Genomic DNA, 40,401 nt, shown 5'->3' with positions numbered 1-40,401 from the left:
GGCGCCGTCGCTGCGGCGGCGCGCTGACTGAACCTGAACGGCCTGCGCCGTACAGGTTTTTTTCTGTTCAGGTTCCGGCATTATCGCCGGAACGGCCAGACGCCGTGTCTGGTGTAATTTGAATAAAGAGAGAAATGACGTGGCGAAGAACATCCAGGCCATCCGCGGCATGAACGACTATTTGCCGACCGACACCGTTGTCTGGCAGCGTATCGAAGGTATTCTGAAGCAGGTACTGTCCAGCTATGGCTACAGCGAAATCCGCCTGCCGGTCGTCGAGCATACGCCGCTGTTTAAGCGCGCTATCGGCGAAGTGACCGACGTGGTGGAAAAGGAGATGTATACCTTTGACGATCGCAACGGCGAAAGCCTGACGCTGCGCCCGGAAGGCACCGCGGGCTGCGTGCGCGCCGGTATCGAGCATGGTCTGCTCTATAACCAGGAGCAGCGCCTGTGGTACATGGGCCCGATGTTTCGCTACGAGCGTCCGCAGAAAGGGCGCTACCGTCAGTTCCATCAGATCGGCGCGGAAGTGTTCGGTCTGCAAGGGCCGGATATCGACGCCGAATTGATTATGATGACCGCGCGCTGGTGGAAAGCGCTCGGCATCGCCGATCATGTGAAGCTGGAGCTTAACTCCATCGGCTCGCTTGAAGCGCGCGCCAGCTACCGCGACGCGCTGGTAGCATTCCTCGAACAGCATAAAGAGACGCTGGACGAAGACTGCAAACGCCGCATGTACAGCAATCCGCTGCGCGTGCTGGACAGTAAAAACCCGGACGTGCAGGCGCTGCTGAACGACGCGCCGACGCTGGGCGATTATCTGGATGAAGAATCGCGCGCCCATTTCGACGGGCTGTGCGCGCTGCTGGATAGCGTCGGCATCGCCTACACCATCAACCAGCGCCTGGTGCGCGGTCTCGATTACTACAACCGCACCGTATTCGAATGGGTGACCACCAGCCTGGGCGCGCAGGGCACGGTATGCGCCGGCGGCCGCTATGACGGACTGGTCGAGCAGCTGGGCGGACGCGCGACGCCGGGCGTCGGTTTCGCCATGGGCATGGAGCGTCTGGTGCTGCTGGTTCAGGCGGTTAACCCCGATTTTGAACCGTCACGCATTGTTGATGTCTATGTTATCGCTTCGGGTCAGGGCGTACAGTCCGCCGCGATGCAGCTGGCGGAGCGGGTACGCGATGCGGCGCCGTCGCTAAAGCTGATGACCAATTTCGGCGGCGGCAACTTTAAGAAGCAGTTCGCGCGCGCCGACAAATGGGGCGCTCGCGTTGCGCTGGTGCTGGGCGAAGATGAAATGAACGCCGGGCAGGTAGTGGTGAAAGACCTGCGCAGCGGCGAACAACAAACGCTGGCGCAGGATGAAGTGGCTGCGGCGTTAGTGACCCTGCTGTCGTAAGATCGTCGGGCAGGAACAGTTAAGGAGAAGGATTGCGTGGAAGTTTACAGCAACGAAAACGAACAGGTGGATGCGCTCCGTCGTTTTTTTGCCAATAACGGCAAAGCATTAGCGGTCGGCGTGGTGCTGGGTATCGGCGCGCTGGTCGGCTGGCGTTACTGGAGCACTCATCAGGACAGCTCCTCGCGTGAAGTGTCGGCGCACTATCAGCAGTTGACCACCGCGCTGGACGCCAGCAAGCCGCAGACGCTGGAAGCCGTGGCGAAATTCGCTAACGAAAACAGCAATACCTATGGCGCGCTGGCCTCGCTCGACCTGGCGAAGCAGTATGTCGATAAAAACGAGCTGGCGAAAGCGGCCGGACAGCTGCAAAGCGGCATTAAAAATACGCGCGACGCCAACCTGCAGGCGGTAATGAATCTGCGCCTGGCGCGGATTCAGCTGCAACAGAAGCAGGCGGACGACGCGCTGAAAACGTTGGATAGCGTGAAGGGTGAAGGCTGGACGGCCATCGTTGCGGATATTCGTGGTGAAGCGCTGCTGAGCAAGGGCGATAAGCAGGGCGCCCGTGATGCCTGGAGCAAGGGGATCGCTTCCGAGGCGTCACCGGCGCTGAAAGAAATGATGCAGATGAAAATGAATAATTTAGGTTAAGCCATTCAAGAGAGAGCGCATGGAATTACGTAAATACCTGCTGCCAGGGCTGATTTCAGTCACTTTGCTCAGCGGTTGCTCGCTGTTCAGCGGCGAAGAAGATGTCGTCAAAATGGCCCCGTTGCCGAAAGTGGAAAACCAGTTTGAACCGCAGGAAGTGTGGAGCACCTCCGTCGGCGACGGCATTGGCGACTTCTACTCCAATCTGCATCCCGCCTGGCAGAATGACACCGTCTATGCGGCCGATCGTTTCGGCATCGTGAAGGCGCTGGACGCCAGCGACGGTAAAGAAAAATGGAAAGTTAACCTTTCCACCGATAACGGCTTTTTCTCGAAAAATACGCCAGCCCTGCTTTCCGGCGGCGTAACCGCGGCGGGCGAGCATATCTATATCGGCAGCGAGCGCGCGCAGGTTTATGCGCTGAACAGCGCCGACGGCTCTGTCGCCTGGCAGACCAAAGTGGCTGGCGAAGCGCTTTCCCGTCCGGTGGTCAGCGACGGCCTGGTGTTGATTCATACCAGCAACGGCATGTTGCAGGGGCTGGATCAGAACAGCGGCGCGGTGAAATGGACCGTTAATCTGGATATGCCAGCGCTTTCGCTGCGCGGCGAATCTGCGCCCGCCACCGCTTTCGGCGGCGCGATCGTTGGCGGCGACAATGGCCGCGTCAGCGCAGTGATTTTGAACCAGGGCCAGATTATCTGGCAGCAGCGCATCTCTCAGCCGAGCGGCGCGACCGAAATCGATCGTCTCAGCGACGTCGACACCACGCCGGTTATCGTTAACGGCGTAGTGTACGCGCTGGCCTATAACGGTAACCTGACGGCGCTGGATCTGCGTTCCGGCCAGATGTTGTGGAAACGCGAAATCGGTTCGGTGAAAGATTTCATTGTCGACGCGGGCCGCATCTATCTGATCGATCAGGATGACCGCGTGATGGCGCTGAACGCCGACGGCGGCGTCGCCATCTGGCGTCAGAGCGATCTGCTGCACCGCAACCTGACTTCACCGGTCCTTTATAACGGCTATATCGTTGTGGGCGACAGCGAAGGCTATCTGCACTGGCTGAACACCGACGACGGTCGTTTCGTCGCGCAGCAGAAAGTGGATGGCTCCGGCTTCCAGACCGAACCGGTGGTTGCCAGCGATAAGCTGCTGATCCAGGCGAAGAACGGCGAGGTTTACTCTATCGCGCGTTAATCGCCGACGGATAGCGCAGTGTTGATCAACGGCTCCTGGCTTACAGGGGCCGTTTCGTTTTTCTGACGGCGTGTTATCCTTAGCGCCTTCAGCCTGAACAGGGCGGCAGAGACCGTTTATAATTGCCTGTTCAGGCTTCTGATTTTTCGTTTCGTAATGAGGCATTATTTATGGTACCTGTGGTCGCGCTGGTTGGGCGTCCTAACGTGGGCAAATCCACCCTGTTTAACCGTTTAACGCGCACCCGCGATGCGCTGGTGGCAGATTTCCCAGGTCTGACGCGCGATCGTAAATACGGGCGCGCCGAGGTGGAAGGACGGGAATTTATCGTCATCGACACCGGCGGTATTGACGGCACCGAAGATGGCGTGGAAACCCGTATGGCTGAACAGTCGCTGCTGGCGATTGAAGAGGCGGACGTCGTGCTGTTTATGGTGGATGCGCGCGCCGGGCTGATGCCTGCGGATCAGGCTATCGCCAAACATTTGCGCGCGCGTGAGAAAGCGACGTTTCTGGTGGCGAACAAAACCGACGGGCTGGACGCTGACAGCGCCGTCGTCGATTTTTACGCGCTGGGCCTGGGCGAGATTCACTCCATCGCCGCATCGCATGGCCGCGGCGTCACTTCGCTGCTGGAAACGGCGCTGTTGCCGTGGATGGACGTGGTTGCGCCTGCGGAGCCGCTGAGCGAAGAGGAAGAGAACCAGGCCTACTGGGCCGAGCTGGAAGCGAAAGAGCGCGGCGAAGATCCTGACGCGGAAGAGGAAGAGGATGATTTCGACCCCACCGGCCTGCCGGTGAAAATCGCTATCGTCGGTCGACCTAACGTCGGTAAGTCAACGCTTACCAACCGTATTCTCGGCGAAGATCGCGTAGTGGTGTACGACATGCCGGGCACCACCCGTGACAGCATCTATATTCCGATGGAGCGCGACGAGCGCGAATATATCCTGATCGATACCGCTGGCGTGCGTAAACGCGGCAAGGTCACCGATACGGTAGAAAAGTTCTCGGTAATCAAAACGCTGCAAGCGATCGAAGACGCCAACGTGGTGCTGCTGGTTATCGATGCCCGTCAGGGTATCTCCGACCAGGATCTCTCTCTGCTGGGCTTTATCCTGAATAGTGGGCGCTCACTGGTGATTGTGGTCAACAAGTGGGATGGCCTGTCGCAGGAAGTGAAGGATGAAGTCAAAGAGACCCTCGATTACCGTCTGGGCTTTATCGACTTTGCGCGCGTTCACTTTATTTCCGCGCTGCACGGCAGCGGCGTCGGCAATCTGTTTGAATCGATCAACGAAGCGTACGACTGTTCAACGCGCCGCGTCGGCACCTCAATGCTGACGCGTATCATGAACATGGCTGCGGAAGATCATCAGCCGCCTCTGGTGCGTGGTCGTCGCGTGAAGCTGAAATATGCGCACGCGGGCGGCTATAATCCGCCGATCGTGGTGATTCATGGCAACCAGGTGAAGGATCTGCCCGATTCTTACAAGCGTTACCTGATGAACTACTTCCGTCGTTCGCTGAACGTGATGGGAACGCCGATCCGCATTCAGTTTAAAGAAGGGGACAACCCCTTTGCCGGCAAACGCAACCTGCTGACGCCAAACCAGCAGCGTAAGCGTAAGCGCCTGCTTTCGCATCTGAAAAAGAACAAGCGCTAATCGAAGGGGCTGCGGAAACGCGGCCCTTTTTTATGGGCGGCGCCGAAAGATGACCTGGCGCAGGATTCACCGTTCGCATCGGTTTATGATATTCGCATTGCAGCGGTCGACCGCCGCCGCGTTTATTCAGGAGGCTATCATGGCGAAATGTGAAAAATGTCAGCACCCACTAACGCTCGGCGACAGCGACTTTTTTTGTGAGCGGTGCGGCGCTCATTATGCGCGACAGGCGCAGTGTCCCGACTGCCATCAGCCATTACAGGTGCTAAAGGCCTGCGGCGCAGTTGATTACTTTTGCCAGCACGGTCACGGGCTAATATCGAAAAAGCGGGTCGAGTTCGTGCCGCTAAACTATCAGGCATAGCCTTTCACTGCTCTCTTTCTGACGTTAGCTTCAAACGCGCTTCCTTTAGCCCATCGGCGGAAGCGCGCCGATCGTTTTCTTTCACCTCCTGTCCCTGCCGGTTTGCCTCGTTAATTTTTTGCAGCAAAAGTGCGGATTTTCGCAATGTTGTTAATTTTTTGTTTAACTCATAACGTACCGATTGGTACAATCCCGGCCGTTGGTCTACCCTCTTTTTTTAGCGGCGCAGCGCGCTGGCGTTAAAAGGCAGGATGCCAATGGCGGGTGGCAAACCCGTTTCAGGTTAACTGTTTGTTATGGCTGGATAATAAAACAGGGGTGCTGGCCTGCGTTTCAGGCTGACGACTTATGACTTATTGCTAAGCCTTGGTTCCACCAGGAGAGTTTTATCATGGTTCAAACTACCACCCGGTCATCAAAAGGACTGAGTATATGGTGCATATTGCTGGGTCTGGTGCTGCTTGCTACCGGTCTGTTCTTTACGATCGGCGGCGGTAAACTCGCCATGCTCGGCGGTAGCAAGTACTTCCTGATTGCCGGAATTGTTACCATTCTGTCCGCGATTCAGTTTTTCCGCCGCAAAGCGTCGGCGGTGCTGCTGTTCGCGCTGGTCTTTATCGGCTCGCTGATCTGGGCTCCGATTGACGGCGGCTTTGAGTTCTGGCCGCTGGTGTCGCGCCTGATGGTGCCGACCGGCTTCATGATCCTCGCGCTGCTGACGCTGCCTGCGCTGCGCAAACGTGAAGACAAACCCTCGGCTGCTAAAGCGGCCTGGGGCGCCAGCGCCGTGCTTGCGGTGGCGATGGTGGCGACGCTGGTGCAGATGTTTCAGCCGCATCCTCCTGTCGCCTTTGACGGTCAGCCGCTGCCGCTGGTGCCGGTGGACAAGGCGAATGCGCAAAAAGACTGGGATAACTACGGTAATACGCCCGGCGGCAGCCGCTTTGTCGCGCTTGATCAGATTACTCGCGACAACGTTAAAGATCTGAAGGTCGCCTGGACCTTCCATACCGGCGACGTGCCGGACAGCCCGACCGGCAACGGCGCGGAAGATCAGCAGACGCCGCTGCAAATCGGCGATCGCATCTATATGTGCACCCCGCATAACAACGTGATTGCGGTTGACGCCGACAGCGGCAAACAGATCTGGAAGCGCGAAATCAACGCGCAGGCGGAAGTCTGGAACCGCTGCCGCGGCCTGGCTTATTTCGATATCAATAAGCCGCTGCCGCAGCCGACGGTGCCCGGCTCCACGCCGATTACCCCGGTCTCGTTGCCCGCGGGCGACAGCTGTCAGCGCCGCCTGCTGATGAACACCATCGACGCGCGCCTGATCGCCATCAACGCCGATAACGGCGAGCTCTGCCAGCAGTTTGGCGACAAGGGCACGGTCGATCTGAAAGCGGGCCTCGGCGACGCGCAGGATCCGAAATACCAGCTGACCTCCGCGCCGACGCTGGCGGGAACCACCGTGGTGGTAGGCGGCCGCATCGCGGATAACGTGCAGACCGATATGCCTGGCGGCGTACTGCGCGGTTTTGACGTGATCACCGGTCAGATGCGCTGGGCGTTTGACCCAGGCAATGAGAATCCCAATGCACCGCTGCAGCCGGGCCAGTCTTACGCGCGCAGCACGCCGAACTCCTGGGCGCCTATGTCCTGGGACCCGGCGATGAACACCGTGTTTATCCCGATGGGCAGCTCCTCCGTTGACCTGTGGGGCGCCAACCGCACGCCGCTGGATCACAAGTACGGCGCTTCTATCCTGGCGCTCGACGCCGCCACCGGTAAAGAGAAGTGGGTCTACCAGACGGTACATAACGATCTGTGGGATTTCGATATCCCGATGCAGCCGAGCCTGCTCGACTTCCCGCTGAAAGAGGGCGGCAGCAAACCGGCGGTGGTATTTGGCACCAAGGCCGGGCAGATTTTCGTACTGGATCGACTCACTGGCAAGCCGCTGACGGAAGTCAAAGAGCTGCCGATGAAGCAGGGCACTATCCCGAACGAGCAGTACACCAAAACGCAGCCGCACTCCACGGGCATGCCGCAAATCGGCGCGCAGACGCTGAAAGAGTCCGATATGTGGGGCGCGACGCCGTTCGATCAGCTGGTTTGCCGCATTAGCTTTAAATCGATGCGCTATGATGGATTGTTCACCGTGCCGGGCACTGACAAATCCCTCAGCTTCCCTGGCTCGCTGGGCGGCATGAACTGGGGCAGCCTCTCTACCGACCCGAATAATCATTACATTTTCGTTAATGATATGCGTCTGGGCCTGTGGGTGCAGATGATCCCTGCCAATACCGACGCTATCGCGCGCGGCAGCAACGGCGGCGAAGCGATCAATACCGGCATGGGCGCGGTTCCGTTGAAAGGCACGCCGTACGCGGTCAACAAAAACCGCTTTATGTCGCCGCTGGGCATTCCTTGTCAGGAGCCGCCGTTCGGCACGCTGTCGGCGGTCGATCTGAAAACCCAGAAAATCGTCTGGCAGGTGCCGGTCGGTACGGTGCAGGATACCGGTCCGTTCGGCATTAAGATGCGGATGAAAATGCCGATCGGCATGCCGACGCTGGGCGGTACGCTGGCGACGCAGGGCGGTCTGGTGTTTATCGCCGGAACGCAGGATTACTATCTCCGCGCCTTTGACAGCTCTACCGGCAAGGAAGTGTGGAAAGCGCGTCTGCCGGTCGGCAGTCAGGGCGGCCCGATGAGCTACGTTTCGCCGAAAACCGGCAAACAGTACATCCTGATCTCCGCAGGCGGCGCGCGTCAGTCGCCGGATCGCGGCGATTATGTGATTGCTTACGCGCTGGATGATCAGGCGGATAAGAAATAACAGAAACCTGAAAAATTAAAGGCCCCGCAAGGGGCCTTTTTTCTTACGCTATTCGCCTTCTTTCCACAGCGCTTTAAGTTCAGGCGGCGCCAGACTGTCGGGAATGACGATCACAATATCGCCAGCGTGCTGCTGCGTTTGATAGCTGATCTGGATGCGGTAGTAGTACTGGTCGCCGCGCCCGGACTGTACCGGCTTATCCGCCGGCTCCCCGAGCGGCAGGGAGTGGCGCAGGATTTCGCATACCCGCTCTTTCTGTGGGTTCGGCAACTGGCCCAGCTCGATGCGCCGCTGACCGGCTAACGTTGGGATATAAGCAAAACCGCCTTCGCGCGCCAGATCGATTACGGCGTCGTCGGTCAGTTCCGGTAACTCTTTCATGATAAAACGCCCGTTTCTTTCCATGCTTCTTCAATCGCCTGTGCCGTCGCTTTGTTAAAGCGCGTTTCGGCGTGACGGATAGTAAACTGAGCAAAGGTTTTGAAATCGGCGTCCTGCGGCAGTTCTTTATCGCACACGGTATCGTACCAGGCGCGTCCCGCCAGTTCCCAGGCATAGCCGCCCAGCGCTTTCGCCGCCAGATAAAATGCCCGATTGGGAATGCCGGAATTCAGGTGAACCCCGCCATTATCCTCACGCGTCTGAATATAGTCGCGCATATGCGCCGGTTGCGGATCTTTGCCCAGCATAGGATCATTATAGGCGGTGCCCGGCTCCGACATCGAACGCAGCCCGCGTCCGTTAATCCCCTCCGCCAGTAGCCCTTCGCCAATCAGCCAGTCGGCCTGATCCGCGGTCTGCTTGAGATGGAACTGCTTCACCAGCGAGCCGAAAACGTCAGAGAGGGATTCATTCAGCGCGCCCGCCTGTTCAAAGTAGATCAGGCCCGCTTCGGTTTCGGTCACGCCGTGCGCCAGCTCGTGCGCCACCACGTCGATAGCGATGGTGAAACGGTTGAAGATTTCGCCGTCTCCGTCGCCAAATACCATCTGCTGACCGTTCCAGAAGGCGTTCTGGTACTCCTTGCCATAGTGAACGGTGCCGCGCAGCGTCAACCCCTGGTTATCCAGCGAATTGCGCTGATACGCCTGCCAGAAGAAATCATAGGTAACGCCGAGATAGTCCCAGGCTTCTTTGGCGGCGATATCGTTGTTTTCCGGCTGACCCTCTTTACGCACCAGCGTGCCGGGCAGGCTTTCGGTGTTTTGCGCATCGTAAATTTCACGATCGACATGGCCGCCGGTGGCGTTTTTCGGCGCGGTCGGCTTCTGCCAGTTATGCGCCATCAAATGCTGAACATGGTTTAACGTGCGGCGAGCGTAATCCTGCTGATGGCCCGACCCATTATCAATAATTTTACGCAGAATATAGGGAGGAATAATGGAGCTGACGGGTTTGCGCTGCATTGTGGCTCTCCTTAGGCTGAAATAACCCTTATTGATGAAAGCGGATGCTGCTAAGTGTAGTTCAGATATTCCCAGGGTCCGACCGCGCGCCCCGATCGTTTACTTATTAAAAATGCTAATATTATGCGCGATCGTCATAGAGTTGCGGATGATGGGTGCTGAGCGCCGGTTTCATCTTATGGGCGCTAAAACGCCGCACCGATTCCCGTACCGCCAGTTTCCCCTGCAACAGTAGGTTACAGGGTGGGGCGGCAGGACGCAGCAGCCTGCGCTGCAACAGCTGAACCGCCTCGAATCCCAGTTCGTCGCGCGGCACCTGTACCGAGGTCAAGGGCACGTCGTGAATCTCCGCCAGATTTGAACTGTCGGTGCTCATTACCGATATATCGCCCGGCACCGACAGGCCGAACTTATTGATCGCCGCGACCGCGCCCATCGCCATAAAGTCGCCGCCAGCGAGAATAGCGCTCGGCCAGCGGCTGCGATCGGGCAGGGCGCTCAGCCAGCTGGTCACCGCAAGCTCCGCCTCCTCCGCGCCGAAACCAGAGGTGGTGACCAGATGCTGTCCGGCGTCAAAGGTCAAATTCTGCCGCATCCACGCCTGGCGAATGCCCGCGAGACGCAGTTCCATGGTGTTACGCCGCAGGCACTGCAAGTTAAGAATGTTGCGGTGCCCCTGCTGAAACAGCCAGCTGGCGGAAAACTCGCCGATCAGCTGATGATCGGGGGAAACGCTGTCGAGGCGCATCTCGCGGTCGCTGCAGTTAACTAATACGCAGGGCTTATTCAGATCCGCCGCCAGCGAATGGATATGCGGATCGTCGATGCCGATAATCAACGCCGCCTGGGTATGCGGATGGTTCATCTTTTCGACGAACAGCGCGCTGTCGCTGCGATCCTCCTCCAGCCCACAGGAGCTGATGCGCACCTCCCAAGGTCTGAGCGCATCGATCACGCTCTGAATCACCTTGTAGTAAAAAATGTCGGTGCGCACCGAGAAGGCGCGCGGCGGCGCGAAAATCACCAGGTTGTTCAGCATCAGTCTGCCCTGCGACAGATCCTGCAAAATACCGTGCTGGCGCGCGCAGGCCATCACCTTTTGCCGGGCGGCTTCGCTGGTGTTGGCTTTGCCCGCCAGCACGCGCGAAACAGTACTGATCGACAGCCCGGTTTGATGGGCGATCAGGGTGATTTTTAACTTTCCATTCATTTTGTGATCCCCTTCAAATCAGCTGATGAAAATTTTTTCATCAGCGTTGGTTAGCCCGCTGTTGCGCACTCAGGCCCTGTTGCTCACGACGATTTGCTTGCGAATGAAAATTTTTGCAAAAAACGCGGTTTCGCCCGGCAACGCTGCTGGCTAGTCTGCAACGGTAGCTCGGTTGGACAGACGCGACACTTCACTATGCTGATGGCTCGCCAGGGAAATCAACCGATAATCATAGGGTTAAGCGGGCAAAAGGACTATTTTGTGAAACACGTCGCATTGCACCGCTGTTGTAGCCTTCGATACCACGACTGAAGCGCCTGCGCGCACCGCACGGCAGGCGGCGATGGAGAAAACAGATGAGTATTGAAACCGAACAGGCCACCGCAACCCGTTCTGCCCGTAAATTCAAGTCGCTGCGCTGGTGGATGCTGGCGCTCTTTCTGCTCGGCATCACCATTAACTACATTACCCGCAACTCGCTGGGGATTCTGGCGCCGGAGCTCAAGGTCAGCCTGAATATGTCCACCGAGCAGTACTCCTGGGTAGTGGCGGCATTCCAGCTCGCCTATACGCTGTTTCAGCCGCTCTGCGGCTGGCTGATCGATGTGATTGGCCTGAAAACCGGCTTTATGATCTGCGCCACGCTTTGGGCGCTGGTCTGTATGCTGCACGCCGGTGCGGGAAGCTGGGTTCAGCTGGCGCTGCTGCGCTTTTTCATGGGCGGCGCTGAAGCGGCCGCCACGCCCGCCAACGCCCGTGCCATCGCCGACTGGTTTCCGAAGAAAGAGCGGCCCGTCGCCGCAGGCTGGGCCGGGGTAGGCTTCTCCGTCGGCGCGATGCTGGCGCCGCCGATTATCGTCGTCGCCCACCTGACGCTGGGCTGGCAGGGCGCCTTTCTCTTTTCCGGCGCGCTGGGGCTGGTTTGGGTGGTGCTCTGGTGGCGCTTCTACCATGCGCCGCAGCAGCATCCGAACCTCAGCCAGCAGGAACTGGATCTGATCCGGGAAGATAACGAGCCGGATCTGCCGAAGCTGCCGTTTTTCACCTCGCTGGCGCGTCTCTGCCGCGACAAGAAATTTTACGGCATCGCCATTCCCGCCTTTCTTGCCGAACCGGCCTGGGCGGTCTTCAGCTTCTGGGTGCCGCTCTATCTCGCTACCGAGCGCGGCATGGATCTCAAGCAGATCGCGCTGTTCGCCTGGCTGCCTTTCCTGGCGGCCGATATTGGCAGCGTCGCCAGCGGCTATCTCACCAACCTGTATCGCAAATGGTTCGGCTTCCAGCGCATTAATTCGGTGATCGCCAGCTCCGTTACCGGCGCGTTTCTGATGCTGTCGCTGACGCTGGTCGCCGTAACCAAAGATCCGTTTCTGGCGATTGCGCTGATCTCTATCGGCGGCTTCGGCCATCAGGTGATCTCCTGCATGCTGAGCGCGCTGGTGGTGGAGTCGTTCGATAAAAATCAGATGGCGACCGTCAACGGCATGCGCGGCTCCTGCGCCTGGATCGCCAGCTTCCTCTTTTCCCTGCTGATCGGCGCCGTTTCCGACACCATCGGCTTCGGCCCGCTGTTTGTGGCGATGGGCTTTTTCGACCTTATCGGCGCGCTGTTCCTGATTGCTCTGCTGGCCGAACGCCGCGCTAAAAAACGTTAACTGCTGGAGTGGATATGAAGACGTTAAAAAACTGGACGCTGGCGGGGAAGTACGCCGACAGGATCGAACTGCAGGTTGACGGGCGGCATCTGTTTTGCCTCTACGTGCTGGAGGAGTCGATGTTCCGCATCCTGATCAAACGCAACGGCGAGCTGGCGCTGGATCGCACCTGGAGCATCGCGCCGCAGGAAGATGTGCCCTGGGAGGGACGCGATCGCCTGAGCGTGGAGGGCTTCAGCCTGCCGGGCTATCATCTGGAAACCTACGCCGATCGGCTGATCATCAGCAGCCAGCATCTGCGCGTCACGGTGCATCAGCCGCTCTGGCTGGCGTGGGAATATCTGGATGCGGATAACCAGTGGCGTCCGCTGGCCGAAGATCGTCGCACCAGCGCCTATCTGCTGAATGCGCACGGCGACGGCGTGGCGCACTACCAGCGCCGTTTCGCCGACGATCGCTACTACGGGCTGGGGGAAAAAGCGGGCGACCTGGAGCGCAGTGGACGACGCTTTGAGATGCGCAATCTGGATGCGATGGGCTATAACGCCGCCAGCACCGATCCGCTCTACAAGCATATTCCGTTTACCATTACCCGCCGCGAGCAGGTTAGCTTCGGCCTGTTTTACGATAATCTCAGCAGCTGCTGGCTCGACCTCGGCAACGAACTGGACAACTATCATCAGCCTTACCGCCGCTATCAGGCGGAGGCGGGCGATCTCGACTACTACCTGTTTTTCGGTCCGCGCGTGCTGGACGTCACTAAAGCCTTTGTGCGGCTTACCGGAAAAACCTGTTTCGGGCCGAAGTGGAGCCTGGGCTACAGCGGCTCCACCATGCACTACACCGACGCGCCCGACGCGCAGCACCAGCTACAGCAGTTTATTCAGCTCTGCCGGCAGCACGCTATTCCCTGCGACTCTTTCCAGCTTTCTTCCGGCTACACCTCCATCGGCAATAAGCGCTACGTATTTAACTGGAACTATGAAAAAGTGCCGCAGCCGCGCCAGCTAAGCGCGGCGTTTCATGAGGCGGGACTGCGGCTGGCGGCCAATATCAAACCCTGCCTGCTACAGGATCATCCGCGTTATGAAGAAGCGGCGCGGCAGGGGCTGTTTATTCGCGATTCCGAATCGGATGCGCCGGAGCGCTCCTGCTTTTGGGACGATGAGGGATCGCACCTCGATTTTACCAATCCCGATGCGATACGCTGGTGGCAGCAGGGCGTCACCACGCAGCTGCTGGAGATGGGCATCGATGCCACCTGGAACGACAACAACGAATATGAGATCTGGGACGGCGAGGCGCGCTGTCACGGCTTCGGTCGCCCCGTGGCGATTAAGCACATTCGTCCGGTGATGCCGTTGTTGATGATGCGCGCCTCGCTGGAGGCGCAGCAGCGTTTCGCGCCGCAGCAACGGCCTTACCTGATTTCGCGCTCCGGCTGCGCCGGTATGCAGCGCTACGTACAGACCTGGAGCGGCGACAACCGCACCAGCTGGCAGACGCTGCGCTACAACACGCGCATGGGGCTGGGGATGAGCCTGTCGGGGCTGTATAACGTCGGTCACGACGTCGGCGGCTTCTCCGGCGACAGGCCGGACGCGGAGCTGTTTGCCCGCTGGGTGCAGAACGGCGTGATGCATCCGCGTTTTACCATACACTCATGGAATGACGACGGCACGGTAAACGAGCCGTGGATGTATCCCGCCGTAACGGACATCGTGCGCGAGGCGATCCGCCTGCGCTACCGTCTGCTGCCTTACTTTTACACGCTGCTGTGGCAGGCCAGCGTTGACGATGAGCCGATGCTGCGGCCCACCTTTCTTGATCATGAACATGACGCACACGCCTGGCAGGAAACGGATGATTTTCTTATCGGACGCGATCTGCTGGTGGCGAGCGTGGTGGAGCCGGGCCAGCGTCAGCGCCGGGTATGGCTGCCCGATAACGGCACAGGCTGGTACTGCTTCTGGAGCGGACAATGGTACGGCGGCGGACAGTGGATCACGCTGGATGCGCCGCTGGAGCGGCTGCCGCTGCTGGCGCGCGCCGGCGCCGGGCTGCCGATGTCGCAGCGGCTGGCGCATGTGGACGCGGCTGCGGACAATCAGCGCGAGCTGCGGCTGTTTCCGCTGTCAGCAGGAGAGAGCGAAGGAATGCTTTTCGAGGATGACGGCGAAAGCTACGGCTGGCGTGAGGGCGATGCGCTCTGGCTGCGCTGGCGAATGACCTGCGACGCGACGCGCATTACGCTGAACATAGCGCGGGAAGGGCGCTATCAGCCCGCGTGGCGGCAGTTAGAGATAGTGCTGCCATCCGGCGAACGGCGTGAATTGTGGATTAACGGCGAAGCTGCCTCAGCGTATCGACTGTAGCGTCGCAGGCTAAAAAGGCGCGCTTCAGGCGCGCCTTTTTTATGGCGTAACGGGAGGCATGCAGCTCATTGCCGACTATTGCTTTAAGATGCGGCACGGCGTTTTTTGGGCGCTTTTAGCGCGACTTTTTAGCATTATGGAAGACATTCAGCTCTGATTGCCGCCTTATGGCGAAGGCTATGTCCGCTTTTTGCGCGTTTTTTTCAGCGGCGTGATAGTTTTTACTTCGCTTTCCACCCAGCCATCCTGCAGGCGGGTTTGCAGCTTGTCGCCAGGCTGAAGCTGCCCGGCGGTTTTCAGCACCTCGCCGGTGGGCGTCTGCGTCACGCTGAAGCCGCGTGCCAACGTCGCCAGCGGGCTGACGCCTTCCAGATGTCCCGCCAGCGCGCCGAAGCGCTGTTTTTCTTCACTCAGCCGCTGCCGCATCGCCTGCGTCAGACGATATTGCCACTGCTGAAGCTGCTGCTGCGCACGGTTGATATTACGCTGCGGCTGCTGGGCCGCCAGGCGCTGCGTCAGACGATCCTGCTGGCGCGCGGCCTCGCGCAGACGCAGCTGTAACGCCTCGTCCAGCCGCCGTTGCAGACGGAACAGCGCCGTCTGCTGGCGTGCCAGCCGCAGCTGCGGATGCTGCTGCTGCAAACGGTGTTGCAGGCGGGTAAAGGTGCGCTGCTGCTGGGCCAGGTAGTAGTCCATCGCCATCTCCAGCCGCGTCTGCTGCGACTGCAGCTGGCGCAGCAGTTCCACCTGATTGCGACTGACGATCTCCGCCGCGGCGGAAGGCGTCGGCGCGCGCAGGTCGGCGACAAAATCGGCGATGGTTACGTCGGTTTCATGGCCGACGGCGCTGACGATCGGAATGCGGCTGGCGAAAATCGCCCGCGCCACCCGCTCGTCGTTAAAGCTCCATAAATCTTCCAGCGAGCCGCCGCCGCGTCCGACGATCAGCACGTCGCACTCGTTGCGCAGGTTAGCCAGCTCAATGGCGCGCGCGATGGATGCAGGGGCATCGTTGCCCTGGACCGCCGTCGGATAGATGATCACCGGCAGCGACGGATCGCGGCGATGCAGCACGCGCAGCACATCATGCAGCGCCGCGCCGGTAGCGGAAGTGATCACGCCCACCTGACGCGCTGGTTCAGGCAGCGGCTGTTTATGCTGCTGCTCAAACAGTCCTTCCGCTGCCAGCCGCTGCTTCAGCTGTTCAAACTGCTGTTGCAGCAGGCCTTCGCCCGCCGGATGCATGCTTTCGACAATCAGCTGATAGTCGCCACGCGGCTCGTAAAGCGTCACCGTGGCGCGCACCAGCACCTGCTGTCCATGCTGCGGACGGAAAGTTACGCGCCGGTTGCTGTTACGGAACATGGCGCTGCGCACCTGGGCGGTGTCATCTTTCAGCGTGAAGTACCAGTGGCCGGAAGCGGGCTGGGTAAAGTTAGAGATCTCGGCGCTGAGCCAGATCTGACCCATCTCGCCTTCCAGCAGCTGACGCACCGTGGTATTAAGGCGGCTGACGGTAAATATATTGGCGGAAGGCGGTAGCGACATGTGATGAGGATCAAATAATAAATCAGCGAGTTAATTCACCGATACTACATGCCTGAAGCAGGGGATCAAGACATTTTCTGAAAAAAAGCTGGAGGCAACCGATTACGCCCTGTATAATGCCGCGGCAATATTTTATCTGTTCTCATTCACCCCAGGTTGAGATATTGCCATGCTACGAATCGCTAAAGAAGCACTCACTTTTGACGACGTTTTGCTCGTTCCTGCTCACTCCACTGTACTGCCTAACACGGCCGACCTCAGCACCCAACTGACCAAAACCATTCGTCTGAACATTCCAATGCTCTCTGCCGCCATGGATACCGTGACCGAAGCCGGTCTGGCTATCGCGCTGGCGCAGGAAGGCGGGCTGGGCTTTATCCACAAAAATATGTCCATCGAGCGCCAGGCGGAAGAAGTGCGCAAGGTGAAAAAGCATGAAAGCGGCGTCGTGACCGATCCGCAGACCGTGCTGCCGACCACTACGCTGCGTGAAGTAAAAGAGCTGACCGAGCGCAACGGTTTCGCCGGCTATCCGGTCGTGACGGAGGATAACCAGCTGGTCGGGATTATCACCGGCCGCGACGTACGTTTCGTGACCGATCTCAACCTGCCGGTCACCGCCGTGATGACGCCAAAAGAGCGCCTGGTGACGGTTAAAGAGGGTGAAGCGCGCGAAGTGGTGCTGCAAAGAATGCATGAGAAGCGCGTCGAAAAAGCGCTGGTGGTGGATGACAGCTTCCGTCTGCTCGGCATGATCACCGTAAAAGATTTCCAGAAGGCGGAGCGTAAGCCGCTGGCCTGTAAAGATGAGCATGGCCGTCTGCGCGTTGGCGCGGCGGTCGGCGCAGGCGCGGGCAATGAAGCACGCGTCGATGCGCTGGTGGCGGCGGGCGTTGACGTGCTGCTGATCGACTCCTCTCACGGTCATTCCGAAGGCGTGCTGCAACGCATCCGCGAAACGCGCGCCAAATACCCTGACCTGCAGATCATCGGCGGCAACGTCGCGACCGGCGCGGGCGCGCTGGCGCTGGCCCAGGCGGGCGTAAGCGCGGTGAAAGTCGGCATCGGCCCTGGCTCTATCTGCACCACCCGTATCGTTACCGGCGTCGGCGTGCCGCAGATTACTGCGGTTTCCGATGCGGTTGAAGCGCTGGAAGGCACCGGCGTGCCGGTGATTGCCGACGGCGGCATCCGCTTCTCCGGCGATATCGCTAAAGCGATCGCCGCAGGCGCCGCCTGCGTAATGGTCGGCTCAATGCTGGCCGGCACCGAAGAATCTCCAGGCGAAATCGAGCTTTACCAGGGCCGCGCGTTTAAATCCTATCGCGGCATGGGTTCGCTGGGCGCGATGTCTAAAGGCTCCTCCGATCGCTACTTCCAGAGCGACAACGCGGCGGACAAGCTGGTGCCGGAAGGCATCGAAGGCCGCGTCGCCTATAAAGGCCGCCTGAAAGAGATCGTGCATCAGCAGATGGGCGGCCTGCGCTCCTGCATGGGGCTGACCGGCTGCGCCACTATCGAAGAGCTGCGCACTAAAGCGGAATTTGTACGCATCAGCGGCGCCGGTATTTCGGAAAGCCACGTCCATGACGTGACCATCACTAAAGAGTCGCCAAACTATCGCATGGGATCCTAATCCCGTAATTTTCTCGCCCGGCACCCGCCGGGCGCTTTTATTTATCAGTCTATCGCCCTGGAATTGCCTTAATGACGACGGAAAATATTCATAAGCACCGTATTTTAATCCTCGATTTTGGTTCGCAGTACACTCAGCTGGTGGCGCGCCGCGTGCGCGAGCTGGGCGTATATTGCGAACTCTGGGCCTGGGATGTGACCGAAGCGCAGATCCGCGAATTTAAACCAAGCGGCATCATTCTTTCCGGCGGCCCGGAAAGCACCACCGAACTCGACAGCCCGCGCGCGCCGGAATATGTTTTTAACGCTGGCGTGCCGGTGCTGGGCGTCTGCTACGGCATGCAGACCATGGCAATGCAGCTGGGCGGTAAAGTAGAAGGCTCCAGCGAACGCGAGTTCGGCTATGCGCAGGTGGAGGTCAGAACCGACAGCGCGCTGGTGCGCGGCATTGAAGATTCCATCAGCGCTGCTGGCCTGCCGCTGCTGGATGTCTGGATGAGCCACGGCGACAAGGTAACGGCAATCCCGTCCGACTTTGTCACCGTCGCCAGCACCGAAACCTGTCCGTTCGCCATTATGGCTAACGAAGAGAAGCGTTTCTACGGCGTGCAGTTCCACCCGGAAGTGACCCACACCCGCCAGGGGCTGCGTATGCTGGAGCGCTTCGTGCTGGATATCTGTGAGTGTGAGGCGCTCTGGACCCCGGCGAAGATCATTGAAGATATCGTTGAGCGTCTGCGCGAGCAGGTTGGCAACGATAAAGTGATCCTCGGTCTTTCCGGCGGCGTCGACTCCTCCGTGACCGCCATGCTGCTGCATCGCGCCATCGGCGACCGTCTGACCTGCGTCTTCGTCGATAACGGTCTGCTGCGTCTGAACGAAGCGGAGCAGGTGATGGATATGTTCGGCGACCATTTCGGCCTGAATATCATCCACGTGCCGGCGGAAGCGCGCTTCCTTGACGCGCTGGCGGGCATCGATGAACCGGAAGCCAAGCGTAAAACCATTGGCCGCGTCTTTGTTGAGGTCTTCGACGAGCAGGCGACCAGCCTGAAAGACGTGAAGTGGCTGGCGCAGGGCACCATCTACCCTGACGTGATTGAGTCCGCCGCTTCCGCCACCGGCAAGGCGCACGTAATTAAATCGCACCACAACGTCGGCGGCCTGCCGAAAGAGATGAAGCTGGGCCTGGTCGAGCCGTTGAAAGAGCTGTTTAAGGATGAAGTGCGCAAGATCGGCCTGGAGCTGGGCCTGCCGTACGATATGCTCTATCGCCATCCGTTCCCGGGTCCGGGTCTGGGCGTGCGCGTGCTGGGCGAAGTGAAGAAAGAGTACTGCGATCTGCTGCGCCGCGCCGACGCCATCTTTATCGAAGAACTGCGTAAAGCCGATCTCTACAACAAAGTGAGCCAGGCGTTTACCGTCTTCCTGCCGGTGCGTTCTGTCGGCGTGATGGGCGATGGTCGTAAATATGACTGGGTGGTTTCGCTGCGTGCGGTGGAAACTATCGACTTTATGACCGCGCACTGGGCGCATCTGCCGTATGAGTTCCTGGGCCGCGTCTCTAACCGCATTATTAATGAGATCAACGGCATTTCCCGCGTGGTTTACGATATCTCCGGCAAGCCGCCAGCGACGATCGAGTGGGAATGATTTAACGTCCGGTTTGTCCGGCGCGTATAACGAAGTGACCGAAGCCCGCTTAATCGCGGGCTTTTTTGTCTCGCGGCGCCCGATAGAGAGGTTTATCGCGATGCTTCATAAATCCTCAATTTCGTGCATCGTTAATGAAATCTGTTTTTACATGGAGAGATGCAGGAATTCAGAAAGCGGGCTTCAACTGCTCAGTAAACACGTTGCTCCTGAAGGTATATCCCATTGACATATCCCTGACTTGCTTTATCTTTATTCAGTACAAAATATAACCAGAGGTGAAGGCGATGGAAAAGACGACCGTGTTTAAAAACAATCGCAGCCAGGCGGTGCGTTTGCCTAAAGCCGTCGCGCTGCCGGACAATGTCAGCCAGGTTGAAATTATTGCCGTGGGCCGGACGCGGATAATTACACCCGCAGGCGAGGGTTGGGATAGCTGGTTTGATGGAGAGGACGTAACATCAGATTTTATGACGGCACGGGATCAGCCTGATGAACAAGAAAGGGAAAGCTTCTGATGCTCAAATATATGTTGGATACCAACATCTGTATTTATACCATTAAAAACAAGCCTCCGACTGTGCGCACCGCTTTTAATCAACGTTATGGACAGCTGTGCGTCAGTTCCGTAACGCTAATGGAACTGATCTACGGAGCGGAGAAATCTGCCAGCCCGGAAAAAAATCTGCGGGTAGTAGAAGGCTTTATCGCCAGGCTGGAAGTATTAAATTATGGTAACGAGGCTGCAATCCATACGGGGCAAATTCGTGCGGAGCTGGCGAAAGCGGGGACGCCGGTCGGTCCGTATGACAGTATGATCGCGGCGCATGCCCGATCGCTGGGGCTGATTCTGGTCACCAATAATACACACGAATTTGTCAGAATCTCCGGGCTGCGCCTGGAGGACTGGAGCGTTAATTAAAGCGCCCTGCTTCTTATTGGCAAACGACTGTCAGGCTGGCGAAAACCTGTTCTCTGGCAGCTGAATCTGTTCCCGTTATCGCTTCTTTGTCCTTAAATCGCCACCTCGCCTCAGTGCAGCAAAAACAGCGTCGCCAGACCCAGGAAGATAAAAAAGCCGCCGGTGTCGGTCAGCGCGGTAATCATCACGCTGCTGCCGATCGCCGGGTCGCGATTCATTTTGGTCATAATCAGCGGGATCAGCACGCCCATCAGCGCCGCCAACAGCAGGTTTAACACCATCGCCAGCATCATTACGCCGCCCAGCGCCAGGTTGTCATACATCAGCCAGGTGATGCCGCCCATAATGCCGCCCCAGAACAGGCCGTTTATCAGCGCCACGCCCAGCTCGCGCAAGAAGAGAAAGCTGAAATTGCCCGGCTCTACCTGATGCAGCGCCAGCGCGCGCACGATCATGGTGATGGTCTGGTTGCCGGTATTGCCGCCGATGCCCGCGACGATCGGCATCAGCGTCGCCAGCGCCACCAGTTGGGAAATCGTCTCCTCGAACAGGCCGATCACGCGCGAGGCGACAAAGGCGGTACACAGATTGATCGCCAGCCAGGTCCAGCGGGTGCGCACCGCCTTTTTTACCGGCGCGAACACCTCCTCCTCCTGGCTCAGGCCGCCCATTTTACGGATGTTGCTTTCGTTCTCTTCGTTAACCAGGTCGATCACGTCTTCAATGGTGACGCGGCCGATCAGCTTGCCTTTATCATCAATCACCGCGGCGGAAATCAGGTTATAACGTTCAAAGGCGCCGGCGGCGTCTTCCGCCTTGTCATCGAGACGAAAAGTGGTCGGCCGATCGTTCATCACCGAAAATACCGGCGTCTCCGGCTGGTTGAGCAGAATATCGGTCAGCGGCAGCTCGCCCAGCAACACGTTGTCTTTATCGGTGATAAACAGCTTATCGGTGCCTTCCGGGATCGCGCGTCTGCGCCGTAAAAATCGCTGTACCGTTGCCATATCGATGTCGGCGCGTACGGTAATAAAGTTGAAATCCATGATGCGCCCGACGCGATCGCGGTCGAAATGCACCACGTTCAGCACGCGTGCGCGCAGTGCCGGATCGAGCGTGGTCAGCAGCCTGCCGGTAAGATCGCGCGGCAGGTAGCGCGCCAGATACGCCTGGTCATCAATATCCAGCGGCGCGATCGCCTGCAGGATATCTTTGTCGCTCATTACTTCGGTCAGGCTTTCCCAGACCGTTTCCGACGCTTCCACCAGCACCTGGCCGCGGCGTGAATTATCCACCAGCCGCCATAGCGCCTGGCGCTCATCTTCCGGCAGCGCTTCAAGAATATCGGCGATATCGGCGGCGTGCAGCAGGGCGAGATCGTCGCGCAGGCCGCTAATTTGCGCGGCGGTGTCGGCGGAAAGGGTGGCGGGATCGGACGGCGGCTCAAGCAAGGCTTCAACCAGTTCGGGGCCATCAAGTAAAAGCGTAAGGATACGGCTGCGAATATCGGCGAGCTGTTGAGCTTGGGATACAGACATAAAAATTCCCTTGTGTCTGGATGCGGGGCGAAAGGCGGCCCGGCGTTTTCTACAGGCATGAGGAGAGGGTAAGTTGTCTCATTAAAGGCAACTTAACGCTCGCATCATGGGCTTACTCTTTGGCGGGCTGGGTGATGGCCGGAACCTCAGCATGCTCTTTTTTATCCTGATGATGCTGAAATGCGCCGGGCAACACATAGAGCAAACGGCCCAGTAAAAGAATGAAGCTAATCAGCAACACGATGCGGGTCATTCGACCGGTTTTATGACGTCTTCGAAACGACGTAACGCTGTTCACGCAGGGTTTCCTGTATCTGGCCCGAAGGCGGTAAAACAATTTAGGCACAGCGTAACCTTCAGGTCAATGTCGCGCCGTCGCCACTCTCCTCAGAAGATAATGGAAATAACCTGTCTGCTGGCTAAACGAGCAGCGGCCAAAACGGTTTTAACGGTGTGTTTTGATATACATCAACCCTGAAAGTGCCGTTGAAATTAGTATGAGGGCCGTTTTTATACTGCGTGCGGCTCTTTTTGCGAGCTTCATCATGAGAGGAGAGGCCGTCATTGTTTTCGGGGTTTAATTTAACCGCGCTGCGTCGCTTTCGCCGCAGCTGGTGGGGCATGCCTTTATGGCTGGCGCTGCTGCTGATGCCGCTGTCCGGGAGCCTGTCCGTACGGCTGAGCTTGCCCGACGGCCCCGTCTATCTGCTGTTCTTGCCGATAACGCTGACGGTGGCATTGCTGATGGTGTTTGACTGGGCGGCGCTGCCCGGCATCACGCTGGCGCTGCTGTGGCGCTATCTGACGCTTTTCTCGCTGGGCCATGCGCTGTTGACCTGCACTATCTTTATCTGCGGCATCGCTATCTGCTGGCTGGGCTATCGCATCTGGGCGGGACGGAGATGGTGCGCCGGGCCCGGCGCGGTGCAGCTGGGCGTGACGCGGCTGTTCTGGCTGGGATTTTTCCTGCCGACGCTGCTGGTTTTTTTACTTCAGATAACGGTGACGCTGAATGCGGTGCCTGCTTCCGCCTCGATTTTCAACCGCAATCCGTTAACGCTGCGCACCCTGATCAACTATCAGGCCATTCTGCTCTCCAGCATAGCGCTTATGCCCCTTTACTATATGACGATCCGCTGCTTTCGCCATCCGCACTACCTGTCGCGTCAGCTCGGACTGCTGCGCCAGCAGATCGCCGAAAGCGTCAGCCCGGCGGAGATAAAAATCTGGCTGGCCTGGCTGTCGCTGCTGGTGGCGCTGCTGACAGTGCTGCACAGCGAGCTGCAAAACCAGGTGATAGGCGATTTCGCCCTGCTGCTGTTGCTGCCGACCATGCTCTGGTCCGCCGCCCGCTTCGGCTATCTGTTTACCGCGCTGACGTGGTCGCTGGTGCTGCTTCTGCTCTATCAATTTCGCATCCAGCCGGAAATCTCACTGCATCTGGCGATCACCATCACTAATTTACTGGTCTGGTCGTTAATCCTCTACTTTATCGGCGTTAACGGCGTGCGGCAGCGGCAGCTGATTCAGAAATCGCGCCAGGCTGCGCTGATCGATCCGATTATCGACCTGCCTAATCTGCGCGCGCTGAAAATAATGCTGGCGCAGCAGGCTTCCTCTACGCTCTGTTTTTTACGCATTCCCGATCTCGACCGCCTCAGCCGCACCTGGGGGCTGGACCTGCGTATTGAATATAAGCGACGGCTGGCTGCGCATCTACAGCCGCTGCTGGAGTCCAACGAGGCCATCTATCATCTGCCGGGCTTCGATCTGGCGCTGCGTCTGAATAAGGCGACCTACGAGCAGCGCATCTATCAAATCGGCGTGCGCATTGATGGCTACAGCCTGCGCTGGCAGGGGCTGCCGCTGCAACCCGATATCGGCATCAGTTATTGCCATGTGGTGCCGCCGGTGAACCATCTGCCGGCCCTGCTGGGCGAGCTGAGCGGTATGGCGGAGGTGTCGCTGCATAGCCATCAGCCGGAAAACCTGCATCAGGGCAACGGCGGCGCGCAGCGCCAGGTGAAAGAGAAGCTGGCGTTGTTAAATGAGGTGCAGCAGGCGCTGGATAACGAACGCTTTATTATGATGGCGCAGCGCATCGAAGGGCTGCGCGGCGATGATTATCATGAGTTGCTGCTACGGCTGATTGACGGACGGGGAGAGCAGGTCGAACCGGATCGCTTTTTGCCGGTGGTACAGGAGTTCGGCCTGACGTGGGAAATCGACCGCTGGGTATTGGATCACGCGCTGGGCTTTATCGATCGCTGCCGCGAGCGTTTGCCTGCGGCGCGCTTTGCGGTGAATATCCACGCGGTGAATCTGTGTCGGCCCTTTTTCATCAGCGAGCTGGAGCGGCTGCTGAAGTACCATCAGGTCGAGCCCTGGCAGCTGATTCTGGAGATCAGCGAGGCGCTGGTCACGGTGGATTCCTCTGCGGGCTTTCGCACCATTAACCGACTGCGCCAGATGGGCTGCCGCATCGCCATCGGAAATTTCGGCGCGAGCTACGCCAGCTATCTGCAGCTGAAAAACTTGCAGGCGGACATGCTGAAGATCGACGGCAGCTTCATTCACAATATGCTGCACAACCCGCTGGACTATCAGATTATCGAATCTATCTGCCGCGTCGCCCGCCTGAAGCGCATGCAGATCGTAGCGGAGTCGGTGGAGTCGGAGGCGGTAGCCACAGCCCTGCGCGGGCTGGGCATTGATTATTTGCAGGGTTACGCCATCAGTGAACTTCAGCCGCTCACGATGCTGGGAGAGAGCTGATTACTCCGCTGGCGGCGCCTTTTTCGCCAGCAGCGTGGCGAAACGCAGGCTGATGCGGTTGCCGTTTTCATCCGTTTTATGCAGCTGGCCGGGGTTTTCGTTATATTTCACGATCTGCCATTTGCGGTAGTAGTGGCTCAGCTCGCCCGATTTAAAGGTGAAGGGGAAGGGCACGGTACAGGGAAAATCGTCCGTGTCCATTGCCGCGACGATCAGGTTATAGCCGTTTTTCGCCGTGCTGGCCTGCATATCGGCGATCAGCTGCGGGATGGTCTCCGGCTGCAGGAACATCATCACCACCGTCGAAAAGACGAAGTCATATTCGCCGTTAAAGCGCACGCTGTTCAGATCGGTCAGCTGCGTGTGGATGCCGCTGATCGACTCTGCGGCGATAATGTGGTTCAGGCGATCGAGGCTCTGCGGATTTTTATCCCAGGCGTCGACTTCAAACCCTTTCATATTCAGGTAAAGGCTGTTGCGCCCGTTGCCGCAGCCGACATCCAGCGCTTTACCCGGCGTCAGCAACGGCAGCGCCGCCACCACTTCCGAATGCGGGGCGGTCAGCTGATATTTTTCGGTAAAATAGTTATCGGGACGTGTCGTCATTATCTTTTTTCAGGTTGATGCGGGCGGAGAAAGCGCCGCCCGGATTCGCCGGCGTCCGTTACGCCTCTTCTTCTTCGATCATCAGTTTCCAGCCGGGAACATCTTCCCAATAGGTTTGCTCCCGCTCCAGATCGAGCTGCACCAGCGTGTTCTGGCTGAAATAACCGGCCGGGAAGCGCAGCGTCCAGTGCCCTTCGTCGGTCGTCAACGTCAGCCGTTCCGGGCGAGTGGTAGCCTGGCGCTGATTATTAAGCAGCGTGCCGAGACGCAGCAAAAACACCAGCGGTACGATCTGTTTCTTCTTGAACAGCGTAAAGCGCGGCAGCTCGTCGGTTTTCACCGCTTTACGGTGATAGCGTACCAGGGTCGCCAGCAGCAGCTGTTGATCCTGGTTAAATCCGGGCAGGTTGGTGTTTTGCAGAATGTAGGCGGAGTGGCGCTGCATGCCGCTGTGGTTGATGGTTAAACCCACTTCATGCAGCATCGCCGCCCACTTCAGCAGCGCGGAGAGCTGCGGGTTGGCCAGGCGCGGATTCTGGTCGCGCCACTGCTGCCAGAGCTGATCGGTGGTCTCCAGCACGCGTCGCGCCTGCTCGCTGTCGATGTTGTAGTGATTGGCCAGGCTCTGCGCGGTGCGGCTGCGGATATCCTGATGGCGGAAGCGGCCCTCCATCTCATACAGCACGCCTTCACGCAGCGCGCCGTCCGACAGGCGCAGCTCGCGGATCGCCAGCGCATCAAAGACGCCGCACAGAATAGCGAGGCCCGGCACGAACACCGCCTTGCGTTCTTCCGACAGGCCCGGCAGGCTCAGCGCGGCGAAGGATCGGTGCTTCATCACTTCGTCGTAAAGCCGTTCCAGCCGCTCCGGCGTAATCAGCTTCTCTTTTTCGCCCATCGCCAACAGCACTTCGCAGGCCGCCTTAATGGTGCCGGAGGCGCCCAGCGCATACTGCCAGCCCAGCAGTCGATACTGCCAGGCCAGGGTTTCCAGCTTCTGGGCCGCCGCCAGACGGGCGCGGCGGAAGTTTTCCCGGCTGATTTCGCCATTGGGGAAGTAGAGATTGGCGAAGCTGACGCAGCCCATGCGGCGGCTTTCCACCAGCTTCGGCTCGAAATCTTCGCCGATCACCAGCTCGGTCGAGCCGCCGCCGATATCGATCACCAGCTTGCGCCCTTTTTCCGGCTGCGTATGCTCCACGCCCATAAAAATCAGACGCGCTTCTTCGTGACCGGAAATCACTTCGATAGGGTAGGGAATAACCTCCGCCGCGCGTTGCAGAAAGTCTTCCGCATTCACCGCCTGACGCAGCGTATGGGTGCCGACGATGGTGACATTCGAGGCGCTGAAGCCCTGCAAACGTTCGGCGAACAGCGCCAGGCAGCTCAGGCCGCGCTGGATCGCTTCTTCGCTCAGCACGTTGTTCGCATCCAGCCCGTCCGCCAGATGCACGCGCTGCTTCAGGCGGCCCAGCACCTGCATCGCCCCATCCACCACGCGGGCGATGACCATATGAAAGCTATTGGAACCGAGATCAATAGCGGCAAATTCTTGCGGTCGGGGCATATTTTTATGGGATATCGGCATAGTGAATTATTCAGGTTGTTCCAGAGATTTGATGTAATCGTAAATGGCCTGCTGCGCCCGCACCTTGCGGCGATTGCCTCGCGGTACATAACGGTTACTCAGTTCTTTATCAATAATGCGGGCTTTTACAGTATCACTGAACAGGATGGCAATAATATCCAGGATGCGCTGTTTCAGAACAGGATCAAGGATCGCCACCGCCACTTCGATACGGTAATCGATGTTGCGCGTCATCCAGTCGGCGGAAGAAAGAAAGACTTTCTTATCGCCGCCGTTCTCGAAAATGTAAACCCGATCATGTTCAAGATAGCGGTCAACGATGCTAATCACGCGGATATTTTCGCTGATCCCTTCGAGATTAGGAATAAGCGAACACATGCCGCGCACCAGCAGATTCACCTTTACGCCGACGCTGGAGGCGGTATAAAGCCGATCGACCAATCCCTTATCCACCAGGTTGTTGATTTTCAGCGTAATGCCAGCCGGAATGCCCTGCTGCGCGTTGGCGATCTCTTCGTCGATCAGCTGGTAAAGCATGCGGCGCGAATTTTGCGGCGACACCATCAGGTAGTCGAAGCTCACCGGACGGTAGGGGTTTTCAATAAAGTTAAACACCCGGCGCACTTCGTTGGTGATGCGCGCGTCGGCGGTCAGCAGCGAATAGTCGGTATAGATGCGGGCGGTTTTTTCGTTAAAGTTGCCGGTGCCGATATGGGCGTAACGCACCACCTCATCGCCTTCGCGCCGCGAAATCAGGAACAGCTTGGCGTGAATCTTCAGGCCCGGCGCGGAGAAGATCACATGCACGCCCGCCTCGGTCAGACGCTTGGCCCAATGGATATTCGCCTCTTCGTCAAAGCGCGCCTGCAATTCCACTACCACCGTCACTTTTTTGCCGTTGTAGGCGGCGTGGATCATCGCGTCGATGATGCGCGAGTTCTTCGCCACGCGGTAGATATTGATCTTGATCGCCAGCACGCTGGGGTCGAACGACGCCTGACGCAGCAGCTCCAGCACATGCTCAAAGGTATGGTAGGGATAGTAGAGCAGCACGTCATGATTGCGAATGGCGTCAAAGCCGTTGCGGAAGCCATCAAACCAGATATGGCGCAGCTGCGGCATCGGCTTATTCACCAGGTTGGTTTTGCCGACGTTCGGGAAGCTAATAAAATCTTTGAAGTTATGATAGCGGCCGCCGGGCACCACCGAATCGTAGTTGGAGATGCTGAGCTTGCCGCGCAGCAGCTCGACCATGGCGTTCGGCATGTCGCGCTGATACACGAAGCGCACCGGCTCCGCCGTCAGGCGCTGTTTCAGGCTGGAGGACATCAGCTCCAGCAGGCTCGATTCCATCTCCGTCACCAAATCGTACTCGGCGTCGCGCGTCATTTTCATCGAATAGGCGTTGAGCGCGTCGTAATCGAAGAAGCCTTTGAAAATATCGTCCAGGCAGTAGCGCAGGATGTTGTCCAGCAGGATCATCGGCTTGCGGCGACGCGGCGATTCCGCAGGCAGGTTGACGAAGCGCGGTACCTTGTCGGATGGGATCTCCAGCAGCGCGTAGCGAATCTCTTCGCCGCGAATGATTTCCACCGCCAGATAGGTATAGTCATCCTTGAGGAATTCGGTCAGGTCGGTGTCGTGATTGATCAGGATCGGCGTCACGTGCTGACGCAGCTGATGCTTAAAGTAGTGGCGCAGCCAGCCCTGCTGGTTCGGCGACAGCTGGCGTTCGTTAATCAGAAAGATTTGATTGCGCGCCATCTCCAGCAGCAGATCGTTATAGAGACCGTCAAACTCCTGATCGGCGCGCAGCACCCGCTGTTGGATCTTCTTTAGCAGGTGGCGGGGCGTGCTGGGCGAACCCTGTTCCTCGCCGATCAAAATGCGTCTTTTCAAATCGGCGAAGCGGACCTTGTAAAACTCATCCAGGTTGTTGGAATAGATGCCAAGAAAGCGCATGCGTTCAATCAGCGGGTTGGTCTTGTCGGCCGCTTCCTGCAGTACGCGTTCATTAAAGGATAACCAGCTCAGTTCTTTTTCGATGTATAGCTTTTCCTGACCCATTATGGCTCCGTTATGCTGATTTGAGACGAGGGTATCCATCTTCCGTGTTCATTATGGCGAGAGTATGGCAGCAATGTCTAACCTCAACAGTTGTCATATCAGTAAGCTACGGGCAACATAGCGGCTTCATCAAAGAGGAAACCGCAGGCACGATGATTGACAATCATATCCCCGTTCACTACAGCAACCGCTCCCGGCGTTTTGTCGATCGGCTGACCGCGCGCGTTATCAGTGCCTGCGGCATTGGCGTGCTGCTGGTCATGATGCTGCTGTTCGTCTGGCTGCTGTGGGTGGTGATGCCGCTGTTCGCCACGCCTTCCATGCAGCCAGGGCTGCGCCATCCTGCGCTTTCCTCCCAGCCCGCCGTTGCGCTTGGCGTCAAAGGCGATTGGGGCTGGCGTATCGACGCGCAGGGCGCGGGGCGCTTTTTCCCGTTGGGCGATGCCCAGCCTGAACCGGCGCTTGCGCTGGCGCGCGGGCCGGTGACCGCCGCGACGACCGCCGATAACAGCAGCGTACTGCTGTTGCAGCCTGATGGCAATTTTCGTCTTGTCCAGCCTGACTTTAGCGCAACGGACGGCCAGCCACGCTGGAAATTTCCGCTTGGCGACCGCCTTTTTTCCGGCATGAGTGACGGCCTGACGATGGCGGCGCTGGCCGTCGTCGATGAGAATACCTGGCTGGCGGCGCTGAGTGACGGCGCGCATATTCGGCTGCTGCGCCTGCAAAACGGACAGTCGACGCAAAGCGATACCCTGGCCAGCGGCCCCGTCGGGCAGCTGCTGCTGTCGCCCAACGGCAAACTGCTGTTCGCCAGCAGCGGCGACAGGCTGCGCGTCTGGCTGCTTGACGGCGGTCAGGTGACATTGCGCGACAGCATCGCCTTAACGCATCCGCCAAAGCAGATGGCGCTGCTGAGCGGCGGCCGTTCGCTGCTGCTCGCCGACGAAAGCGGCATCAGCCAGTGGTTCGATATCGCCGATGAGCAGGGGCTGCATCTGCATCGCATCCGCAATTTCGAGGGCGCCCGCGCGCAGACGCTGCTGATTACCGAGCCGCAGCGCCGGGTATTCGCTACGCTGAGCGCAGAGGGCGAAATCAATCTGTTCGCCAGCAAACGCGAAGGCGCTTTCTTTACGCGCAAGCTGGGCGAGGGGATACGCCAGGCGCGCTTCGCGCCGCAGGGCGACGGGCTGCTGATTGAGCGCGCCGACAGCTGGCAATACTGGCGCGTCGATAATCCCTGGCCCGACGTCAGCCTGCGCAGCCTGTGGCAGAAAGTCTGGTATGAAAACTACCCGCAGCCGGATTGGGTCTGGCAATCCACGGCGGTTGAGGAGCCTTATCAGGCGAAGTTCAGCCTGATGCCGATGGTCGCCGGCACGTTGAAGGCGGCGGCGCTGGCGATGCTGTTCGCCGCACCGCTGGCGATCGCGGCGGCGATCTATACCGCCTGGTTTATGTCGCCCGCGCTGCGTCGCTGGATCAAGCCCGCCATCGAGATGATGGGCGCGCTGCCGAGCGTGGTGGTCGGGCTGTTCGCCAGCCTCTGGCTGGCGCCACATATCGCGACGTATCTTTCCGGCGTGCTGTTGCTGCCTTTCGCCCTGACGGCGACGCTGCTGCTGTGCGGCCCACTACAGCGGCGGCTGCCCGAGCGCTGGCGACCGGCGCCGGGGCGCGAAATCTGGCTGCTGATCCCGCTGCTGCTGCTGGTCAGCGCGCTTTGCCTGTGGCTGACGCCGCTGGCCGATCGCGCGTTTTGGGGCGAGCCGTTGGCGGATCGGCTGCCCGGCGGCTACGAGCAGCGCAACCTGCTGATCGCCGCCTTGGCGATGGGCTTCGCGCTGGTGCCGCTGATCTTTACTCTGGCCGAAGATGCGATCTTCAGCGTGCCGACCGCGCTGGGGCAGGGCTCGCTGGCGCTGGGCGCTACCGCCTGGCAGACGCTGTCGCGCGTCATCCTGCCCAGCGCCGCCTCCGGCATTTTCGCCGCGCTAATGATCGGCTTTGGCCGTGCGGTGGGGGAAACCATGATCGTGCTGATGGCGACCGGCAACACGCCGGTCACCGAGGGCGATCTGTTTCACGGCGTGCGCGCGCTTTCCGCCAATATCGCCGTGGAGATGCCGGAAGCGGCGGCGGGCAGCGCTCATTACCGCATTCTTTTTCTCAGCGCGCTGGTGCTGCTGGTGTTTACGCTGGTGCTGAATACGCTGGCGGAAGTGGTGCGGCAAAGCTTGCGCCGCCGTTACGGACAATCTGAGGGACAGGGATGAAGGCGCTACGTCAAAACGATCGCTGGCGCTGGCTGACGGCTGGCGCGGTGACTTTTAGCCTGCTGGCCTTTGTGCTGCTGCTGTTGCTGCTGGCGTGGCAGGGTCTGCGCCATTTCTGGCCGCAGCCGGTGACGCTGTTTACCCTTTCTCAGCCTGCCGCTGGCGAGGCGCGCCTGCTGGGCGAAGTGGTCAGCGAGCAGTCGCTGTCGCGTCAGCAGCTGATCGACGCCGGTCTGCCGCAGGCGCCGCAGCTGCCGGAGAGCGTCACGCGCTACCTGATTAAAACCGGCAACCGCGACTTCGCGGCGCCCGATTTCCGCACCCTGCTGGAGAGCGATATCGCGCGCCGCGAGCGGCCGCGCGACGTGCTGGTGTTACAGCGCCGCGTCGGCGGCGTAGCGTTCGGCTGGTTCGCCGGCCTGTATGAAAATCAGCAGCCGCTGACGGCGCAGAATATGCAGCGCGCATTGCAGCAGCGCCTTCAGCAGACCCATCAACAGCTGGCGTTGGCCGAGCAGGTACGGCGCAACGAAATGGCGCGCATCACGGCGCAGCTGGAAGCGCTGGAGGCGGAAGCGCAGAAGCGCAGGGCCAGCGGCCAGGAGAATGAACAGGCGCGTTCGGTGCTGGAGGCGAACCGCGCGGAATTGCTGCGGCAGTTTGCTCAGCAGGCGGAGCGGCGCGCGTCGCTGCTGGAGGAGAGCGGCCGCAGCGCGCTGATGCTGCGCGACGCCAGCGGCCAGCTGCACCGCATTCCGCTGATGCAAATTGTCGACGCCTGGTATCCCAACGCGATGAGTTTCGCGCAGAAATGGCATCATTTCCTGCGTGCCGCCTGGCATTTCGTCTCCGATTCGCCCGGCGTCTCGCAGGGCGAGGGCGGCGCTTTCCCGGCCATTTTCGGCACGGTGTTGATGGTGCTGCTGATGTCGGTGGTGGTAATGCCGCTGGGCGTGGTGGCCGCTATCTGGCTGCATGAGTACGCCGGACAGGGGCCGTTGACGCGGCTGGTGCGTATCGCGGTGGTCAACCTCGCTGGCGTGCCGTCGATTGTGTATGGCGTATTCGGATTAGGCTTTTTCGTCTGGCTGATCGGCGGTACGCTCGATCGGCTGTTTTACACCGCCGCGCTGCCGAGCCCGACCTTCGGCACGCCGGGCCTGCTGTGGGCCTCGCTGACGCTGGCGCTGTTGACGCTGCCGGTAGTGATCGTCGCCACCGAAGAAGGGCTGTCGCGCATTCCCGCCGCGCTGCGCCACGGCTCGCTGGCGTTGGGCGCCACCCGCGCGGAGACGCTCTGGCACGTTACGCTGCCGCTGGCGGTGCCGGCGATGTTGACCGGGCTGATTCTGGCGGTGGCGCGCGCCGCAGGCGAAACCGCGCCGCTGATGCTGGTGGGCGTGGTGAAAATGGCCCCGGAGCTGCCGGTCGACAATGTTTTCCCCTGGCTGCATCTCGATCGCAAATTTATGCATCTTGGCTTCCAGATTTACGACCTGGCGTTTCAGAGCCCGAACGCCGAAGCCGATCGCCCGGTGGTCTACGCCACTGCGCTGCTGCTGGTTGCGATTATTCTTGGGCTGAATCTGACGGCGATGGGCTTACGCCATCGCCTGCGCGAGCGCTATCGCTCGCTGGTGCAATAACGGTGAGACCATGACCGCTGATAACGAAACCGCGCTGACGATCAATAATCTCTCCCTCTGGTATGGCGAGAAGCAGGCGCTTGACGGCATTACGCTCGATATTCCGAAAAACCGCATTACCGCGCTGATCGGCCCCTCCGGCTGTGGTAAATCGACGCTGCTGCGCTGCTTTAACCGCATGAATGACGTGATCGACACCTGCCGCATGGAAGGGGAGATCTGGCTGGAGCGGCGCGATATTTTACAGAGCGGCGGCGATCTCTCCGCGCTGCGCCGTCGGGTCGGCATGGTGTTCCAGCGGCCCAATCCGTTTCCCAAATCGATTTATGAAAATGTCGTCTACGGCCTGCGCTTACAGGGCGTGCGCGATCGTCGGGTATTAAACGAGGCGGTGGAGCGCGCGCTGCGCGCGGCGGCGCTCTGGCCGGAAGTCAAAGATAACCTGCGGCAGAATGCGTTGACGCTCTCCAGCGGTCAGCAGCAGCGATTGGTGATCGCCAGAGCGATCGCCATCGAACCGGAGGTGCTGCTGCTGGATGAGCCAACCTCGGCGCTCGATCCCATCTCCACGCTGGTGATCGAGGAGCTGATGACCACGCTGAAGCAGCACTTCACCCTGATTCTGGTAACGCACAATATGCAGCAGGCGGCGCGCGTTTCCGACTACACCGCGTTTATGCATCAGGGCAAGCTGGTGGAGTTCGCCGATACCGATACGCTGTTTACCACGCCGAAGCAGCGGCGCACCGAGGATTACATCACCGGAAGGTTTGGCTGAAGAAGAGAAAAACAGAGAGCCGGACGGCTCTCTGTCTGAAAGGTGCGGCTAATCGCCCGCGTAGCCCTGCGGCGGCAACCTCTTGCCGTCAAGCCAGGCGGCGTTGTCGCGCATCGCCAGGCGTCCATCGACGAACCAGCTAATCACCAGCGGATAGATCGCATGCTCCTGATGCTGCACGCGCGCAATCACCTCTTCTTCGCTGTCGTCGGCGAAGACCGGTACTTTAGCCTGTAACACCACCGGGCCGCCATCCAGTTCGTCCGTCACGAAATGCACCGAGGTGCCGTGCTCGCTGTCGCCGTTTTCCATCGCCTGACGATGGGTATGCAGGCCCGGATATTTCGGCAGCAGGGAAGGGTGGATATTCAGCAGGCGATCCTGATAGTGGGCGACGAAGGCGGGACTGAGGATGCGCATATAGCCCGCCAGCACCACCAGATCGGGCGCGTAAGCGTCGATTCCGGCGATCAGCTGGCGGTCGAACTCCTCGCGGCTGGCGTAATCGGACGCCGCCAGCGCATGCGCCGGCACGTCCGCCCGACGGGCGCGCTCAAGGCCATACGCGCTGGCCTTGTTGCTAAAGACCGCCGCCACGCTGGCGTTAATGCGTCCCTGGCCGCAGGCGTCGAGGATCGCCTGCAAATTGCTGCCGCTGCCGGAGATCAGCACCACCAGCCGTTTCATTTAATAACCACACGCTCTTCGCTGTCTGAAGCGCCGATCACGCCGATTTTCCACGCCTGCTCGCCCGCGGCGTTCATCAGCTCAACCGCCTTGTCCGCTTCGCTGGCGCTGACGGCGATCACCATGCCGACGCCGCAGTTAAAGGTGCGGTACATTTCGTGGCGGCTGACGTTGCCTGCCTGTTGCAGCCAGTTAAACACCGCCGGCCACTGCCAGCTCGCTTCATCGATAACCGCCTGGGTATTATCCGGCAGCACGCGCGGAATGTTTTCCCAGAAGCCGCCGCCGGTGAGGTGGGCGATGGCGTGTACGTCGATCTGCTCAATCAGGCTGAGAATGTTTTTCACATAGATGCGCGTCGGCGCCAGCAGATGATCGGCCAGCGGTTTGCCGTCCAGCTGCTTGCTGAGCGGATCGGTCTGGCTGACCTGCAGAATTTTGCGCACCAGCGAATAGCCGTTGGAGTGCGGCCCGCTGGAGGCGAGGGCGATCAGCACGTCGCCGTCCTGCACTTTGCTGCCGTCGATGATTTCCGATTTTTCCACCACGCCGACGCAGAAGCCCGCCACGTCGTAATCTTCGCCGTGGTACATGCCTGGCATCTCTGCGGTTTCACCGCCAACCAGCGCGCAGCCCGACTGCAAACAGCCCTCAGCGATGCCGGCGATCACGGCGGAGGCGGTCTCTACATCCAGCTTGCCGGTGGCGTAATAGTCGAGGAAGAAGAGAGGTTCAGCGCCCTGCACCACCAGGTCGTTCACGCACATGGCAACCAGATCGATGCCGATGGTGTCGTGGCGTTTGAGATCCATCGCCAGACGCAGCTTGGTGCCTACGCCGTCGGTGCCGGAGACCAGCACCGGCTCGCGGTATTTCTGCGGCAGCGCGCACAGCGCGCCGAAACCGCCCAGTCCGCCCATTACTTCGGGACGACGGGTCTTTTTCACCACGCCTTTGATACGATCGACTAACGCGTTGCCTGCATCGATATCGACGCCGGCGTCTTTATAGCTGAGAGAGGTCTTGTCGGTCACAGCGGTTTCCCCACGCGGTTTGCGGTTTGAAAATAAAGCGCGGCAATTCTAACAGCGCAGGCAAACGTTTGCGAGTGGCATCTGCGGCTGACATTGCGGATTCCGTTTTTTTGACGGATGCTTACCACAGGCGTCGCTTTTGCGCTTTATTACCTCATCTCATATGGCGCCGTCGGCAAAAGGCGGTATAATCCCGCGATTTTTTTTTCCGCTCAACACTCCGGGAGTACAACAATGAAGATCGTGGAAGTCAAACACCCACTCGTCAAACATAAACTGGGCCTGATGCGTGAGCAGGATATCAGCACCAAGCGTTTTCGCGAGCTGGCGTCAGAAGTGGGAAGTTTGCTGACCTACGAAGCTACCGCCGATCTGGAAACGGAAAAAGTGACTATCGAAGGCTGGAACGGCCCGGTGGAAATCGATCAGATCAAAGGCAAAAAAATTACCGTTGTGCCCATCCTGCGTGCCGGTCTCGGCATGATGGAAGGAGTGTTGGAGCATGTGCCGAGCGCGCGCATCAGCGTAGTGGGCGTGTATCGTGATGAAGAGACGCTGGAGCCGGTGCCCTATTTCCAGAAGCTGGTCTCCAATATTGAAGAGCGCATGGCGCTGGTGGTCGACCCGATGCTGGCGACCGGCGGTTCGATGATCGCCACTATCGATCTGCTGAAAAAAGCGGGATGCAGCACGATTAAGGTGCTGGTGCTGGTGGCGGCGCCGGAAGGTATCGCGGCGCTGGAAAAAGCGCACCCGGACGTGGAGCTCTACACCGCCTCTATCGATCAGGGGCTGAACAGCAAGGGCTACATTATTCCCGGCCTCGGCGACGCGGGCGACAAGATTTTCGGAACCAAATAATCCATTCAGCCGACCGCAAGAGTCGGCTTTTTTTTGCCAAAAACAGTTCAAGGGGATATTTCATGACTCGTCGCGCGATTGGCGTTAACGAACGCCCACCGCTCCTGCAAACGATTCCGCTCAGCTTTCAGCATCTGTTCGCCATGTTCGGCGCGACGGTGCTGGTGCCGATCCTGTTTCATATCAACCCGGCCACGGTGCTGCTGTTCAACGGCATCGGCACTTTGCTCTATCTGTTTATCTGTAAGGGTAAGATTCCTGCCTACTTAGGCTCCAGCTTCGCGTTTATTTCGCCGGTGCTGCTGCTGCTGCCGCTGGGGTATGAAGTGGCGCTGGGCGGCTTTATTCTTTGCGGCGTGCTGTTCTGCCTGGTGGCGCTGATTGTGAAAAAGGCGGGCACCGGCTGGCTGGATGTGATGTTTCCACCGGCGGCGATGGGCGCGATTGTCGCGGTTATCGGCCTGGAGCTGGCGGGCGTGGCAGCCAATATGGCGGGCCTGCTGCCTGCCGACGGCGCGGCGGTCGATGGCACGGCGATCACCATTTCGCTGGTGACGCTGGCGGTTACGGTGTTCGGTTCGGTGCTGTTTCGCGGCTTTCTGGCGATTATCCCTATCCTGATCGGCGTACTGGCGGGCTATATTCTGTCGTGGGCGATGGGGGTCGTCGACTGGCGCGGCGTTGAAGCGGCGCCGTGGTTTGCGCTGCCCACCTTCTATACGCCGCGCTTTGAGTGGTATGCGATGCTGACGATTCTGCCAGCGGCGCTGGTGGTGATCGCCGAGCATGTCGGACATCTGGTGGTGACCGCCAATATCGTCAAAAAGGATTTAATCCGCGATCCGGGCCTGCATCGTTCGATGTTCGCCAACGGCTTTTCCACCATTATTTCCGGCTTTTTCGGCTCGACGCCTAACACTACCTACGGTGAAAACATCGGCGTGATGGCGATTACCCGCGTTTACAGCACCTGGGTGATTGGCGGCGCGGCGATTATCGCCATTCTGCTCTCCTGCGTCGGCAAGCTGGCGGCGGCGATTCAGGCGATTCCGGTGCCGGTAATGGGCGGCGTGTCGCTGCTGCTTTACGGGGTGATTGGCGCTTCGGGTATTCGCGTGCTGATTGAGTCGAAGGTGGACTATAACAAAGCGCAGAATCTAATCCTGACTTCCGTCATTCTGATTATCGGCGTCAGCGGGGCGAAAGTGCATATCGGCGCCGCCGAGCTGAAAGGAATGGCGCTGGCGACCCTTGTCGGCGTCGGGCTGAGCCTGATTTTCAAGGTCATCAACGTGCTGCGCCCGGAAGAGGTGATTCTGGAGCCTGGCGATAATAAGCCAGAGTAGACGGCGGCATAACAAAAGGTGCCCTGCGGCGCCTCAGACGGCTAACAAACTTAAGGAGTGGACGACATGGACCAGTGAGCAAAGCGTCCCGCGCAAGGGACTGCGCGGGCCGAGCCGGCATGGATGCCGTCTGTTGCGTCTTTGCGAACGGGCCATGTCGTCCGCGACGGCACGGTATCAATAATCTGAGGCGCCGCAGGGCGCCTTTTTTACGTCCGATTAATCAGGCGATCGCCAGCTTACGGGCGAACAGGCGGTGGCAGAGCCAGTAAACCACGCAGGCAACCAGCAGCGAGGTGATGGTCGGCACGCCCCAGTCGCTTATCAGACCTACCGCCGCACCCGCCACGCTGGCGATAATCGCTGACAGACCGATGGTCGGCGTTTCATCAGGCAGACGTCCGTGACGGCGGCTCTCATCCAACGCGGCGCGGTGCGTGCGCAGCAGGAAATAGTCGATCAGCATAATGCCGATCACCGGCGGGAAAACCACGCCCAGCACCGTAAGGAAATCGACAAAGCGGTCAAGAATACCCAGCACGGAAAGGGTGGTGCCCAGCACGCCGATAGCGAGCGTGGTGGGCGCATATTTCCATTTGCGACCGCTCAGCCCCTCGACGGCGTTCACGATGCCCAGCGATGAAGAGTAGAGGTTTAAATCGTTGACGCGCAACGTGGAGAAGACCACCACCATCATGCCGAGGCCGCCCGCGCCCTGCGACATAATCGATACCACGTCGTCGGTGCCGAGGCTTTTGGCTATCAGGATCGCCAGGCCGTTAATGATGAACTCGCCGGCAATAATGGTCAGCAGCGTCACGCCCAGCACCTAGCCGCTGTTGCGCGAATAGCGCGTCAGATCGGGCGTCATCAGGCTGGCGACGATCGCGCCGCCCACCACGATGGTAATGCCTGCGCTGATGGAGAGCGGATCGCCGGGCGGCGTCAGTTGCAACGCGCCGTGCAGATCGTGACCGGTGAGCGCCACCCATGAAACCCAGGCGACCAGGGCGATAAACAGCGGCACCGCGATGCGCGCGGCGATGCGTAGGGCGCGGAAGCCGAAAGTGACCAGAATGGTTAACACGCTGCCGGAAAGCGCGGCGGACCAGCCGAAGCCCAGGCGATGATCCAGCGCCACATCCAGCGATTTGGCGAAAATGGCGTTCTGGATGCCGAACCAGCCGAGTAGGCTGATCGCCACGATCAGGCCGATCAGTACCGATCCCAGACGGCCAAAGCCGCACCAGCGCGCCAGCAGGCTGCCGGAAATGCCTTCGCGCATGCCCGCGTAGCCAAGACCAAAGGTGACTACGCCGAAGATCAGGCTACCGACGGCGATAGCGATAAAGGCGTCGACCAGCGTCATGGAGTGGCCCAGCACTGCGCCCAGCATAAACTGGTCGAGGGCGGTCAGCATGCCCATATGGACAATGGCGACGCTCAAAAAGGAAACTTTTTTATCCTGTGGTACCCGCGTCAGCGGGAAATCGTCGATTTTTATCATGAACACGTTCCGTGAGAATTTCAGATAAACTGAATGCCTTTTTCAAGCAGGCGGTAAGGAATATAACTATCAAGCTGCGCATGGCGGCAATATTCTTCAAACTGGTTCAGAGAGTGCACGTCCGCTTTTTGATAGATGTTATAAATACGATTTTGAATCGTTTTTGGACTGATATTGTATATTTTGGCGATCTCCTTAACGGAAAGTCGCTGAAGCATAAAGAAGATAATATCCAGCTCCGACTGGGTAAAAAAATTACCAGGAATATCGGTCGTCAGGACGCTGGGCTTCTGTTGGTTGATATATTTATGCGGTGAAAGGGTATTAAACGGCTTCGCATTCCACATAACGCCGATATAGTCGCCGCTGCTGTTATAAACAGGCAGCTTTTCGCTAATCCATGGCGTCAGGTAATTTTTACCGAACCAGTAATGCGTTTCGATAACCGCCGTTTGCCTGCGTGATGTTTCCGTTCGTCGGTCATGCTCCTGTAAATCGTCCGCGCATTCCGCCCAGTCGGCCGGAAATTCCGCATCCGTTTTACCGACAATATCGAAATTCAGCGGCGTGTTGGTATAAAGCAGGGCGGCCTTATTCATATAGATATGCCGCGATTCCCGATCCTTTATCCCCCAGGGCTCGCTGAGATGCTCCATCATCGCTATCAGGCTGGTGAAACTGGCGTCGATATCGGACATGATGATATTTACCCTGTCGGTAACGATTAGAGATCTTTCGCCAGATAATATCGCGTATGTTTATGCGCGTAATTGCCCAGATGACCATATTCCCGATAGCCGAGTTTTTCATAAAAGCCCTTCGCCTGGAAACTAAAGGTGTCCACATAGGCCATATGGCAGCCGCGCTGAATCGCCTGTTTTTCCGCTTCCAGCATCAGCTGGCGGCCAAAACCCTGCGCTCGATGATCGTCACTGACCCAAAGATATTGCACTTCGAGGCCGCCCCACCAGGTTCTGGCGACCAGACCGCCGGCAATGTGGTTTTCTTCGTCCCTTAAAGTGATAAACAGCGGGTGAATATCCACTTTATCGAATTTATCGTTGTGCGCCCACAGACTGTCAATGACAAAATCCTCATCCACCTGAGCAGGATTATCCGTCACGTTGATTTTCATTGATGATG

At 58.9% G+C, this 40,401-nt stretch carries 31 protein-coding genes and 1 pseudogene; 18 read left to right on the top strand and 14 right to left on the bottom strand.

Translation table 11 applies throughout. The annotated features are described in order from the left end of the window. The first annotated feature begins 139 nt into the window (after positions 1-139). The 6 genes from hisS to MYY08_RS17725 all read left to right on the top strand — a co-directional run bounded on the left by hisS (position 140) and on the right by MYY08_RS17725 (position 8,142). Positions 140-1,414: a histidine--tRNA ligase gene (gene hisS, locus MYY08_RS17750; protein ID WP_038624713.1), complete on the top strand. Its 1,275-nt coding sequence runs from the start codon at positions 140-142 to the stop codon at positions 1,412-1,414. Between the two features lie 36 nt (positions 1,415-1,450). After that, positions 1,451-2,068 (top strand): YfgM family protein, encoded by a 618-nt coding sequence (locus MYY08_RS17745; protein WP_038624715.1) that lies wholly within the window; start codon positions 1,451-1,453, stop codon positions 2,066-2,068. Positions 2,069-2,087: 19 nt separating this feature from the next. After that, positions 2,088-3,269, top strand: coding sequence for an outer membrane protein assembly factor BamB (gene bamB, locus MYY08_RS17740; RefSeq protein ID WP_288015168.1), 1,182 nt, complete (start codon positions 2,088-2,090; stop codon positions 3,267-3,269). A gap of 170 nt (positions 3,270-3,439) precedes the next feature. Further along, entirely contained in the window at positions 3,440-4,936 is a 1,497-nt protein-coding gene (gene der / locus MYY08_RS17735) for a ribosome biogenesis GTPase Der (RefSeq protein ID WP_038624719.1), read from the top strand. A gap of 139 nt (positions 4,937-5,075) precedes the next feature. Next, positions 5,076-5,300, top strand: coding sequence for a zinc ribbon domain-containing protein (locus MYY08_RS17730; RefSeq protein ID WP_038629915.1), 225 nt, complete (start codon positions 5,076-5,078; stop codon positions 5,298-5,300). 391 nt (positions 5,301-5,691) lie between these two features. Beyond that, positions 5,692-8,142 (top strand): glucose/quinate/shikimate family membrane-bound PQQ-dependent dehydrogenase, encoded by a 2,451-nt coding sequence (locus MYY08_RS17725; RefSeq protein WP_190296107.1) that lies wholly within the window; start codon positions 5,692-5,694, stop codon positions 8,140-8,142. 48 nt (positions 8,143-8,190) lie between these two features. On the opposite strand, the gene MYY08_RS17720 is transcribed toward MYY08_RS17725, so the two are convergent. The 3 genes from MYY08_RS17720 to MYY08_RS17710 form a co-directional block, all read right to left on the bottom strand. Next, positions 8,191-8,523, bottom strand: a complete 333-nt coding sequence (locus MYY08_RS17720; RefSeq protein ID WP_038624723.1) for a protealysin inhibitor emfourin — start codon at positions 8,521-8,523, stop codon at positions 8,191-8,193. Further along, on the bottom strand, positions 8,520-9,548 hold the full coding sequence (locus tag MYY08_RS17715; RefSeq protein WP_084971208.1) for a M4 family metallopeptidase: 1,029 nt from the start codon (positions 9,546-9,548) through the stop codon (positions 8,520-8,522). Before MYY08_RS17715 ends, MYY08_RS17720 begins: the two co-directional genes overlap by 4 nt. 121 nt (positions 9,549-9,669) lie before the next feature. Continuing rightward, positions 9,670-10,758, bottom strand: coding sequence for a LacI family DNA-binding transcriptional regulator (locus MYY08_RS17710; RefSeq protein WP_038624727.1), 1,089 nt, complete (start codon positions 10,756-10,758; stop codon positions 9,670-9,672). Positions 10,759-11,114: 356 nt separating this feature from the next. Between MYY08_RS17710 and MYY08_RS17705 the strand changes: the two genes are divergently transcribed. After that, positions 11,115-12,413, top strand: coding sequence for an MFS transporter (locus tag MYY08_RS17705; protein WP_038624729.1), 1,299 nt, complete (start codon positions 11,115-11,117; stop codon positions 12,411-12,413). A 14-nt stretch (positions 12,414-12,427) separates the two neighbouring features. After that, on the top strand, positions 12,428-14,788 hold the full coding sequence (locus tag MYY08_RS17700; RefSeq protein WP_190296105.1) for a glycoside hydrolase family 31 protein: 2,361 nt from the start codon (positions 12,428-12,430) through the stop codon (positions 14,786-14,788). 177 nt (positions 14,789-14,965) lie between these two features. Here MYY08_RS17700 and xseA read toward each other — a convergent pair whose 3' ends face one another. Beyond that, positions 14,966-16,336 carry an exodeoxyribonuclease VII large subunit gene (xseA, locus tag MYY08_RS17695; RefSeq protein ID WP_038624733.1) on the bottom strand — a complete coding sequence of 457 codons (1,371 nt, stop codon included), beginning with the start codon at positions 16,334-16,336 and terminating at the stop codon, positions 14,966-14,968. 169 nt (positions 16,337-16,505) lie between these two features. On the opposite strand from xseA, the gene guaB reads away from it, so the two are divergent. From guaB to vapC, 4 genes are all read left to right on the top strand, one after another. Then, entirely contained in the window at positions 16,506-17,972 is a 1,467-nt protein-coding gene (guaB, locus tag MYY08_RS17690) for an IMP dehydrogenase (protein ID WP_190296104.1), read from the top strand. Between the two features lie 71 nt (positions 17,973-18,043). After that, complete coding sequence (gene guaA, locus MYY08_RS17685; protein ID WP_038624737.1) at positions 18,044-19,624, top strand: glutamine-hydrolyzing GMP synthase; 1,581 nt, start codon at positions 18,044-18,046, stop codon at positions 19,622-19,624. Between the two features lie 287 nt (positions 19,625-19,911). Then, complete coding sequence (gene vapB, locus MYY08_RS17680) at positions 19,912-20,142, top strand: type II toxin-antitoxin system VapB family antitoxin (RefSeq protein WP_038624739.1); 231 nt, start codon at positions 19,912-19,914, stop codon at positions 20,140-20,142. Continuing rightward, positions 20,142-20,546 carry a type II toxin-antitoxin system tRNA(fMet)-specific endonuclease VapC gene (gene vapC / locus MYY08_RS17675; protein WP_038624741.1) on the top strand — a complete coding sequence of 135 codons (405 nt, stop codon included), beginning with the start codon at positions 20,142-20,144 and terminating at the stop codon, positions 20,544-20,546. Before vapB ends, vapC begins: the two co-directional genes overlap by 1 nt. Before the next feature lie 110 nt (positions 20,547-20,656). On the opposite strand, the gene mgtE is transcribed toward vapC, so the two are convergent. Together mgtE and MYY08_RS17665 are read right to left on the bottom strand one after the other, a co-directional pair. Continuing rightward, the gene (mgtE, locus tag MYY08_RS17670; RefSeq protein ID WP_038624743.1) at positions 20,657-22,084 is read right to left on the bottom strand and encodes a magnesium transporter; all 1,428 of its coding nucleotides are present in this window, start codon (positions 22,082-22,084) and stop codon (positions 20,657-20,659) included. Between the two features lie 112 nt (positions 22,085-22,196). Beyond that, entirely contained in the window at positions 22,197-22,382 is a 186-nt protein-coding gene (locus MYY08_RS17665) for a YfgG family protein (protein ID WP_038624745.1), read from the bottom strand. Between the two features lie 266 nt (positions 22,383-22,648). Between MYY08_RS17665 and MYY08_RS17660 the strand changes: the two genes are divergently transcribed. Further along, the gene (locus tag MYY08_RS17660) at positions 22,649-24,859 is read left to right on the top strand and encodes a sensor domain-containing phosphodiesterase (RefSeq protein WP_288015156.1); all 2,211 of its coding nucleotides are present in this window, start codon (positions 22,649-22,651) and stop codon (positions 24,857-24,859) included. Here the strand turns inward: MYY08_RS17660 and tehB are convergent, their stop codons facing one another. From tehB to ppk1, 3 genes are read right to left on the bottom strand one after another with little or no spacing between them, the layout of a single operon-like run. Continuing rightward, positions 24,860-25,465: a tellurite resistance methyltransferase TehB gene (tehB, locus tag MYY08_RS17655; protein ID WP_038624747.1), complete on the bottom strand. Its 606-nt coding sequence runs from the start codon at positions 25,463-25,465 to the stop codon at positions 24,860-24,862. Between the two features lie 58 nt (positions 25,466-25,523). Further along, entirely contained in the window at positions 25,524-27,053 is a 1,530-nt protein-coding gene (ppx, locus tag MYY08_RS17650; protein ID WP_038624749.1) for an exopolyphosphatase, read from the bottom strand. Positions 27,054-27,059: 6 nt separating this feature from the next. Beyond that, entirely contained in the window at positions 27,060-29,120 is a 2,061-nt protein-coding gene (gene ppk1 / locus MYY08_RS17645; protein ID WP_038624751.1) for a polyphosphate kinase 1, read from the bottom strand. A gap of 152 nt (positions 29,121-29,272) precedes the next feature. Here ppk1 and MYY08_RS17640 point away from each other — a divergent pair, with 152 nt between their 5' ends. The 3 genes from MYY08_RS17640 to pstB are packed head-to-tail and all read left to right on the top strand — an operon-like array spanning position 29,273 to position 33,823. Next, a complete protein-coding gene (locus MYY08_RS17640) occupies positions 29,273-31,399 on the top strand; it encodes an ABC transporter permease subunit (protein WP_104951562.1) in 2,127 nt (708 codons plus the stop codon). Then, positions 31,396-33,045 carry a phosphate ABC transporter permease PstA gene (gene pstA, locus MYY08_RS17635; protein WP_104951561.1) on the top strand — a complete coding sequence of 550 codons (1,650 nt, stop codon included), beginning with the start codon at positions 31,396-31,398 and terminating at the stop codon, positions 33,043-33,045. Before MYY08_RS17640 ends, pstA begins: the two co-directional genes overlap by 4 nt. Positions 33,046-33,055: 10 nt before the next feature. Continuing rightward, entirely contained in the window at positions 33,056-33,823 is a 768-nt protein-coding gene (gene pstB / locus MYY08_RS17630; RefSeq protein WP_038624757.1) for a phosphate ABC transporter ATP-binding protein PstB, read from the top strand. A 48-nt stretch (positions 33,824-33,871) separates the two neighbouring features. Here pstB and purN read toward each other — a convergent pair whose 3' ends face one another. Continuing rightward, positions 33,872-34,510, bottom strand: coding sequence for a phosphoribosylglycinamide formyltransferase (purN, locus tag MYY08_RS17625; protein ID WP_084970846.1), 639 nt, complete (start codon positions 34,508-34,510; stop codon positions 33,872-33,874). After that, on the bottom strand, positions 34,507-35,544 hold the full coding sequence (purM, locus tag MYY08_RS17620; protein ID WP_038624761.1) for a phosphoribosylformylglycinamidine cyclo-ligase: 1,038 nt from the start codon (positions 35,542-35,544) through the stop codon (positions 34,507-34,509). The genes purN and purM overlap by 4 nt, the downstream gene beginning before the upstream one ends. Positions 35,545-35,778: 234 nt before the next feature. On the opposite strand from purM, the gene upp reads away from it, so the two are divergent. Together upp and uraA are read left to right on the top strand one after the other, a co-directional pair. Beyond that, positions 35,779-36,405, top strand: a complete 627-nt coding sequence (upp, locus tag MYY08_RS17615) for a uracil phosphoribosyltransferase (protein ID WP_038624763.1) — start codon at positions 35,779-35,781, stop codon at positions 36,403-36,405. Between the two features lie 62 nt (positions 36,406-36,467). Then, a complete protein-coding gene (gene uraA / locus MYY08_RS17610) occupies positions 36,468-37,751 on the top strand; it encodes a uracil permease (protein ID WP_038624765.1) in 1,284 nt (427 codons plus the stop codon). A gap of 223 nt (positions 37,752-37,974) precedes the next feature. Here the strand turns inward: uraA and MYY08_RS17605 are convergent. The 3 genes and pseudogenes from MYY08_RS17605 to MYY08_RS17595 form a co-directional block, all read right to left on the bottom strand. After that, positions 37,975-39,258, bottom strand: a pseudogene (locus MYY08_RS17605) (cytosine permease). A 20-nt stretch (positions 39,259-39,278) separates the two neighbouring features. After that, positions 39,279-39,956, bottom strand: coding sequence for a helix-turn-helix transcriptional regulator (locus tag MYY08_RS17600; RefSeq protein ID WP_038624769.1), 678 nt, complete (start codon positions 39,954-39,956; stop codon positions 39,279-39,281). A gap of 26 nt (positions 39,957-39,982) precedes the next feature. Continuing rightward, on the bottom strand, positions 39,983-40,393 hold the full coding sequence (locus tag MYY08_RS17595; protein ID WP_084970852.1) for a GNAT family N-acetyltransferase: 411 nt from the start codon (positions 40,391-40,393) through the stop codon (positions 39,983-39,985). Positions 40,394-40,401 lie beyond the last annotated feature (8 nt).

Source organism: Mixta sp., from assembly GCF_024610815.1.
GTDB lineage: Bacteria > Pseudomonadota > Gammaproteobacteria > Enterobacterales > Enterobacteriaceae > Mixta > Mixta calida.
The sequence above is the reverse complement of the archived record's forward strand: the minus strand, read 5'-3'. Positions and strand labels throughout refer to the sequence as shown.

What these genes read in the sequence shown, in the direction of transcription:
- ppx (WP_038624749.1), bottom strand. Translation starts at nt 27,053, where the DNA reads ATGCCGATATCCCATAAAAATATGCCCCGACCGCAAGAATTTGCCGCT.
- MYY08_RS17710 (WP_038624727.1), bottom strand. Translation starts at nt 10,758, where the DNA reads ATGAATGGAAAGTTAAAAATCACCCTGATCGCCCATCAAACCGGGCTG.
- MYY08_RS17700 (WP_190296105.1), top strand. Translation starts at nt 12,428, where the DNA reads ATGAAGACGTTAAAAAACTGGACGCTGGCGGGGAAGTACGCCGACAGG.
- uraA (WP_038624765.1), top strand. Translation starts at nt 36,468, where the DNA reads ATGACTCGTCGCGCGATTGGCGTTAACGAACGCCCACCGCTCCTGCAA.
- xseA (WP_038624733.1), bottom strand. Translation starts at nt 16,336, where the DNA reads ATGTCGCTACCGCCTTCCGCCAATATATTTACCGTCAGCCGCCTTAAT.
- MYY08_RS17595 (WP_084970852.1), bottom strand. Translation starts at nt 40,393, where the DNA reads ATGAAAATCAACGTGACGGATAATCCTGCTCAGGTGGATGAGGATTTT.
- pstA (WP_104951561.1), top strand. Translation starts at nt 31,396, where the DNA reads ATGAAGGCGCTACGTCAAAACGATCGCTGGCGCTGGCTGACGGCTGGC.
- bamB (WP_288015168.1), top strand. Translation starts at nt 2,088, where the DNA reads ATGGAATTACGTAAATACCTGCTGCCAGGGCTGATTTCAGTCACTTTG.
- MYY08_RS17715 (WP_084971208.1), bottom strand. Translation starts at nt 9,548, where the DNA reads ATGCAGCGCAAACCCGTCAGCTCCATTATTCCTCCCTATATTCTGCGT.
- upp (WP_038624763.1), top strand. Translation starts at nt 35,779, where the DNA reads ATGAAGATCGTGGAAGTCAAACACCCACTCGTCAAACATAAACTGGGC.
- purN (WP_084970846.1), bottom strand. Translation starts at nt 34,510, where the DNA reads ATGAAACGGCTGGTGGTGCTGATCTCCGGCAGCGGCAGCAATTTGCAG.
- pstB (WP_038624757.1), top strand. Translation starts at nt 33,056, where the DNA reads ATGACCGCTGATAACGAAACCGCGCTGACGATCAATAATCTCTCCCTC.
- MYY08_RS17705 (WP_038624729.1), top strand. Translation starts at nt 11,115, where the DNA reads ATGAGTATTGAAACCGAACAGGCCACCGCAACCCGTTCTGCCCGTAAA.
- MYY08_RS17640 (WP_104951562.1), top strand. Translation starts at nt 29,273, where the DNA reads ATGATTGACAATCATATCCCCGTTCACTACAGCAACCGCTCCCGGCGT.
- vapC (WP_038624741.1), top strand. Translation starts at nt 20,142, where the DNA reads ATGCTCAAATATATGTTGGATACCAACATCTGTATTTATACCATTAAA.
- vapB (WP_038624739.1), top strand. Translation starts at nt 19,912, where the DNA reads ATGGAAAAGACGACCGTGTTTAAAAACAATCGCAGCCAGGCGGTGCGT.
- MYY08_RS17730 (WP_038629915.1), top strand. Translation starts at nt 5,076, where the DNA reads ATGGCGAAATGTGAAAAATGTCAGCACCCACTAACGCTCGGCGACAGC.
- mgtE (WP_038624743.1), bottom strand. Translation starts at nt 22,084, where the DNA reads ATGTCTGTATCCCAAGCTCAACAGCTCGCCGATATTCGCAGCCGTATC.
- guaB (WP_190296104.1), top strand. Translation starts at nt 16,506, where the DNA reads ATGCTACGAATCGCTAAAGAAGCACTCACTTTTGACGACGTTTTGCTC.
- MYY08_RS17725 (WP_190296107.1), top strand. Translation starts at nt 5,692, where the DNA reads ATGGTTCAAACTACCACCCGGTCATCAAAAGGACTGAGTATATGGTGC.
- der (WP_038624719.1), top strand. Translation starts at nt 3,440, where the DNA reads ATGGTACCTGTGGTCGCGCTGGTTGGGCGTCCTAACGTGGGCAAATCC.
- ppk1 (WP_038624751.1), bottom strand. Translation starts at nt 29,120, where the DNA reads ATGGGTCAGGAAAAGCTATACATCGAAAAAGAACTGAGCTGGTTATCC.
- MYY08_RS17720 (WP_038624723.1), bottom strand. Translation starts at nt 8,523, where the DNA reads ATGAAAGAGTTACCGGAACTGACCGACGACGCCGTAATCGATCTGGCG.
- guaA (WP_038624737.1), top strand. Translation starts at nt 18,044, where the DNA reads ATGACGACGGAAAATATTCATAAGCACCGTATTTTAATCCTCGATTTT.
- tehB (WP_038624747.1), bottom strand. Translation starts at nt 25,465, where the DNA reads ATGACGACACGTCCCGATAACTATTTTACCGAAAAATATCAGCTGACC.
- MYY08_RS17600 (WP_038624769.1), bottom strand. Translation starts at nt 39,956, where the DNA reads ATGTCCGATATCGACGCCAGTTTCACCAGCCTGATAGCGATGATGGAG.